General features: G+C 45.7%; 30 protein-coding genes, 1 tRNA gene and 1 CRISPR repeat array. Of the genes, 18 read left to right on the plus strand and 13 right to left on the minus strand.

All coding sequences use genetic code 11. The annotated features are described in order from the left end of the window. Window positions 1-55 precede the first annotated feature (55 nt). From QZZ36_RS08735 to QZZ36_RS08760, 6 genes are all read right to left on the minus strand, one after another. Complete coding sequence (locus QZZ36_RS08735) at window positions 56-376, minus strand: hypothetical protein (protein WP_295080108.1); 321 nt, start codon at window positions 374-376, stop codon at window positions 56-58. 5 nt (window positions 377-381) lie between these two features. Beyond that, window positions 382-852, minus strand: a complete 471-nt coding sequence (locus tag QZZ36_RS08740; RefSeq protein WP_295080111.1) for a polymorphic toxin-type HINT domain-containing protein — start codon at window positions 850-852, stop codon at window positions 382-384. A 90-nt stretch (window positions 853-942) separates the two neighbouring features. After that, window positions 943-1,272: a hypothetical protein gene (locus QZZ36_RS08745; RefSeq protein ID WP_295080114.1), complete on the minus strand. Its 330-nt coding sequence runs from the start codon at window positions 1,270-1,272 to the stop codon at window positions 943-945. Beyond that, a complete protein-coding gene (locus QZZ36_RS08750) occupies window positions 1,269-11,129 on the minus strand; it encodes a polymorphic toxin-type HINT domain-containing protein (RefSeq protein WP_295080117.1) in 9,861 nt (3,286 codons plus the stop codon). Before QZZ36_RS08750 ends, QZZ36_RS08745 begins: the two co-directional genes overlap by 4 nt. Next, the gene (locus QZZ36_RS08755) at window positions 11,119-12,099 is read right to left on the minus strand and encodes a hypothetical protein (protein ID WP_295080120.1); all 981 of its coding nucleotides are present in this window, start codon (window positions 12,097-12,099) and stop codon (window positions 11,119-11,121) included. Before QZZ36_RS08755 ends, QZZ36_RS08750 begins: the two co-directional genes overlap by 11 nt. Window positions 12,100-12,550: 451 nt before the next feature. Continuing rightward, window positions 12,551-12,626 (minus strand) — tRNA-Gln (locus tag QZZ36_RS08760). Window positions 12,627-13,222: 596 nt separating this feature from the next. Between QZZ36_RS08760 and QZZ36_RS08765 the strand changes: the two genes are divergently transcribed. The 8 genes from QZZ36_RS08765 to QZZ36_RS08800 all read left to right on the plus strand — a co-directional run bounded on the left by QZZ36_RS08765 (window position 13,223) and on the right by QZZ36_RS08800 (window position 22,154). Next, window positions 13,223-15,580, plus strand: a complete 2,358-nt coding sequence (locus QZZ36_RS08765; protein ID WP_295080123.1) for a UvrD-helicase domain-containing protein — start codon at window positions 13,223-13,225, stop codon at window positions 15,578-15,580. A 30-nt stretch (window positions 15,581-15,610) separates the two neighbouring features. Next, a complete protein-coding gene (gene pyk / locus QZZ36_RS08770) occupies window positions 15,611-17,038 on the plus strand; it encodes a pyruvate kinase (protein ID WP_295080126.1) in 1,428 nt (475 codons plus the stop codon). 167 nt (window positions 17,039-17,205) lie between these two features. After that, window positions 17,206-17,895, plus strand: a complete 690-nt coding sequence (locus QZZ36_RS08775; RefSeq protein WP_295080129.1) for a hypothetical protein — start codon at window positions 17,206-17,208, stop codon at window positions 17,893-17,895. After that, complete coding sequence (locus tag QZZ36_RS08780; RefSeq protein WP_295080133.1) at window positions 17,876-18,376, plus strand: GNAT family N-acetyltransferase; 501 nt, start codon at window positions 17,876-17,878, stop codon at window positions 18,374-18,376. The genes QZZ36_RS08775 and QZZ36_RS08780 overlap by 20 nt, the downstream gene beginning before the upstream one ends. Before the next feature lie 61 nt (window positions 18,377-18,437). Then, a complete protein-coding gene (locus QZZ36_RS08785; RefSeq protein WP_295080137.1) occupies window positions 18,438-18,740 on the plus strand; it encodes a Dabb family protein in 303 nt (100 codons plus the stop codon). A 66-nt stretch (window positions 18,741-18,806) separates the two neighbouring features. Beyond that, window positions 18,807-19,550: an SDR family oxidoreductase gene (locus tag QZZ36_RS08790; protein ID WP_295080141.1), complete on the plus strand. Its 744-nt coding sequence runs from the start codon at window positions 18,807-18,809 to the stop codon at window positions 19,548-19,550. A gap of 77 nt (window positions 19,551-19,627) precedes the next feature. Continuing rightward, window positions 19,628-20,887, plus strand: coding sequence for a DUF4268 domain-containing protein (locus tag QZZ36_RS08795; protein ID WP_295080144.1), 1,260 nt, complete (start codon window positions 19,628-19,630; stop codon window positions 20,885-20,887). Window positions 20,888-20,897: 10 nt separating this feature from the next. Continuing rightward, a complete protein-coding gene (locus QZZ36_RS08800) occupies window positions 20,898-22,154 on the plus strand; it encodes a Mur ligase family protein (RefSeq protein WP_295080148.1) in 1,257 nt (418 codons plus the stop codon). A 73-nt stretch (window positions 22,155-22,227) separates the two neighbouring features. Here the strand turns inward: QZZ36_RS08800 and QZZ36_RS08805 are convergent, their stop codons facing one another. From QZZ36_RS08805 to QZZ36_RS08820, 4 genes are read right to left on the minus strand one after another with little or no spacing between them, the layout of a single operon-like run. Further along, entirely contained in the window at window positions 22,228-23,334 is a 1,107-nt protein-coding gene (locus QZZ36_RS08805) for a cation diffusion facilitator family transporter (RefSeq protein WP_295080151.1), read from the minus strand. 15 nt (window positions 23,335-23,349) lie between these two features. Continuing rightward, the gene (locus QZZ36_RS08810) at window positions 23,350-23,997 is read right to left on the minus strand and encodes an SIMPL domain-containing protein (RefSeq protein ID WP_295080155.1); all 648 of its coding nucleotides are present in this window, start codon (window positions 23,995-23,997) and stop codon (window positions 23,350-23,352) included. A gap of 18 nt (window positions 23,998-24,015) precedes the next feature. After that, window positions 24,016-24,363, minus strand: coding sequence for a TerY-C metal binding domain-containing protein (locus tag QZZ36_RS08815; RefSeq protein ID WP_295080158.1), 348 nt, complete (start codon window positions 24,361-24,363; stop codon window positions 24,016-24,018). Continuing rightward, window positions 24,353-26,590, minus strand: coding sequence for a substrate-binding domain-containing protein (locus tag QZZ36_RS08820; RefSeq protein WP_295080161.1), 2,238 nt, complete (start codon window positions 26,588-26,590; stop codon window positions 24,353-24,355). The genes QZZ36_RS08815 and QZZ36_RS08820 overlap by 11 nt, the downstream gene beginning before the upstream one ends. A gap of 653 nt (window positions 26,591-27,243) precedes the next feature. On the opposite strand from QZZ36_RS08820, the gene QZZ36_RS08825 reads away from it, so the two are divergent. The 7 genes from QZZ36_RS08825 to QZZ36_RS08855 all read left to right on the plus strand — a co-directional run bounded on the left by QZZ36_RS08825 (window position 27,244) and on the right by QZZ36_RS08855 (window position 35,743). Next, the gene (locus tag QZZ36_RS08825; RefSeq protein WP_295080165.1) at window positions 27,244-29,169 is read left to right on the plus strand and encodes an ABC-F family ATP-binding cassette domain-containing protein; all 1,926 of its coding nucleotides are present in this window, start codon (window positions 27,244-27,246) and stop codon (window positions 29,167-29,169) included. Window positions 29,170-29,185: 16 nt separating this feature from the next. After that, on the plus strand, window positions 29,186-30,130 hold the full coding sequence (locus QZZ36_RS08830; protein WP_295080168.1) for a dockerin type I domain-containing protein: 945 nt from the start codon (window positions 29,186-29,188) through the stop codon (window positions 30,128-30,130). 118 nt (window positions 30,131-30,248) lie between these two features. After that, the gene (gene scfA / locus QZZ36_RS08835; protein ID WP_009985845.1) at window positions 30,249-30,386 is read left to right on the plus strand and encodes a six-cysteine ranthipeptide SCIFF; all 138 of its coding nucleotides are present in this window, start codon (window positions 30,249-30,251) and stop codon (window positions 30,384-30,386) included. A 70-nt stretch (window positions 30,387-30,456) separates the two neighbouring features. Further along, window positions 30,457-31,824 carry a thioether cross-link-forming SCIFF peptide maturase gene (scfB, locus tag QZZ36_RS08840; protein ID WP_295080172.1) on the plus strand — a complete coding sequence of 456 codons (1,368 nt, stop codon included), beginning with the start codon at window positions 30,457-30,459 and terminating at the stop codon, window positions 31,822-31,824. A gap of 32 nt (window positions 31,825-31,856) precedes the next feature. Then, entirely contained in the window at window positions 31,857-32,648 is a 792-nt protein-coding gene (locus QZZ36_RS08845; protein WP_295080175.1) for an AraC family transcriptional regulator, read from the plus strand. A gap of 290 nt (window positions 32,649-32,938) precedes the next feature. Continuing rightward, window positions 32,939-34,003, plus strand: coding sequence for a M15 family metallopeptidase (locus QZZ36_RS08850; protein ID WP_295080178.1), 1,065 nt, complete (start codon window positions 32,939-32,941; stop codon window positions 34,001-34,003). 90 nt (window positions 34,004-34,093) lie between these two features. Next, window positions 34,094-35,743, plus strand: a complete 1,650-nt coding sequence (locus QZZ36_RS08855; RefSeq protein WP_295080181.1) for a peptide ABC transporter substrate-binding protein — start codon at window positions 34,094-34,096, stop codon at window positions 35,741-35,743. Between the two features lie 253 nt (window positions 35,744-35,996). Here the strand turns inward: QZZ36_RS08855 and QZZ36_RS08860 are convergent, their stop codons facing one another. After that, window positions 35,997-38,348: a glycoside hydrolase family 9 protein gene (locus tag QZZ36_RS08860; protein ID WP_295080184.1), complete on the minus strand. Its 2,352-nt coding sequence runs from the start codon at window positions 38,346-38,348 to the stop codon at window positions 35,997-35,999. Window positions 38,349-38,591: 243 nt separating this feature from the next. On the opposite strand from QZZ36_RS08860, the gene QZZ36_RS08865 reads away from it, so the two are divergent. Next, the gene (locus QZZ36_RS08865; RefSeq protein ID WP_295080187.1) at window positions 38,592-39,983 is read left to right on the plus strand and encodes an O-antigen ligase family protein; all 1,392 of its coding nucleotides are present in this window, start codon (window positions 38,592-38,594) and stop codon (window positions 39,981-39,983) included. Between the two features lie 98 nt (window positions 39,984-40,081). Here QZZ36_RS08865 and QZZ36_RS08870 read toward each other — a convergent pair whose 3' ends face one another. Further along, window positions 40,082-41,980, minus strand: a complete 1,899-nt coding sequence (locus QZZ36_RS08870; RefSeq protein ID WP_295080191.1) for a hypothetical protein — start codon at window positions 41,978-41,980, stop codon at window positions 40,082-40,084. A gap of 644 nt (window positions 41,981-42,624) precedes the next feature. Continuing rightward, window positions 42,625-44,628 carry an endo alpha-1,4 polygalactosaminidase gene (locus tag QZZ36_RS08875; protein WP_295080194.1) on the minus strand — a complete coding sequence of 668 codons (2,004 nt, stop codon included), beginning with the start codon at window positions 44,626-44,628 and terminating at the stop codon, window positions 42,625-42,627. A gap of 517 nt (window positions 44,629-45,145) precedes the next feature. Here QZZ36_RS08875 and QZZ36_RS08880 point away from each other — a divergent pair. Together QZZ36_RS08880 and QZZ36_RS08885 are read left to right on the plus strand one after the other, a co-directional pair. Then, entirely contained in the window at window positions 45,146-48,373 is a 3,228-nt protein-coding gene (locus QZZ36_RS08880; protein ID WP_295080197.1) for a dockerin type I repeat-containing protein, read from the plus strand. Between the two features lie 207 nt (window positions 48,374-48,580). After that, window positions 48,581-50,716 carry a dockerin type I repeat-containing protein gene (locus QZZ36_RS08885; protein WP_295080200.1) on the plus strand — a complete coding sequence of 712 codons (2,136 nt, stop codon included), beginning with the start codon at window positions 48,581-48,583 and terminating at the stop codon, window positions 50,714-50,716. A gap of 144 nt (window positions 50,717-50,860) precedes the next feature. After that, window positions 50,861-51,682: direct repeats of the CRISPR family, unit length 29 nt; unit sequence AGGATCACCCCTGCGTGTGCAGGGAAAAG. Window positions 51,683-51,708: the final 26 nt, after the last annotated feature.

Genomic DNA, 51,708 nt, shown 5'->3' on the forward strand with positions numbered 1-51,708 from the left:
TTTTCCTTTTATGTCAAGAAAAATAGCCGAGGTCTGAGACCTCGGCTGAAAATAATTATTCATTTTTCTTTAAATCATCGATTAGTTTATCACACTTGTCGATCCATTGTCTTTCTTTCTCTGCATATTCTTTTACACTTGTTTTAAATCCACCAAAAAATTCATTTCCATTAATAACAATTCCTTTTTCATCAGTTAGTGCTATTGTAGATTTTGCTTTCGAAATTCCCAAAAAGCAGCAAGGGGAAAAATTTTTTTGATTGTCACGCAGACATTCTATTGATATAATTTGTTTCCCTTTACAATTGCATTTATTTGTTTCTTCCTTTTGATTTGATAAACATATTGCTTCTAAAATGAGATGCGATGTTTCCATTTTTATTACCTTCTTATCGATTTATAATCATGTCTGTTTATTTCAAACCACTCCAAAACATTATCCTTTAGCAATCTTGCATATGCACGTAAACCTCTGTTAATTCGTACAGAAAAAGTTCTTGGATTATTGCCAACAGTCACATCTTCAAAATTCAAACCTGGATGATTTGGATTCTGTTTAAACATAGCATAAGCTTCTTTGGCAGCTCTTTGCTCTTCTGGAGAGAGCTTATCATAATCTTTCCAAAAGCCTTTGGTAGTTTTATTTTCATAATTATGTACAAGAACAGCTTCATCACCAACGAAGTAGGTGTTTAAGCCTTCGACCTCAAGGTTATATACCGTTACCGGCTCTGCAAGCTTTTCGAGCTCTGCGCCTGTTACATATGCTGCTGAACCGTCAATAAGGTATACTTCATCGCCGACATTAAGGTCACCGGCTGCTACCCAGCCTCTGCCAGGTACATAGAACAACCATTAGTTTTATTATAATATCATTTTCCTTTTATGTCAAGAAAAATAGCCGAGGTCTGAGACCTCGGCTTTTCAATACAAACGGTTAATTTATTTTTGTACATAGATATTTACTTTGTCACATCTTATTTCTATTACTTTTCCTGGCATGGCAAATCCTTCGCTAAAAAAAGCTTTAAAATACTCGCCATTATCACTTGATACCTTTATATCGATTAGTTCATTCCCAATAAAATCCGCGTTTTGTGCTTCAATCTTAAATAATGTTATTTCCTCAAAATTAATGGTATATGTATAATTACAATTATTCATTTCAACCGAAAGCACACAACGTGCATATCTTTGATTTAGCGAATAAAAGAAATCAGTAATAACAGAATCATGAAGAGTATAATTCAAATACAATTGTACTAAGTTCATTCGTCATCTCCAAACAACATCCTAACAAGCGATATTAAAATATGTGATGCTGATGACCCTTTAGGTACAGGATTACCATCTATATCCAAATAATAATCACCTTTTCCTGTTGAATTTGGATTATAAATGTGATAATGATCTTGACCTTCAAAACCAGGTGCTCCTGGTGTAGCAGGATCAAAACGTATACGGGTATCTGTTTTTGCATTGTAATATTCCCTTGAATTAGTGTTTTGTGCCTGCATAGGATGAGTAACATCTTGCCAATCAGAATTTGGCAATTCATTAGGATCTGGTAGTTTGTCTCCTTTCTTATAATTATGCACCAAAACAGCTTCATCACCAACAAAGTAGGTGTTTAAGCCTTCGACCTCAAGGTTATATACCGTTACCGGCTCTGCAAGCTTTTCGAGCTCTGCGCCTGTTACATATGCTGCTGAACCGTCAATAAGGTATACTTCATCGCCATCGTTAAGATCGCCTGCTGCTACCCAACCTCTGCCGGATACATAGAACGGGTGGTTTGTTGTAGTATCTACATCGCCTGCTGTTGTATGGAGGTGAAGTATCTCCGTCACGTCGTCGTGGACATATACCGTCAGAACTTCCCTGAGCTCCGTCTCCCCTGTGAAGATATTATAAGCCCATACCTTGTCGCCCACTTCGATCTCATCGATACGCTTCTGTCCGTCCTCTGTTGCTACGAGAGTATCTCCTGTAAAGCAGGCTGCGGGCAGAGAAATGATATCAATTATAAGCTGAACGATTCGTACGACCACAAGGTCATAATGTCCGTCCTTTGCTGCATCTATGATACTCTCTACTTGACCGTACACCGCTCCCGCTTTAACTGCTGCTTTGATAATCGGTCCGATATAAGCCATCTTGCACAGACCGTTGATAATTATACCAGTCAGAATACCTCTTGCCGCTGCGCTAAGCACATCCACACCTGATGTGTTTGGATCGGTAAATACAAGGAAAAGCTCCCTGGCTGTATCATAGATCGTACATACCCAGTTGATTATAGTAAGAGTTTTCCTCATCTTATTATAGATCTCTATGTATTTCAGGTATGTTCTGCTTTCCATTATCTTGTCAATGGCGCTCGATATGGAGAATTCCGCAAGCGATAAGAAGTTACCTGTAGGATCGTTATACGTTACAGGATTTGAATTTGCATAGAGGTATTTGTGAAGTGTCGCAGGATCGAAAATGTCTCCCTGATATGTATCCATTGAGGTAAATGTTCCGGTTGAAGGATCCATATACCTTGCACGGAGATAATACAGACCTGTTGTGCTGTCAAGAGCTTCCGCACAGTACAGATAGCTGTTCGGTGTATCGCCCTCGGACGAAAGCAGGTTGCCCCATGCGTCGTAGTCATACTTATCGGTTATATTTCCGTCACTGTCCGCAAGAGCTCTTACAGAGCCGTGTCCGTCTGTGAGATAGTATGAAGTCTTTCCGTCTCTGAACTGAGATACAAGCTCCAGTCCGCGGGTATAGTAACATATCTCCGAACCGTTCTTGTCTGTTTCTGCGATGACATAAGAAAGTTCTCCGCTGATGTCGTTAAGGTAATGAACATAGTCGTTCTCGGTCTTTTTCGATACGCGGTTTCCTGCGAAATCATACTCATATTCCTCAACGCTTACGTCATTGCCCTGCTGAACGGTCGCACGTATCATCTTGTTATCTGCGTTATAAGCAAACAGCGATGATTTATCAGGTGCCGTCACGCTGACAAGGTTGCCGGCTTCATCATACTCATAAACAGTATCGTTTTCCTTTACGAGCTGATTGAGCTCATTGTATGTGTAAGAAGTTAACTCGCCGTCAACAGTTTTGCTGATACGGTTATTGACCTTGTCATAGGTGTATGAATAACGTGTGACTTTTCCGTCGCTGTCTGTTACAGCTTCAGCAACGAGTCTGTACAGTTCATCATAGACATAATCTACTGTACGGTCATTTTCAGCAACGGATGTCTTTTCTCCTGCCTTGCCGATGGTGTATTCATACTTTAATATTACATTATCCTTGTCATCAACTGTATACTCGGAAACGAGCCTGTTCAGCTTATCATAGTTGTATACAGTCTTCTGACCGTTGGGATATACTGCCTCGGAACGGTTTCCGTTGGCATCATAGCGATAGCTTACAGAAGCTCCGTTCTTGTCGGTAACACTTACAAGCCTGTCAAGGTCATCGTATTTGTATGAGTTAGTTCCGTAAGGAGTGCCCATGCTTGTCATTCTGCCGAAATCATCATAAGCATACTCAACATAGCTGCCGTCAGGATATGCTATCTTTGTAAGGTTATCCATCGCATCATAGGTAAAGGTGTAATTGCCTCTGCCCATGCTTGCGGAAGCGAGCTTTCCGTCTCTTGTGTATGAATATGAGGTTCTGCCGGAATCATTCTTCTTGCTGACAAGCCTGTCATAGCCGTCATAGCTGTATTCTGTCTTCTTTCCGCCGAAATCTGTAGAAGTCAGGACATTGCCTGTGCCGTCATATGTCATTTCAGCAGTCTGACCCGCAGCGTTTACGATCTTGTTTACTCTGCTGTGTTCGTCATATCCATACTGTGTGATATTGCCTTCAGCGTCGGTCACTGATAGAAGCTCGCCTGCCTCGTCGTATACATACGAAGTTGTATTTCCGAGTGCGTCGGTAACGCCTGTAAGTCTGTCAGCGCCGTCGTATTTGTAGGAAGTAGTATTTCCGTTCTGATCAGTCTGGCTCGTTACTCTTCCTCTTGCGTCATAATCTGTATGAGAAGAAGTACCGTCCGGATATGTTATGTCGGTCTTGTTGCCGTTCAGGTCATAGGTATAGCTGTAGACATAACCCTTGGGATCCTTCATCTCCCTGAGCTGTGAATTGCTGTTGTAAACGAATTCGGTGCGGTTGCCGTATGTATCGGTTATCGCAGTATTTCTGCCTATGCTGTCATACTCATACTTTGTTTCGGAACCGTTTACAGCCTTCTTGCTGATAAGATTATAGTCCTTGTCATAAGTATAGCTCTCTGAAGTACCGTTCGGATATGTCTTTGACAAAAGATTTCCGACCTTGTCATACTCCATTGTTACCGTGCGGTTGAGTCTGTCGGTAGCTGTAAGGTTGTTTCCTTCCTTATCATATGTGAACTGCTCTGTGGTACCGTCCGCATAGGTTATTCTTGTAAGGTTTCCTTCATTGTCATAGTCATACCTTGTCCTTCTGCCCTTCTCATCGACAGTTGCAGATACCTTGCCTATGACATTGTATTCGGAGGAAGTTACCCTTCCTGCATTATCGGAGATCTGTAAAACATTTCCTGCCTCGTCATAGGTATAGTTCTCGACGAAGGTCTTTTCTTCACCGTTGACCTTGTACTTGACAGTTTTTGAAATGCAGTTGCCTTTTTCATCATATGTGAAATCAGCGGTATCTCCCGCACCGTTTACAGTCGAGATCACGTTGCCGTCATTATCGTAGACGATATTCATATATTCGCCTATGCCATCAGAAACTGAGGTGAGACGACCGTTGTAATTGTAGCTGTAGTCTGTGGAATTTCCGAGCGCGTCCACCGTTTTGGTAACAAGTCCCGAATCGTCGTAGCTGATGGTCATGATATCTGTTCCCATAGCATTTACAGTAGATAACATACCCTTCTGATTGTACTTGCTTGAAACAGTATTTCCCTCGGAATCGGTCATCGACTCAACGTCGCCGTTCTCGTTATACTTATAGGTAGATGTATGTCCGGACGCTGATGTCTTTGATATCATCCTGCCATTGCTGTCATAGGACTTCTTTACGGTGTTGCCCATAGGATCCGTCGCAGCTGTGACATTTCCGCGCTCGTCGTAAAAATATTTCGTTACGCCGCCGTTTCTGTCGGTGATGACCTCTTCTCTTCCGTCGATATCATGCTCGTACTTTGTTACATTTCCGTATGAATCCGTTACGCTTACAAGTCTACCTTCGCTGTCGTATTCATTCTTTGCGATACATACATTTCTCGGATCGTGCATCTCGGTGATGTAATGATCGCGGTATACGAAACGGGTCGTGTTTCCGTTCAGATCAGCAACCGATACAAGATCGCCGTATGCGTCATATGTATACTTCACGCTCTGACCCGCGGCTGTTGATATCTCGGTTATACGTCCTTCCTTGTCCCTGGTAAAGCTTATAGCCTTTCCGTCGGAAGCTGTGATAGCGTCCCTGCTGAAGTTAAGAGTCTCACCGGTAGCTGAAGTCGCGCTTATGATTCCTTCCCTTGTGTCAAGAACATACTTTGTTCCGTCTGCTCTTGTATAAAGGAACCTGTGCGGATCAAATACCTCTCCGTCGTCTGTGGCAAGTACATTGTCGATATGGATAAGATCGCTGCTCCTCATATCATAGGACTGGAGCTTTGATCTTGAGCCGTTGAGGGCAGCATACTCCACGCCTACGCCGTATGTGAGCGGAACGAACATCTGACTTGCAGGATTTACGCATACAGCGAATTCGTCCTTGATACCATTGCCAAGGTCTACCTTTATCCTGTGAGTGCGTGTCTCCTTGATATCATATCTTGTGAAGAAGCCCTCCCTTTCAGTACGGGTCTCCCAGTTTTCGCCCTGAACTCCGCTTACGCTTATCTTTGCGCTGTTATATGCCATATCCCAGCCGTAGCCGAAATCGCCGAGTATATCCTTTGTGCGGCTGTCGTATGTTCTTATGACAGAAACAGGCAATCCGCTGAATGATGTCTCGATATCAGTGAAGCTTATCGTGAAGTTTCCTATCTTCATGCTTCCGTCTACGTCTGCTGTAACAGTATCCGAAACGGTGATCTCGTCATTGTATACCGTAACTCTTATATCATAGTATCCGTTTGTGATAAGAGTCGTATCGAATTCCGCAGTCAGTTCCTTTTCGTCAACGATCTTTCCGTCATCGAATATTACGAAACTTCCTGTTCCTGCCGCTGCATACTCAAACTTGTACCTTGTGAAGACATCAGGCGTTATTTCAGCCTTGATCTCGCTGACACCGGTAAGCTGTTCAAGATCTGCGGGTGAAACGATGGCACACTTGTATTCCTCGCTGTCAGTCTGTTTGAAGCCGTGCTTTATAACAGCGCCTGTTTTTGCGCTGGTGCCGATATCTCTTCCGCTGACCGCGATAGTAACAGTGTAATTTCCTTCATCAAGTATGGAAGTATCAACAGAAGCGGAAATATTGCAGTCAGAACCTATCACGCCGGAAGCTGCCTTTATCTGCTTGCTGTCGCGTGTGTTCTTCTGAATGTATACACTGTATGCACTGTTGATGAGCCTGCTGTCGGTCTGAGCTTCTATTTTCAGTACCTTGTCGGCAGTTACGTCAGGCTCCGGCTTGCTGAAGAAGATAAGCTGCTCATCTTCTCCGCCGTTGTCATCACTGCCGCTTTCGCCGCTGTTATCGCCTTCGCCGTTGTTTTCAGGTTCTTCGGGCTTTACAGCACCGTTCTGCACCTGATATTCACATTTGAATTCAGCGCTGTTGCCGCCGTTGTCGGTAACTGTAAGTCTCAGCTCATAAACGCCGTTGTCCAGAGCGTATGTATCCCATTCGCCGAGCTCTTCGTCCTGCTTGCTCTGCATTGAAGAAACAATGGGTGAATATGTGTTGCTACCGCTCTTTTTGTAATCGAGCTGATACTTTCTGAGAGCTGTCTCGTCAAATGCAGAGCCCTTTATAATTACCTTGCCTGAAATTGCCTTGTCATTGCCGGGCTCTGTGATCTCGGCAACAGGCGGTGTGTGGTCAGAAGTGTCCTGGAACACTATCTCAATGGACTTCTCTGTCTTTGCTCCGAGAGCGTCCTGAGCAACAGCCTTTACTGTTACTGTCTTGGGCTCTATCTCGCATATACGGAGCTCGCCGGGACCATCGCCGACCTTTTTATTGTTTACATAGGTGATAAGTGAAACAAGTCCGTCCTCATCAACTGCATCGACCTTGACGATCACGGTCTCTCCGATCTCGGCAATTTCCGCAGATGATTCAAGGGTTATCTCAGAGGGGATATTTTCCCTCTTGGGCTGAACTTTCTTTTCAGTTGTCTGGCTGCCGTCAGTTTTCACCTTTTCTTCGGTGACTGAAATGTTTATGTTGTCAAATCTCTTGTTGCCCTCCGCATCGACAGCCTCTATTATAATGGTGTACTCGCCGGGATCCTTGTCAGGAAGGTCAAAGGAAACTATCTCGCCGTTTTCGACCTCTGAATCAGAGCTGAATACTTCCTTGAAGTCCTCGCTGTCCTTTACGGCATAGCTTACCTTGTATTCACCGAACTTTGTCTCATCCTTTATTGTACCGCTGACAGTAACTTTTCCTTCATCGTACTTTACGTCTCTGTTATGGTTTATGCTGATGGTCGGAGGAGTCATATCACGGGGACCCTGAACGGTGATCGTCTCTTCGGCGCTTGCTTCGTTTCCGCCGATGTCCTTGCATTCCACGGTAAATGTAACTTCTCCGGAACTGCTGCAGGTATACAGTACACTGCCCTGATAATTCGAGATGACCCTGCCGTTTGCCTTTACCACTACAGAAGCAACTTCGTTGTCATCGGTCGCCGCAGCTGATACAAGTACAGTATCTCCCCTGTACGGATTCGGGTCTGATACAGTCAGTGTTACCTTAGGCGGCATATCATCCTTGAACTGATCGATGTTTTCCTGCTTTTCTGCGTATACGACCTCAACGCAGGGATCGCTCCACTGTCCCATCTCGTCGCATACGACATACTTCTGGAGGTATACCTTGTCAGCGTCGATGACTCTCGGTATCCTGCCATCTGTCCAGTTCTGATCCTTTATGCACTTCCACTGGAACTTTTCTTCCTTTATTCCCTTATTCGCCTTGCTCTCAGCATCGGGATCGTAAGCACTGAAGCTGAGTGAGCATATCATCTTGTCGGGAGAATCAGAAGCAGCGATCTCCGAGCTTATCTCAGCCACAGGCTTGCTGTGGACATAGAGACAGTCGGTCCAGTCTGTTGCATTTGACCATTTGCTGTAATCCTTCAGGTTTTCATTTCCCTTTGTAGGATCGTCCTTCAGTATTGAGGATATGCTGTATTTTCCTGTTGATGTGAAAACGGTTATGGGAGCCTTTTCTGTAAACTCTCCGCTTTCGCCCTTGCTGTTCTCGTAAACAGAGGCGTCAAGAGTATACTTCCATGACTGCTCGCCCACAGGGTCGTTTTCCTTGTCAACGAAATAGTCATTGTAGTCTATCTCGTCAGAAGTAGTTATGGTATCATCCTTGATGGAGTAATCGTTTTCAGAGAGCTTGTCCATGATACACTTCTTCAGTGTTTCAGGCTCCTTTAGCAGATCATACCAGTCGATAAACGTACCGTCTGCCGATCTGAAAAGCTCTTTATACTGCTCCTGTGAAGAGACAGTGCCAAGTCCGATAAGGTTGAGATCCTTTTCGGTGAGCGATTTTATTACCGCGCCTAAAAATGTCTCGTCCTGCAGATCGTGGTTGCTTTCCTTGCTGAGATTGATAACAAAGCGCTCTGCCGAATCTCTCCACTTGTAGTTGTCAAGAATGTCACTGAGCTCGCTTCCGCTTACAGTGGTCATCCTTATATTGCTGAATGTGAAATATGACTGCTGAGAACAGCCGTGCGAACCATGACATATGATAGGTCCGAAGCCGGTACCTGATTTCTTGTCAGGGAGCACGAAGTTCTCTATCTTGGGTTCATTGTTCGCGTAAACAGAAACCGTTCTGTCGCTTGTAATGATCTTAACGCTGTAGTTATCGTATGAATCGCTTACGGGAACGGATACAAGAAGCTTGCCCGCACCGGTCACGGAATTGCTTATGCCTCCGTCACGGAACTCGTCAGCATTGATATCGTTCAGCTGTACGAGTCTGAAAGCGCCGTTGCAGAGCAGGATACAGTAACCGCTCATTTTCTTTACAGTAACTTCCTCTTCGCTTCCCTCTGGTATTACCTTTTCTTCCCTGATAGAAGTATTGAACAGGAAGCCGCCGCCCTCCATACTGTGCCAGTCGGTCTTGTCCCTTATCATATCGAAGGAAAGTACACGCTTAGCCTGCACACCGTCATCGACAAAAAGCCAGTCACGCAGCGGAGCCCAGCCGTAGCCGACCATTTTTATCGAATCCTTTTCCCTGAAGATGTGATGATCCAGGTTGACAGCACCGCAGCCGTCCTGATAATCGTAATGGTCATAGGGTGTCCATGCGAACTGATCCTTTGCGGTAAGAGTAGACGTGGAGACAGTTGAAAGGTTGACTGAGAAGCCTCTGTCCTCCAGCTCCTTCTTTATTGAATCAACATTGTTGTTTATGGTGCGGATATCATCAGTATCGGCAGTACCGACAGTTACAACGATATCCACATTTTTAGCCTTGCTTATTCCGGAATTTGAAACAGGAGCGTTGTTTATTACTTCTGTTTTGCTGCTGACTTTATCGTTGTCAGCGCTGTCAGCGCTGAGGTAGGCGTCCTTTGAGATGAGCTTAGGTATGGTGTCCTCAAAATATTCCGCAGCCTGAAGGCGGAAACGGTACTTACCTACAGATGAAGCCTTGTATGTAACATTGGTTTCATTTCCGAGACTGAATACCTCTTCATTTTCGTCGGAAAAGTCGCCGTCATTATCGCTGTCAAAGAAAACAGACCATATTCTGCTTCCGATCTTGTCGCCGTCAAGAGAGTATGAAGTATCCTCAAGCCTGAAAACAGCTTCGCCGCTGCCGTCACGCTCGGTCGTTTCATTCTCTATCCAGAAGCCTGAGACCGGAGCGATATCCTTTTTGATCGTCAGTACATCATAGTACTTTACCGAGTCGCCCTTTTTAGTCTTTGCGTCTACTTCTATCCTGTAATTTCCCGCCTCGGTTATAACAAGGTTCTTGACAGCCGTTGTGGAAGTTTCATCATCTATTTTTACTGCTGTCTGCTGCGCGGGATTTTCAGCCTTGAAGCTCCACTCAACAGAATCGGGAATAAGCTCGTTCTTTTCGAGACTTTCCGAAATATCCAGAGTGATCTTGCGATTCTCACGGTATGTATCTCCCGAACCGCTTATACGGAGCTCAGGGCCCTTTTCAAGCAGAGGAGAATAAGGATCCGCCATTTTGCCGATCTCAACATCGGTACCGTTTATCTCGGTATTCTTTGCGATCACAGCACCGTTTATTTTAAGGTGCTTGGCATTTATCTCTACCTTTCCGTTAGGAGCGTATATTATTCCGTCAATGGTCAGGTCTGTACCCTGAATGACAACATTTCCGTTTTCAGAGCATATGAATATCTCGCATCCGTCCGCGTTCTGAACAGCGTCATATATAACGTCACCGTCAGCCTTTATGTATCCCTTTCCGGAGAATACGGTATTGCTTATCCTGAGAGCTCCCTTTGCAAGTATCGAAGAAGAAAGGTCATGAGAAGCATTGAGTATGGTCTCGTCTCCATCATATACCACATCGTACGAAACGCCCTTGCTGAGCTTGTACGAATAATCAGGCATATCAGATCTTGAATATTCGCTCTTGGCAGGGGTGACTGAACCGGACTTTTCGTTTGCGTTCAGCAGTTCGTTTACATAGCAGACAGAGCTTCCGCGGTAATCGAACTTGTCTCCGGTATATACGTTGCCGTTTATAACGGCGTTTTCCGTATTTATAACAGTATCACCGGAAGAGTACAGAACATAATCATCGCCTATATAGGCTGCATAAACGCTCTGCGGAAGAACAGATACCGTATACTGTACGCCCATTACCACAGAAAGAGCTGAAGCTATGATCTTATTGAAAAGTTTCTTATTCTTCATCTGCTTTCTCCTTTCTGTAGGTGATCACACTTGCCGCAGCCGCAGCAAGAGCAACAGCAAAGAGCGCAGCCGATGCCTTCGGGAAGCTGTCCGAAGTGTCTACAAGCTTGACGTTATTTCCGTCTGCTGCAGCGGCATAGTTCTTTATACCGTAATAAGTGGTGAATTCATAGCCTGCCTCGACCTTGACCGGCTCCCACTTTACAGATACAGCGCCGTCGTTTATGTCGCTGTTTATATCAGAGCTGTAATCCCAGAGCTCATCGTACATTTTGTTCCAGTTTCCGAAGTAAAGCGTGTCCGGAGCGTGTGGAACACCGTTGGTCTTGCCGTATGCGCTCACAGAGCTGCTCTGTCTCATTTCTGCCTTCCACTCAGCAGGTATATTTTGACTGAAAAAAGCTTCCTTGCCTACCTCGGCTCCGCTAACTGTAAACTTTGCCCTGTCGTCAGTATCTATCATAGGATCTATGACGATATCCGTTCCGACATAAGCGCTTTCTCCGGTTTCAAGAACTTTGTAGCTGATCTTCAGCATATCGTCAAAGCCCTTTGTAAAGCCCTCTGAAAATGTAAGCTTCTGTTCTATAACCACATCTCCGAAACGCTGCGCAGAGGTATGACTTTTTTCGTCCGCATTGAATGACGGTGTGCCGACATCCTCTCCGCGGCCGTAAACATAGTCTGTACCATTTATACGGAATGAAGTTATACCCGAATAAAAATACTTGTATGTCAGATCCTTGTTGTCGTCCTCGTTGTTGTTGAGCTGTCCTTCAACAGCTTTCAGTTTGTACCTCAGATACTCGCTCTGCCGCTTGTCCTGTTCGACAGACAGACGAATATAAGAATTTTCCATATCATAACCGTGAACCGATGCATTGTTAGTTGCCGCATAAACAGTAGCCGACGCAGCAGCACAGCCCACAGAAATTAATGAAAAGAGGTAAATCAACCTTTTCCCACCCATAAAATTCCTTCTTTCATTATATTTTGGGGTAAAAAACACTACTTTTATTATAACAAATCTATATCGTAAAATAAATTGTTTATATAAACAAAGCCTCAGAATACACGTTGTATATATTTGTGCAATATATACATTTCTGAAATATCCGCGTCCAGTATCAGAAAAATTAGGGACATTTTATACCGGATCACGGTGTAATGTCCCTTGTTTTCAGCTTTCCCGGCGATAGTATCACAAACGCCGGAAAGTGTAAATATATAAAAACAGCATATGTATTACGATACATACGTCGTCATCACTATCAACAAAAATAAAAGCTGCATTTTGTACATTACGCAACAAAAATGCAGCTTTTAACTTTGCGTTACGATTCAGATACTGTATAGAGCATGAAAAAAAATTAACGCCCCACTAAAAGTGAGACGCAAACTTGGCTGCGCGGGCTCCGCGCTGGTTGGGGTGGAAGGATTTGAACCCTCGAAATAACGGAGTCAGAGTCCGCTGCCTTACCACTTGGCGACACCCCAATGTATTACTGAATTATTCAGCTTTATTATTATATCACTTATACTACTGCTTGTCAATACAAAGATATATATTTTTATATTTTAACTATAAACTGCATGATGCAGGAGCGCTCCCATATTCAGGGAGCGCTCCTGCTATATAACACATTTTCTTTCTTTTGAACTACCATTGCCTGACCGCTGATGGGGGGATCAGCGGTAAAGTCTTTTGCCTGCTCTCGCAGACCGGGGGTAGGTTCAGATGGCTTTCCATTGGACTCAACACTATCTGCGCTGTTCCGCATTTTTATTATATCATCTTTGCATCACCGATTACAATAACAGGACTATTTCAATTTCAAGACGATTCAGCGTATTTTTTCTGAGGAAACGGTTTCAAATCCTTACAATTTATTGAAAATATTACAGTTTTCCTACATCTTCCTATTTTAGAGAGATAAAAATTTGAAAAAAATTCCTTTCAGGGGGTTTTCAAGCACTGACAAATGTGCTATAATGTATTTATAAGTTTATCAAATGCCGATAAACAAAGGGGAATTATTGTAAAAGTGCATAGTCTGCACTTTGGATATTATGGCGTATATGGAGAGCTTTTTATGAAAAACAATACTTATAATTCCGCAAAACAGGCAGCGCTGAAAAGATATTTCAGCCGTATGAACGATATGCAGCAGGAGGCTGTTTTTACCGTCAACGGACCTGTACTTGTACTCGCAGGCGCAGGAAGCGGTAAAACGACTGTTATCGTCAACCGCATAGCTAATATGATCAATTTCGGAAATGCATTTTTCGATACCACCCGTGAGGGAAGCAAGGAGGATACTGCCTTCCTGCAGGACTATGCCGACGGAAAGACCGATGACTTCGACACCCTCAGGGACACAGTCGCTGTGGATCCTGTGCGTCCGTGGAACATTCTTGCAATAACCTTTACAAACAAAGCAGCAGGCGAGCTGAAGGAAAGGCTCTCGGCAATGCTCGGCGAGGAAGCTATGAATATCAACGCTTCCACCTTTCATTCCGCCTGTGTAAGAATACTCAGAAGCGAGATAGAAGCCCTCGGCTACGGCAGGGACTTCACTATATATGATTCCGATGACAGCCAGCGCATGATTAAGAACGTAATGGCTGAGCTTGACGTGTCGGAAAAGCAGCTTGCTCCCAAGGCAGTTCTCAGTGAGATCAGCATAGCAAAGGACAAGATGACAGGTCCTGAGGAGCTGCGCTCGGAAGCAGGACAGGACTACCGCAAAAAAATGGTGGCAAAGCTCTACGCTCTGTATCAGGAGCGCATGAAAGCAGCAAACGCCCTCGATTTCGACGATATACTCGTACTTACAGTGGAGCTGTTCGAGCAGTTCCCAGAGGTGCTGGAAAAATACAGGAACCGCTTCAGATACATAATGGTGGACGAGTATCAGGATACCAACCACGTGCAGTTCAGACTCGTTTCACTTCTCTCGGACGGACACAGGAATATCTGTGTAGTCGGCGATGACGACCAGAGCATATACCGCTTCCGCGGCGCGAATATAGAGAATATACTCGGCTTCGAGAGCCAGTTTGACGGTGCGAAGGTGATACGCCTTGAGCAGAACTACCGCTCCACCCAGACTATACTCGACGCTGCAAACTCTGTCATCAGCCACAACAGCAGCCGCAAGCCCAAGACTCTCTGGACCTCCGGTGAGCAGGGCGACAAGGTGTACTGGTACAAGGCTGTTGACGACCTGGACGAAGCCCAGTTCATTGCTGATACCATACTTGAAAGATATAAGGAAACAGGACATTTTTCCGACAACGCCGTCCTTTACCGCATGAACGCCCAGTCGAACTCGATCGAACGTATGCTGGTTAAATGCGGAATACCCTACCGTGTTTACGGCGGTATGAGATTCTATGACCGCAAGGAGATAAAGGACGTTACCTCCTACCTCAGCTTTATCAACAACCATAACGATATGCTCCGCTTCAGACGTATAATCAATGAGCCCAAGCGAGGCATAGGCGACTCAACTCTTACAGTAATAGAGGATATCAGCCGCGACCTGAAGATATCGCCTTTTGAGGTGCTTAAAAACTGTGAGGAGTACGCTCCACTTTCCAAGAAGATATCCCCGCTTAAAAGCGCATATCAGATGTTCGAGATGCTCACAGAGAAATCGGAAGAGCTACCGCTTGACGAGTTCCTCGACCTGCTCCTTGACAAGACAGGCTATCTTGACAGCCTGAAGGCTCTCGAAAACGCGGATGTAAAGATAGAGAACGTGCAGGAGCTCCGCACGTCCATAGTTCAGTACATGGAACAGGCGGAGGAGCCTACTCTCGGAGGCTTCCTTGAGGAAGTTGCTCTTTATACCGAGGCTGACCGCGACGACGGCAGCGATGACAAGGTAACTCTGATGACGATACACTCCGCCAAGGGACTGGAGTACGAGAACATTTTCGTTACCGGCATGGACGACGGCATTTTTCCGAGCTCACGCTCCTTTGACAGCGAGGACGATATGGAGGAGGAAAGACGTCTTGCCTATGTTGCCATAACACGCGCAAAGAAACGCCTTTACCTCACAAACGCGAGACAGCGTATGCTCTTCGGTCAGACACAGCACAATGTTACCTCACGCTTTATGCGTGAGATCGGCAGCGAGCTCGTTGAAAAGCACGACAATGTCGCCGCTATGAAGCAGCAGCTCGAAGAGAACAACAAGTCCGTGACAGAGGTACATTCCGCAACTCTTCAGCAGCAGCTTGCACGAAGCAAGAAAGCCGCGGGCGCTCCCAAGGAAACGGTTGCGTATGCCGCGGGAGAAAAGGTTTCCCACAGCATTTTCGGCGAGGGAGTGATAGTCTCCGTGAAGCCTATGGCAAACGATTCCATGCTTGAAATAGCTTTTGACAAGGTCGGCACAAAGAAGATAATGGCAAATTACGCAAAGCTGAAAAAGCTCTGATAAGCTCATAAAGGAAAGAGGCATATTCAAATGAGGAAAACTAAGATAGTATGTACCATCGGTCCTGCAACAGATGATGAGAACATTATGCGCGAGCTCATGCTCGCCGGTATGAACGTCGCACGTTTCAACTTTTCTCACGGAAACTACGAGACCCACGAAAAGCGTTTCCGCGTTATTGAAAAGCTCAGGAAAGAGCTTGATATGCCTATCGCAACTCTCCTTGATACAAAGGGTCCGGAGATAAGACTCGGCAGATTCGTTGACGACAAGCCCGTTGAGATACACGACGGCGATACCTATACCCTTACCACAGAGGACGTCCCCTGCACCGACAAGGTAGGAAGCATCAGCTTCAAGAAGCTCCCCCGTGATGTGAGCATGGGCACGAGGATACTGATAAACGACGGAGTTATCGAGCTCCTTGCGGAAAAGGTAACTACCACTGAAATTGTCTGCCGCGTAATACACGGCGGAACTCTTTCAAACAACAAGGGAATAAACGTCCCCGGAGTAAAGCTCTCCATGCCTTATCTCAGCGAAAGGGATATGGACGATCTGGAATTCGGATCGAAAATGGGCTTTGACTTCATCGCCGCAAGCTTTGTCCGCACCGCTGCGGATATCAACTATCTCAGGAAGTTCACACAGAGCCTCGGCTGGTTCGACGTAAGGATAATCGCTAAAATAGAGAATACAGACGGCGTTGAGAATATCGACGAGATACTTGAAGCCGCCGACGGTATCATGGTCGCCCGCGGAGATATGGGCGTAGAGATACCTTTCGAGCAGATACCTGCTATACAGAAGTCCCTTATCAAAAAGGGCTACAACGCAGGCAAGCAGGTAATAACCGCTACACAGATGCTGGAGTCCATGATAACCAATCCCCGTCCTACCCGTGCGGAGATAACCGACGTTGCAAATGCTATATACGACGGCACCAGCGCTATAATGCTCTCAGGTGAGACCGCAGCCGGCTCCTTCCCTGTTGAAGCTGTAAAGACTATGGCTCTTATTGCAGAGACCACTGAAAACAATATCAACTACAAGACACGCTTTTCTTCACGCCGTGCAGAGCAGAACGGAAGCGTTGCGGAGGCTATCGCCCACGCTACTGTTACCACTGCTCACGACCTGAATGCAAGAGCTATCATAACCGTATCTCTCGGCGGACAGACTGCGAGACTTATTTCCAAGTACCGTCCCAGCTGTCCTATAATCAGCTGCACCATGAGCGAGGTGGTATGCCGTCAGATGAATATGAGCTGGGGCGTTATCCCCTTCATCATCGACGAAAAGACCAACACCGACGACCTCTTTGCCGCAGCAGTTGACGCCGCCGAGTCGCACAGACTTGTTGAGGACGGCGACCTTGTGGCGATAACCGCAGGAGTACCTCTCGGCGTATCGGGTACTACAAATCTTATGAAAGTTGAAAAAATCGGTAGTAAATAATAATGACAATTAAAAAACGTACAAGAATACTTGAAATAATCGCAGCTTTATTGATGATAAGACCTACTTTTTCGACATTATCAATTCTTTTCTCTTATCATGATATAGAAGCAATAAGTAATAATCTGAAGTATTATTTCCCTTCGTTATTTGCTACAATTGCTCTTGTGATCGTCATAATAACACGGAAATACGACCGAATATGGTCAAAGCTTCTCGTACTTACATCACTTGCAGCATATTTCTATTCAGACAAAAATATTAATTATCTGAAAGGTTTCGGCGATAGTGTCAGAGCATTCAGCCATGATACAGTACTTCTTTTAGAATACTTATTCCATGTATTACTGTTTATTGTCGGTATTACAGCAGGTATCATCCTTGTTCTTACGATGTTCGGAAAAATAAAATGGAAAAAACGAACTTCTCTTATCATCTATACTTATATAATGATAGGTATCATGACTTTGGGCGCATTGAATTACGGTTTCAGTAACGTTTATTACATTGAACTTGTGCTTATGCCATGTCTTATCTACGAATTGCAGGAAAAGCGTGACATCAAAGCTATTGCAGGCTGGGCAGGAGTTCTTGTCACCGCACTATCCGATACAGTCTTTGATTATCTTACAGAAAAAGCTAAAAATGATTTAGACGAAGGGTTTCTCGATTATCTGAACTATTCTACAAAATATGAGAGATTAAGAAGCCTTGTATTTATAGTTGGAATTATTCTTATTCCACTTATCATGTTTGAACGCAAGGAAAAGCTCGAAAGAATTGTCATTCCTGTAGATGATGACGACGAGGAAGAAAACGAAGTTAAGGATATAGAAAATGACAACGATAACGACTGAACGCCTTATCCTCCGTCCCCTGACTCTTGACGATGCGGAAGCTGCCTTTGAGTGGACTGGCGACGAAAGAGTCGCAAAATACATGATATACTCCACCCACGAAAACGTGGAGACTACCAAAGAATGGCTGCGAACTGTAAAATCTACGGATACGCAGTTCGAGTTCGGCTTTGTGCGAAAGAGCGACGGTAAGCTTATAGGCTCAGGCGGTATAAGACTTCTGGAGGACGGCTTCTGGGAGTTCGGCTACAATCTCCGCTATGACTGCTGGGGCATGGGCTACGCAACAGAAGCTTCAAAGGCAATGATAGAGCTTGTACGGAGCAGGTACGGTGATGTGAAGCTCAGAGCTGAATGTGCCGCTGAGAATACAGCCTCCGCACACGTAATAGAAAAGTGCGGACTTGTGTTCAAAGGCTATGGCGAATATTCGAGCTACGATGGAAAGAAAACCTTTAAAGCAAAGATATTTGAGCTTTAAAGCTAAGCACTATGCACTAATCACTAATAACTAATCACTTACAGGAAAGCAGGTTTTTTTAATGATAAAGCATATAGTTATGTTCAAGCTTAAAGAAGCTGACGGCAGGAGCGAGTACGAAAACGCTCTTGAAGCTCAGAAGCGCTTCGACAATGTTATCGCAAACGTGAAGGAGCTCAGAAAGGGCGAGGTAGTCATCAACTCAAAGGACGCTCCAGAGAGTAACTACACTATCTCTCTTCTCTGCGACTTCGACACTATCGACGACCTCAACGCATATCAGGTACACCCTGCGCATATCGAGTTCGGCAAATTTATCGGTACGGTAAAGACAGACAGAGCTTGTATCGACTACGAATACTGATGTTCATTCTCCCGTCACACGGCGGGAGAATCGCATATATAAATATCCCACAGGGAGGAAGAAAACATGGTAAATGTAAAAGGGAAATGGGCGCTCATTACGGGCGCGAGCCGTGGTATCGGTTATCTTTCGGCGATATTCATGGCCAAGCAGGGCTGCAACCTTATTCTCCACAGCAGAACTGAGGAGCACTGCAAAAAGGTACTCAGCGAGGTAAAGGCGCTGGGCGTTGACGCTTACATCGTGACAGCAGAGCTTTCGGACATGGAACAGGTAGACAGAATGTGCCGCACTATTGACGAAAAGGGCACAAAGCCTGACATAATACTCAACAACGCAGGTCTGCAGATAGCTTACCGCACTGACTATCTCGCAACTCCTGCATCGGACTATGACATAAGCTTTAAGATAAACACTACAGCTCCGATGATGATATGCTATCATTTTCTTCCTCAGATGAAGGAGAGGGGCTTCGGAAGGATAGTAAACACCACAAGCGGCATCGACCTCGAACCCGAACAGGCAGGCTATTCCGCAGCAAAGGCTGCTCTCAACAAGGTTACCCGTGACCTCGGCAAGAACTATGAAGGAACAGACGTTACTCTCAGTCTTACCGACCCCGGTTGGTGCAGGACAGACCTAGGCGGACCCAATGCTCCCAACTCTCCCGAAAGCGCACTTCCGGGCGTGCTTGTGGGAGCCTTTATCGACGACAAGAAATGCGGACGTATCTTCTCCGCACAGGAGTTTACGGGCATGACACTTGAAGAAGCTGTTGCCAAGGCTGAAAAGCAGGCAGGAGTGTATTAATATGGCTTATGGGGCTGCGTTCCGCCGCCCGCTTACTTTATTTATTTCAATATGTATTGTTTTAGGGGGATATTGAAATGACAAATGCTGAAAAGATAAAAAAGATACAAGCTCTTATTGATTATAAGACACCAAGATTAGAGCATTATTATAAACTTTTTGAAGCAATGGGCGACATTGAATATTATTACACAGAATATGTAGAATCAAATGTTGATAAAGAGATAAAAAGACTTCCAAATGCTGATTATCATATGTGTTGTTGCCTTTTAACACTTATTTTTAGAGAAGATTACTTTATGAATGGTAGTTTTAAAGAAAGATATGATTCTGGTATTGTCACATCTGTATTAAAACGAATGTTGCTTTTACTTAAAAATGAAGATACTTGTTCAAAGGGGGATAAAACAATGAAAATCGGTAAATTGCAGGAAGTTAATATTCGAGAGCTATGGAAGCATGAGCAGTATGATTTTTCCGCTTGGCTTGCTAAAGATGAAAACATCGAATTGCTGAATGAGAAGATTGGCTTGACTTTAGTTGATATAAACACAGAAGCCTATGTGGGCGCATACAGGTGCGATATCGTGGCTGTTGATGAAACCACAGGCACTAAGGTTATTATCGAAAATCAGCTTGAAAATTCCAATCACGACCACCTCGGCAAGATAATAACTTATGCGTCAGGTTTAGATGCAAAAGTAATTGTATGGATAGTCAAGGAAGCAAGAGACGAGCACAGAAGCGCTATCGAGTGGCTTAATAATAACACGTCCAAAGACATAAACTTCTTCCTTATCGAACTCCATGCGTATAAGATCGGTAATTCAGATCCTGCGCCAATGTTTGATGTTGTTGAGCAACCAAATGACTTCATTAAAGAATCAAAGATAAATAAATCATCTGAAACAATGAATAAAAGTCAGTCTGAAAGACTTGAATTCTGGACACAGTTCAACGATCATGTGATTGCACGAGGAAAGCCATTTGCAATCCATAAAGCAAGTTCTATAAGTTGGTACAATATAGCTGTCGGAACAAGCCAGGCGTGTATTAGTGTTTCTCTTGTGAATAAGGATTCTTACATTGGTGTTGAATTATATATTGCTTCTAACAAAGAATTATTTGACAAACTATACGCAGAACATGAAAAAATTGAAATGGAACTTGACTTTGAAGTCGATTGGCAGAGATTAGACAATGCAAAAGCAAGCAGGATACTGTATAAAATCGACGGTTTGAATTTTGATGACCATAGTAACTACGATAGGCTTATTGAAGAAGCTATTGATAAGGCTATTGCTATGCGCGAAGTATTTAAAAACAGGCTGAAATAAAGGAGAAACCATGAACATAGAAGAATGTATGAGCTTCATAAATTCCTATACCAAATCGGGAGGCAGGATAACCGACCTCTCCCGTGCAAGGGAGCTTATGAAGCGTGTGGGCGATCCGCAGGAGCGGCTGAGATTTGTCCATATCGCAGGCACCAACGGCAAGGGCTCAACTCTTGAATATATTGCGAACGCCTTGCAGTTCTCCGGCTATAAGACGGGCAAGTTCACCTCCCCCTTCGTTCTGCGCTACACCGACAGGATACGCATAAACGATGACGAGATAGACGAAAAGTCCCTCTGCGAGCTTGCGGAGTTCGTAAAGGAAAGAGTTGACGACAGGGCTTATTCCCAGTTCGAGATAACAATGGCTATTGCCATGCTGTGGTACGAGCGCGAAAAATGCGATATCGTCGTGCTTGAAACGGGTATCGGAGGACTTCTTGACTCCACAAACGTGATACCTCCGCCCCTTGTATCGGTGATAACGTCCATATCCCTCGATCATACAGCACTTCTCGGCGAGACCGTTGAGGAGATAGCCTCCCACAAGGCAGGTATAATCAAAGGCGGCTCGGCTGTGATACTCTCCGAGGACAATCCGGAAAGCGTCAGGGAACTCGTCAGAAAGACCGCAGAGGAAGCAGACGCGGAGTTCATACCATGTGAACCATGCAGACCCTCTCCCGACGGCGGACTTTACTCCCCTTTCATATACAGGGGCATAACCCTCACTCCGGCAATGCCCGGCATACATCAGAAATACAATGCGCAAACAGCCATAACCGCCTGTATCTATCTCCGCGGCAAGGGCTTTTCAGTCAGCGACAGCGCCGTGATACGTTCCATTGAGACTACTCAGGTACGGGCAAGAGTGCAGTACATCGACGGGGAGCCGCCTGTTATAGTGGACGGCGGTCACAATCCTGCCGGCGTGGGAATGCTGTCCCTCATGCTGATGTATCTCAGTACACGCAGGAAGAAGATATATACCGTCATGGGCATGGTGGACTCCAAGGACTACATCGGCTGCATAAAGACCATATCCGAGCTTTCGGACAGGCTCTTTGCAGTGGACGGCTTTGCGGCAAACGCCGTTCCTGCCGGGACTATCGCGGATATCGCAAGCTTCCGTACAGAAGCCGAGACCGGTACTCTTGCGGAATGTGTGGAGAAAGCGAAGGCTCTCGCCCTTGAAAACAATGGCGTGGCTGTGATATGCGGTTCACTTTATCTTGCCAGCGAGTACCTCAATATGTACGGCACATGATTTATTATCAGATAAGAAAATCCCGCAGGCTTTCATTATGAAAGCCTGCGGGATCATTTTATTTCAGTATGCGTCAGTCGCTGATATCGGTATCAAGAGTTATGCTGACATTATAATCAGGATAGGCTTCCTGAGTCTCCGTGAGGATATGGTCATACAGCTCCCCGCTGTCGGGAGCCGCAAAGTCTATGATGATATCGAAATGTATTGTCATTTTCTGCTCGTCGAGGTAGAAGCCGTGTATCTGCAGCACATATTCGTGCGACATAACATTCCTGCGTATATCCTCATACATCTGTGAAGCCCTGTCGTTCTGCGTATTCACAGCATAAACACTTATACCTGCAAGTATCGCCCTGTGCTCCGCAAGCACCTTCTCCGTTATCCTGTGCTCCAGCTTGTCGAGCTCTGCGACGCTCATGGTATCCGGTATCTCTATATGCACCGAGCCGATAAGCAGATCGGGACCATAGCTGTGGAGTATCAGGTCGTATGCTCCCTGCACCTCCGGGAATGAAGTCACGGTATCCTTTATCTCCTTTGAAAGATCACTGCTTATGCGCTTTCCGATTATGCTCGAAAGGCTCTCACCCAGTATCTCAAGTCCGGATTTGATAATGACAAGCGATATCACCGCGCCGAGCCACGCCTCGGTTCGTATGTGGAACACAAGGTATATAACCGCCGCAAGAAGAGTAGCCGCCGAGATGACAGAATCCAGAAGTGCGTCCTTTCCCGAAGCGATAAGTGAATCGGAATTGACCGCCTCTCCCTTTTTCATTACATATAGTCCGAGAAATATCTTTACAATTACTGCTGCTGCAACTATTACTATAGCGACCGCAGAATAATCAGGCACAGGCGGAGATATTATCTTCTTTATGGACTCAACAAACGAAGTAACGCCGGCATAGAGAACTATCACCGCGATAAGCGAGGTGCTCAGGTTCTCCACACGTCCGTAGCCGTAGGGATGCTTCTTGTCGGGACGCTTTTTAGCCAGCTTTGTACCTGTTATCGTTATCACTGACGACATTACATCGCTGAGGTTGTTCACAGCGTCAAGAACTATAGCGATCGAGGAACTGAGTACACCCACCACAGCCTTGAATGACGCAAGGAAAATATTGGCAAGTATACCTATTATACTTGTTCTGACAATGACTTTATCTCTGTTCATATCCCATATACCTTCTCAGAAAGTCTCCCACTCGAATTCCGCGCAGTCAGTGAGCTTTATATCGTCCGGAGTTATGCTCACAGCTTTTGCCTCTGCCCGCAGGCAGTTCATATCCATGCTGAAACGCGCCTGCGATACGAAATTCATATCTGAACGGTCATAGCTTATTTTCAGAAGCTTTCCCAGCCTTACTCCGGAAGCCTTGCAGAGCAGCTCCGCTTTTCTTTTTGCGTTTGAAGCCGAAAGGCGTATAAGCTCCTCACAGGCAGGCTCCTCGTCCTTTACCGTGAAGCATACATTCAGCTGCGGAGCGGCGCCCGAAGCTGAGACAGCCCTCAGTATACCGGCAAGGCGCTCGGTGTCAAGGTCAAACTCCACTTTCACGGAATGAAAACAGCAGTAGCCCTTGAATACATTATGGTAGATATTGTTCTCATCAGGCTGAGACTCATATTCCGTCCTGACATTGAAGTCCGAGGTCTTCAGCGCGTCCCTCTCAAATCCGAAACCGCCCAGTATATCCCTGAGCTCTTCAATATCTTTGCCCGCTTTTTCCATTGCCTCTCCACAGTCCCTGCTGCGGGACTCCATTTCAAGCACAAGACGTATAAGATCAGGCTTTACGGAAACGCTTCCCGTTCCCCTTACAATAACAGAAGCCATAGTACGATCACTCCTTTATCAATAATCTCCGCTTTTTACTTCAATCTCGTCCTCTGTGGTCTCAATATCTCCTGTGAGACCGCACCAGCCGCAGGTTATACGCTCTTCATTATTCCAGCAGCTCAGCTTGCCGCAGCGGCTGCACTGCACGAACCTTACCGACTTGCAGTAGGGACAGCCGTTGTATTCGTCTGCCGGATAAAGGTTGCCTTTTATCTCGTTCCTGTCGAAGCCCTCGCGGGAAGCCCGTTTCGGATCAACAGGAAAAGCCCACGTCCTGAACCAGTCCCCTTTCCACTCTTCAACTCTTACACCGTAGATACGGTTTGCTTCGGGACATTTCATAAGTATAACTTCAGCTTTCATTTTCTTCAGCCTTTCTTTTCTGTTCATCGCGGTAGTCAGACGGCGAGACGCCCTCGCAGGATCTGAACTGGCGGACGAAGTAGTTGTATGATGAATAGCCGCACTCACGGGATATCTCCGTTACTGTCATATCCGTCTGTGAGAGCAGGGTCTTTGCGTTGTCTATGCGGAACTGTATCATTTCCTCTATAATACTCTTTCCGAAGTATGACTTGTATATCTTCTGCAGGTAGCTCTTGCTGAGATAGAGGCTCTCCGCTATCTCGTTTATCTTCCACGGGAGCTCTGGGTTCTTCATTATCCTGTTCCTCAGCTGACACAGCTTTTCAAACTGCGGATTTGAGGTAGGCTCCGAGATAGCGTAGGAAAATACCCTGTTCACCGTTGCCCTGTACATAGCGTCCGATAGGTCGGCAGAGGGGGTTATCTCCAGCCCGCACACCCCAACGGAAAAGTCGATATTGCAGTTTTCATCGCCGCTGAACTGGCTGTCCTTTATTTTTCCGCAGAGCTCGGTGTATACCTCTTCCGCACGTCCTTCGTCGGGACTTATGACGCAGAGAGTCTGAGCAGCCCATGCTCCGCATATCTCCCTGCCGCGTATGCAGGAGCGGAGCTTCTTCGCAAAGGCAGCCATGATACTGTTTGACTTTTCCTCGCCGCTCTGGTAGTAGGCTTTTTTCAGTCCGTGGAGCTCAAAAGCTGCACACTCGATAAATCCGTTGCCCGAATGAGCCGAGAGCTTCGTGCTGAATTCCTGCTCGATACCGCTCCTGTTGAGCAGACCGGTTATATGGTCGTAGAGCAGCGCCTTGCTGGTATTGAGGATAGTCCTGTTCATTATCGCCTTTATTCGCACCTGTTCAAGAGCTACGTTCACGTAGTTTATCCACTTCATGTAAAGAGAGCTGAACGAACGTGGCTCCTTTCCGAAGGATACGGCGCAGTAGCCGAAGAAGTTGCTGTTGTAATGGAGAGGAGAAATAAAGAAAGCGGAGGGGTAGCTTCGCTCCTCACTGTAGTCCGGGAGCAGCCTTGATGAGCTGAAAAAGCTCCGGCTCTCGGACTCGCGCCATATCGCTGACTTTGCAAGTATGACCTTCATTTCGTCACCCGTGCGGAAGCTCAGCTCCTCGGCGTTCTTGTCCACCGTGGAGTCGATATAGCTCTTTGTGAGGCAGATACGCACCCTTCTCATCTTATGCAGGAAGTATGTGTAATTATCCAGCCTGTCGGCAAAAGTGGCTATATTGTCAGCATTGGTTATGTCAAACAGCATATCGCCGTAGAGAAGCTGGGTCTCGAAACGGCTGTTTATGCTTATATTACGCTGTATATTGCGGCGCAGTCCCTGATTCTCAGTACAGCCGCAGCTCTCTCCGAGTCTGAGCTCGCCGTTCTCATTGGGCACCTTGCTGCATATTTTTCCTGTTATTATGCGGTAGAGCCGCCTTACCGACTCAGCACCGAGCTGAAAATTCGGGCGGCAGTAACTGGTTATGGAAGGAGTTGACTGATAGCCCTCTATGGATGCGTCGTAGCCTGTTATCGCAATATCCCCCGGAACGCTTAGTCCCGCATCTGTAAATATCTTGGTAAGGGTTATCGCCATAACATCGTTTCCGCAGACGATAGCCTCCGGGCGTTCAAGCTCGCCACTCAGTATGCGTCTGGCGAACTTTTTCGGGGCTTCGATCCAGAAATCACCGTATTCGCACCAGTCCGTGCCTATATCTATCCCGTGCCTCTTCATCGAACTCCTGTATCCGGCAAGTCTTTCCTCGCCGCTGAAGGTGTTCTTGGGACCGGTTATACAGTATATCTTCCTGTAACCATGCACATTTATAAGGTGGTCGGTAATGGTCTCAAAGGCTTCACAGTCATCGACCGAGGTGGTCTCAAAGCTCTTGTGATCGTTGTGGTCAAGGAGCATTACCGGCTTTTCCGAGCGCTTGCACAGACTGTCAACATAATGACAGATATCCTCATTGTGAAATGTATTCCTGTCGTAGATAAGACCATCTATACTGTCGGAGAGTATGAGGTCAAAAATCGCCTTTTCCGCGTCCTTGTGGACGGAGCTTACAGAAAAATCATGAAGCGGCGCTATGACCGCTATATCGCAGTTGCTCTTGAAAGCCTGCGTTATTATACCCCGCAGTATCTCACACTGGAAGTCGATATGACAGTCTGCGATAATTACGCCTATCAGTATCCTTCGGCTCATGCTCTCCCTCCTTTTGTAAATCATAATTTTGCGGAGCAAAAATATGATTTAGTTTATATGTACTATTGTATCATAAATAAACGTCGAATGCAAGACAATTATATATATTTGCTGTACAGATTTCAAAAAATCTTCTTAAAAAAATAGTATTTTTCATTGCTTTTGCAAGAATTTGTGTTATAATACTATTTGAAGGCATTGACAGCAAATCCACGCCCGGTAAGGAGTTGCCGGCAACCGCTCTGCCTTTCAGGGGACAGGCATATCTTGCAGGAGTATAGGCTGCTCTGCACGCGATACTGCCTATCTTCAGGCTCTCGGAGCCTGTACGGGACACGCTTTTTACCCTCTCACTTTTTATAAGTTGATTCCTGTGAAAAAGTTCTCCGTTTCCGGAGGACTTTTTCGCTTTTATTCAAAAAACAGTGAATAATCGGCATTTTTGATGTATATTGTATAAATTAGCCATATATCTATATGGTAATTATATTGACCGTGACCATTGACATTTCATTCTGAAAGTGTTATTATGTTTGTATATATATACTGTCCATTTTGTGGAACCACTGTGGACATACTGATATTTAATTGCAGCCTGCACAAAGCAGTCAACTGTTGTTTGTACATTACGGCTGAAAAAAAGGAAGTCTGCAATGCTTGCAAGCTTAACGAACATAAACAAATTCTATAACGGGAATCAGGTCCTGAAAAATGTCTCCCTCACCATCGACGAGAGCGACAGGATAGGTCTTGTGGGCAACAACGGCTGCGGCAAGTCCACACTGCTGAAGATACTCACCGGCTCTGTTGAGCCCGACCGGTTCACAGAAAAGGACGGTATAGTATCCATGGCGGCAAAAACCACCGTTGGCTACCTCGAACAGATGGGCGGTCTCAATACCGAAAACACCGTCATCGAAGAGATGAGAAGCGTATTCGAGCCTGTACACACGGCTATAGACCGTCTCCGCGAAATAGAACTTGAAATAGAAATGGGCGATGATTCCGCTGCCGACGAGTACCAGCAGCTCTCTTCATGGGTAGAGGCCAACGACGGCTACAATACCGATGTGAAGATACGTATGGTGCTGAACGGCATGGGCTTCTCCGGCGAAGAGCTGGAGCGTACCGTATCCGGCTTCAGCGGCGGAGAAAAAACCAGACTTTGTATCGCCAGGCTGCTCCTTGAAGAGCCTAACCTGCTCATACTCGATGAGCCTACCAATCACCTTGACTTCAAGACAATAATGTGGCTTGAGGACTATCTCCGCTCCTACAAGGGCGCTATACTGATAGTTTCCCATGACCGCTACTTCCTTGACAGGCTCTGTACCTCGGTCTGCGAGATCGAAAGAGGTATACTCACACGCTACAGAGGCAACTATACAGCCTTCGTAAGACAGCGTGAGGAGAACGACGCCCGCCGCGAGAAGGAATACGAGCTCCAGCAGAAGCAGATAGCTCAGCTGGAGGACTACGTAGCTAAGAATCTCGTCCGTGCGTCTACTACCAAAATGGCTCAGAGCCGAAGAAAACAGCTCGAAAAGATAGAGCGCGTAGAACGCCCCGTCCACGACACAAAACACGCGAAGATACGCTTCACTTATGCAGTTGAGCCGCCCATAGACGTGCTCAAGGTAAAGGGAGTGGACATATCCGTAGGAGAAGGCGCTTCACGCAAAACACTTGTGGATACCCTCGACTTTGAAGTCCGCAGAGGCGAAAAAGTCGGTATCATAGGCGACAACGGCATTGGTAAATCAACGCTGCTGCGCATACTCCAGGAACAGCTGCCGCACAGGGGGCTCGTCCGCTGGAACAGCAATATCAAAATTTCCTATTTTGAACAGGAAAGCACAAATCTTCACAAGGAGCTCACTGTCATGGAAGAGCTCCACAGCCGCTATCCCCTTATGTCGGATCTTGAGGTCCGCAGTCTCCTTGCACAAGTGCGCTTGGTGGGCGAGAACGTGTTCAAGGAAACGGGCGTCATCAGCGGCGGCGAGCGGGCTAAGCTCTGCTTCGCCATTATGATGCAGGAGCATGGAAACGTGCTCATACTCGACGAGCCGACCAACCACCTCGACCTCAGTTCAAAGGAGGCTATCGAGGAGGCGCTGGCTGAATATACAGGAACGGTCATATTTGTGAGCCATGACCGGTATCTCCTGAGCAAGATCTCTGACCGTCTCATCGAATTATCGGGCGGAAGCTACCGTTTACACAACTATGGCTTCAATAAATATCTCGATGTGCTGCGGGAAGAGCAGGCTGCGGAGCGTAAAGCTCTCGAAGCCGAAAAGCAACAACGGGCTGCGGAAGCAGCAAAAGAAAAGTCCGCAAAGGGCTATCGCAGCAAACAGCAGAGAAGTGCCGACGCTGCGAGAAAAAATGAAATGAAACGCCTTGAAAAGGAAATCGACGACCTTCAGGCGCAGATAGACTCCCTTACCGATGAGATCGGCAGGGAGGAGGTCTACAGCGATTACGAGCTGATGAACCGCAAATGCGCCGAGATCGAAGAGCTTAAACAGAGGATCGATGCTGATTTTGAGCTTCTGATTGAGCTTGACCAGTAAAAAGGAGTAACATCTTATGAAAATCAAAACGCTTATGAGCCTTGCCGCAGCTGCGGCGCTCGTCGTTCCGTCAGCGGGGTTCACCGCTCACGGTGCAGCCGGTCTTTATACGATCGGTGACGTAAACGGCGACGGCACGGTTGACGCAACGGACGCTTCGGCTGTCCTTGCTGCATATGCGTCAATTTCCTCGGGACATGAAAGTCCCCTCTATTCGTATCAGGAATCAGCTGCCGACCTCAACGGCGACAGCCTTGTGGACGCGATAGACGCTTCCCTGATACTTTCCTACTACGCCTGCGTTTCGGCAGGAGATGAGGAAGCGATACTTACAGACTTCCTCGAACAGCACGGCTTTAAACAGAAGATGACAGACGAGGACGATAACGGAGTTCAGGGCACATCTGCTCCGTCAGCCACTGAGTCAGAAACACAGCAGCCACTGGATTTCAGCGGGCTTGAGTACACTCATCCGCGTATAGACAGTGACTACAGCGAATGGTTCTGGATAGGCGACTCACGTACAGTGGGACTGTCTTACAGCGTGGCTATCGATTACCTTGGCGAGATTGGCGTGGGCATCGCTCTTCTCAACAGGAATCATGACAGTATATGTCAGATACGCAATAAAACCGTTATCTTCAATCTTGGTGTAAACGATCTTCACAACAGTCGTGCATATCTCAATTGGTACAACAGTCTGCCTGACGAGTTCCTTGACAACAACACGGTAATCGTCATGTCAGTTAATCCGTGCAGCGGCTCTTCTCAGGGGTTGAATTCGGGCATTGAAAGCCTCAACGCTACATTGAGAGACGGTCTGGACAGCAGGATCACTTTCCTCGATTCCTACACCTATCTCAATATGCATGGCTTCGCAACCACTGACGGTCTGCACTATACATCGGGCACCTATGTCGATATTTACAACTTCGTTTACGACAGTATCTACGGAGCATGAGATATAGGTAAATAAGTAAATTATTTAGAATAACTATTGCATTGAACATCAATGTATGGTATAATATTATTCAGTAATTTACGGCACGTGCCGTATCATTCCTATGGAGGGTAAAAAAATGAAACACATCAAGACTATCAATAAGGCTAATCTCAAGGAATCCGCTAAAAAAGGCGGCTGCGGCAAGTGCCAGGCTTCATGCCAGTCAGCTTGCAAGACTTCATGCACAGTTGCAAATCAGAAGTGCGAGAGATAAGCTGAACACTAAGTTTAGTCGAGGCAGTATGAAAATGCTGCCTCATATTTTTTGAATAGAGGTTGTTAACATGATCCATAAATATAAGCTTAACGGGCTTAATATCGTACTCGACGTCAACAGCGGCGGCGTTCATCTTGTGGACGAGCTCACCTACGATCTCCTCGATAATGTGGAGCCCCCCTTTGACGCGGAATGTCCCCGGAACGTGGTGGACAAGCTCTCAAAGTCCTACTCCCCTGAGGATATCAGGGAGTGCTATGACGAGATAGTTGAACTGTATAACGACAAGATACTCTTCTCCGAGGACGATTATGAGAAGTACGCTCAGTACTCCGTAGCTTCTCCCGTAAAGGCAATGTGCCTCAATATCGCTCATGACTGCCAGCTGCGCTGCAAATACTGCTTCGCCTCAACAGGCGACTTCGGCAAGGGCAGAAAGCTCATGTCATTCGAGACAGGCAAGCACGCTATCGACTTCCTGCTTGAAAACTCCGGCGACCGCCCCAACCTTGAGCTTGACTTCTTCGGCGGCGAGCCCCTTATGAACTTCGGCGTTGTGAAGCAGGTAGTGGAATACGCAAGGAGCCGCGAAAAGGAATACAACAAGAAGTTCCGCTTCACCATAACTACCAACGGACTCCTCCTCGACGATGAAAAGATAGACTTCATCAACAGAGAGATGTCAAATGTTGTCCTCTCTATCGACGGACGCAAGGAAGTAAACGATTATTTCCGTGTTCTTCCCAACGGTCAGGGCTGCTACGACATCATAATGCCCAAGTACAAAAAGCTTGTGGCAGGCAGAGGCGATAAGGAATACTATGTAAGAGGCACATTCACAAACAGGAACCTTGACTTCTCAAACGACGTATTCGCTCTCAACGAGGCAGGCTTCGACCAGATATCCGTTGAACCTGTGGTCGGCGACGATGATGTATATGCCCTCACGGAAAAGGATCTCCCGGCAGTTTTCGCAGAGTACGAAAAGCTGGCGCTGAAGCTCCTTGAAAACGAGAAGAAGGGCAGGAAGTTCAACTTCTTCCACTTCATGCTTGATCTCGATCAGGGTCCCTGCGCTATCAAGAGACTCAGGGGCTGCGGCTGCGGAAACGATTATGTGGCTATCACTCCGGACGGAGATATATTCCCCTGTCACCAGTTCGTGGGTATCGACGAGTACAAAATGGGAAATATAGACGAGGGCACCTTCAATCAGGAAATGAAAGCCGACTTCGCAAAGGCTCATGTATACTCAAAGCCCGACTGCCGCGAGTGCTGGGCAAAGTTTTACTGCAGCGGCGGATGCAACGCAAATAATTACCAGTATACCGGAGATATCAGAACAGCTCACAAGATATCATGCCAGCTTGAAAAGAAGCGGCTTGAATGCGCTATAATGATGAAGGCTGTACGAATGGCTGATTCTGCGGAATAATTTCACTGTCAGGCGACAGGTAAGGGGATATTATGAAAATAAACAGCATAACGCTCAATTGCCGGCGTACAAACGCCCTCGGCGGCGAAATGGGAGCAGATCCTGTTTTTCTGCTTTTCAGGTCTCCCGTTGAATATATAGAAAACGGTACCGTAAAGCATACCTCCGGCACGTCCGCCGCGCTTCTGACAAGCGGCTACAAGCAGAGTTTCCGCCCTTCAGGCGCCGAACCCATGCGATATGACATTGTCAGCTTCAGAACATCCGCCGCTGACAGGCAGTATATCTCTTCGATGAATATACCGCAGGACACTCCTGTAGAAATAGACGATGATTTCGTTATTTCCGGGATACTCCGCTCCATGCAGTCACATTCCATGCACAGAGGAAAACATTTCAGCGAGTTCATGGAGCTCGCCATGAGAATGATATTCATTGCGCTCAGCGACGCTATAGACGGTCCGGAGAAATCTCCCGAAGAAAAGATCCCCCATTATGCAAAGCTGAAAAAGCTCAGGGATTCAATATACGAGGACCCGGTAAAGCAGTGGTCCATCGACGATATATGCAAAAATCTCCATATAAGCCGCACCTACTTCCACCGCCTTTATTTCTCGGCATTCGGCGTTACCTGCCGTCAGGACGTCATAGAGAGCCGTCTGCTCTGTGCTGCGGATATGCTAAGGAATACCGAGAACTCAGTGGCACAGATAGCTGAGCTGTGCGGCTACGACAGCGAGTCATACTTCATGAGGCAGTTCAAGCTGCACAAGGGCTGCACCCCCACCGAATACAGAAGAAGGATAAGGGCAGAAGAGGAATAGTTTGTCAACAGAAAAACTGCCCGTAATTTGTGGACAATCGTTCTTTGTTGGTACACAATGTGCAAATTTCAATAAAAAATTAGTGCAAAAAATAAAAAAACCTCTTTACAATTACAAAAAGTTGTGATATAATACTAAGTGTGAACAAATTTTGACTTTAAAGTCAGAAGGACAACTAAACTTAGAGATAGACCGCCGTATGTGCGGAACACATATACGAGCAGGCGCTGAATATGATATTAATCAGCCGCCGTATTGATCGAATAATCTTTAAGGAGCGATTTCTTTCTATGAATAACGGAGATAAGCGCAGAAACCGCAAGAGAGAAAGATCATCAAGGCGCTATAAAGTCAGATATGATCGTCTTGTTGCGGTAGTCCTTGTTCTTGTAGTACTTGCAGTGGTACTTGCTTCATGCGCCCATGCGTGCTCTGACAAGGATAAAAATAAAAACTCCGCTACAAACAAACAGACAACCAACAGCAGTACGACCGGTCAGCAGGATTCTTCCATAATCGACGACCTTACAACAAGCAGCGAAACCGGTTCTCTTATAACAGGTACAGCCGACGGTCTTAAGCCGTCAGAATCACAGTACCAGAACGAGAGCTTCAAGCAGGAAGATATCTACAGCGGTGACCTTGTTCTCGTAAATGCTGAACATGAATATAAATTCCCGGAAGATGACATCGAGCTCATAGATCTGTATGATAATATAGCAGACGAGCCTTTCCACGTTGCGGACCTTTCACAGAAGCTGGACAAGCCAGTCCTCGAACAGCTCACAGCTCTCATGAGAAGCTTCTATGAGGCTGAGAACAGCAAGGAGCTGTACGTTATCGGTACATACCGTAAATTTGGCGATCAGGAAGATGTGTACTACAGCGGCAATTCACAGTTCCAGCCGGGTTACTCCGATTACCATACCGGACGTTCTCTCGATCTCGCTATAGTTCCATCAGACGGATCAAGCTCCGGCTACTATTCGCCGAGAGGCATCTATGGCTATGTGGACGAGCACGCTGCGGAATACGGCTTTATACTCCGTTTCCCGGAGGGCAAGGAGTCCTTTACCGGTGAACGCTCAAGAACATACACCTACAGATATGTAGGAGTTCCGCACGCTGTTTATATAAAACAGAACAATCTTTGTCTTGAGGAGTATATTGACGTTCTCAGGGAGCATACTAATGAGAACCCGATAGAGGTTTCGACAGGCAAAAAGCTGTATCAGATATACTATGTTCCCGCAAACAAGACAGGCGACACCGAAGTGCCTGTTCCTTCAAACAAGACTTATGATGTTTCGGGCAACAACGTTGACGGTTTCATCGTAACAGTCAGCATGAATTAAAGCATTGTCTATGTCCCCCGTCTGATCCGGGGGACATATTTTGATTATAGCCGCATATAAAACGGACAAAGAAAAAGAATGGAGATAAATGTGAAAAGAAAACGTATCATTTCCGCAGTATTGTGTGCTGTGCTTTGTATTACAGCCGCAGGCTGCGGCGGAGACAAGGACAAAAGAGGCGACGGTGCCGGACATATGTATGGCGCCGCTCTTGAAGGCAACCCCAAAAGTCTTGATCCTCAGTTTGCCGGCGATCCATCGTCTGCGACCGTAATAAAGAATATGTACAGCGGACTTGTTATGAAGGACAGCAGCGGCAGCCTGGTATGCTGCAACGCATCGGACTACAGCATATCCGACGACGGCTGTGTGTATACCTTCCACCTGCGTGACGACAATTACTGGTTCTTCGACAAAAACGAGAACGACAAGATAGATGAGGACGAATACTTCCCTGTGGTGGCGGACGATTACGTTTTCGCCCTGAGAAGAGTGCTCGATCCTAAAATGTGCTCCCCTTACCTCATGGACTTTGCCTGCATCAAGAACAGCCAGTATGTATCACAGGGAAGTTTTTCCTCAAGAGGTGTCGGTATCGAGGCAAAGGACGCCCAAACCCTCGTTATAACCCTTGAACACCCCTGCGCCGAATTCCTCGGACTTATGGCAACTCCTGCTGCATTCCCATGCAACGAGGATTTCTTCATCTCCACCAAGGGCAGATACGGTCTCGACGACAGATCGGTCATGTCAAACGGCCCTTTCTTCGTTCGCCAGTGGTTCTACGATCCTTATGGAAGCAACAATATACTGTATATGCGCAAAAACGAGGTCAATGAGAATAAGGAATATGAAGTGCTGCCAACATTCGTAAGCTTCTCGATACAGGACAGCGAAGCCGATGTAAAGCAGTGCTTCAAGGCTGAAGAGACCGAATGCTTCTCAACTATGAAGGCCGGCGGGTATAACCCGAAAAAGTACAGTATCACCGGTCAGCAGGCAACTACTCTCGGACTTATATTCAATCCTCAGGACAATATCTACTCAAATCCCGATATCCGTAAAGCTATAGCGCTTTCTGCCGACAGAAACGCGATCAGTGACGAAGAGACGACGGATATATCCCCTGCTTACGGAATAATACCGCCTGCTGTAGACCTCTTCGGCAGGAGCTACCGCGACCTTGCTTCGGACAGGCAGTTCGACATATTCGATGCAGGAGAAGCCGCAAAGCTGCTCGCCAAGGCAAAGAACGACCTGAAGATAAACTCCGTGGAAAGCGTAAAGATAATCGTCGACTCAAACAGCATAGATTCGAGATACCTCCACATTCTTTCCCAGAGCTGGCAGGACAGCCTCGGCATATACCTCGGTATAGAGGACCTGACCTCCGCCGAATTCAGGAAAAGGATAGCTGAAGGTGATTACAGCATCGCTCTCTATCCGCTGAAAGCTGATTTCAACAGCGGTCTTGCGGTATTCAATGAGTTCAGGACTGTTGACTGCCTTAAAAACGCGGCTAACGGTCTTGACTGCGCGGACGCCGTGATAAAGTGTCCCTCTGCTTCGGAGCTTGCCGACTGCTACAGCAGTCAGGAAAAAGCCCTGCTCGGAGAGTACGGCTTTATTCCGCTGTTCTATAAGAGTTCCTACCTTATCGCAAACAAGGACAACGAGGATATAATCTATGACGCTTTCACCGGCTCTATAGACTATCGTACAGCCAAGAACTACAGCTAATGCGTCCCCGCTGAAACAAGAAGCAAAAGCCCAAACATAGGGCCGACATAAGACAGTCACCAATATAAAAGTTTTGCCCCGAAGCGTGTCAAAAACGCTTCGGGGCATTGTATTATCATTTTGAAGCCGTTAGCTTTTAGAAGCGGCTTCGCCGCTTTAATAACGGGCGCACGCTGTGCGCCCGTACAATGGGCTAACAGCTAATGGTTAACGGCTCATAGAAGTTCTTATGGCAGCCTTGTTTTTTAATATATCAGCCCTGTGCGACAAGGAGCTTTCTCAGCTCCACTTCGTCAAAAACGTCAACACTTCCGTCTCCGTTAAGATCGAACTGCTCAGCGGCTTCCTTGCTGCTGAAAGGCGAATCGCCAAGCAGCATCTTCCTAAGCCTTACAAGCTGTGCGACCTTGTAGACCTTCGCGGGCTTTGTTCCGTCAGGCTCAGTGCCGCCTATAAGCTTTCCGTCAGCGTATACGCAGACATTCTCGCAGCGCTTCGCAAACTCTACGCCGCTTACTATGTTGTCGTAGTCCTCGCCTTCTTCCGTAAGGTCTATCATACCTTTCTTGCTCCAGTCATTGGAGGAATCCCACTTCTCACCGTAATAGTTGCCGATTATCAGCTGATACTTCTTGTTTGAGTTGGCAATGGCGTAATCAGGCCATGATATCTCGATATAGTATATATCGTCCTTATACTGCTTTGGCTGCGAAAGGACCGCCGACTTGTCAGCGACCTCCGTTTCCACCTGATCATAAGTCTTCTGAAGCACAAAGCTGCCGGGAATTGTCTTGTTCTCGAATTCCTCTATACTGAAATAGTAGCGTATGGATATATCGTCATGGGGTTCAAGAGAATCGGTATTCACAAAGAATGTGAGCTTTGTAACGCCCGAACCTGTCTTTTCGGGAGCGTCAGAGCAGTAGCCTGCCGCCCAGAAGTCATCGCCAGAGAAAAGCTCCGTATCATCGACCTTTTCAGCAGGCGGGAAATTCTCCTCAGGCTTCATGGTCTTGTCTCCCTTGTAAAGATAAAGACCTGCTGCCGCACCTACTATGGCGGCATTGTAGTCGATAGTTACCTCGTTGTATACCCAGTCCCTTGTGACGTCGTTATGCTCGTCGTTCTCATCGGGACCGCCGGCAAGAGCTCCGTAGAGAACGTGCTTGTGCTCGGCAGGGTCCTCAGCCATAGTCAGTCCGGAAGCAGCGCGGTGATGCGGATACTTTACGGAGTTCTCACCATAGCCCACAACATAGCTCCTGCCAAGAGGATTATCGCCGATGATATACTCCATCTGTCCGAGTGACCACTTCGTAAAGGTGTAGTCCTCATTTTCTTCGTTGTATCTGTCCTTGCCCTTCTGGTACTTGTCGTATACGAGGGCAGTGAACTGAACGGCGGTATTGTATCTTGCGCTTCCCCATGTATCAAGGTGGAAGTATCCTGCGGGAGTTAGCTTCTTGTTCATCACGGTATTCAGCGCCTTTGCTTCCATTTCCCAGAAATCGAGCACCTCATACTTTCCCCTGCCTATTGCCACACGGGTCTCCTCGCAGACCTCCGGGTATATGTCCTGTATACGTCCGAATACAAGACCTACGCCGTTCCACATATCGTTCCAGCAGAGAACATATCCGGGAGGAGCATAGTAATCGATATACTTCTCACAGGCTTCAAGATAATCATGGTCACGTGTTATAAGATAGAGCCAGCCTGCCGCAAAGCAGAAGTCGTCCTCCCACTTGCTTGAGGTGTAGAAGCTCATAGGACCGTCGCCGCCTGCTCCTACCTTCTTTTCATTTTTATTTGCAAAGTCAAAGAGAGCCTTTGCGTAGTCAAGGCACTTCTCCGCATATTCAGGGTCGGTGTCCTTGAAGTTATAGTAGTTGATAGCAAGAGCCGCAGCGCTCTCGGAAACATCGTCTGTCGTAGGGAGCTCGGAGGTAGCAAAGAACGCAGGACGTCCCATAGCGTCTATCTCAGGTGACTGCCAGTAGGAGTGGTCAACGCTTCCGTCGCCTACCTGATAGCAGAAAGCGATAACGTCGCCGTTCTCGTCACGGAAGGTGCTGCGCATGAAGTAGTCGCAGAAATAACGGCATATAGTTTCCACATGAGCGTCCTGTCCGGTCTCGGTGTAGGCGTCACGGAACTCATAGTAGCCCCACGATACCACCGAAGCGGCGTAAGCCTCAGGAAGTCCGAACTTGACATGGTCGCCCGCATCGTGGAAGCCGCCTGATACGTCGATATATCCGTCGCCGTCAGGGTCGAGTATATCCTTGTACTTTGCCATGAAGGATTCCGACATATTGGTTCCCGAATGTTCGTCGTCAATGGGGTGCATAGGTACCTTTGAATCATATACATGGCAGTCTCCGCGCCACGAAAGGCGGTTGTTCTCCGATACTCCTGTACCGCACATATTCGCGTCATAGAAATACAGAGTATACTGAAGGAGCTTCGCCCAGTTGTTCTCGGTCTCGTAATAGTCCGCAACGTCGGGAGTAGCCGCCGCATTCACAGGCAGAGCTGCCGGCGAAGCGGTAAAAGCAGTTACCGCAGCCGAAACAAGAGCCGATAATCGTTTTATAAATCTCATAAGCTCATTCCTTTCCTGAAAAATAATCCATCAACTACATTTTAACGCAGATCGCACAAAATGTCAACGCAAACTTTTATGCGCCGCCATATGCTGTCACTGATATGGGCTGCCGCAATACTTGACACACACATCTGTTTGGTTTATAATATAAAGGTATACTCATAGCTGCCGCAGTGCGGTTATTGCCAAACGACAGACTTTGATACAGCTTTATATCATTTATACAAGGGGGTATTCCGATTGCAGGAACTCAGAAAAAAACTTTCCGATATCGCAGAACTGATAACTACGGAAAAATCATTCTGCAAGATCATAATATTCATTATGCTCGCTTTGCCTATAGCAGAATTATTCGACGAAAGACATTACCAGACATTCAACAGTCAGCCGACTCTCGTGGAGATCGCGGGCTTGACCGCATTTTTCTGCATAGCAGTCCATTTCCTTAAACATAAGAATATAAAATACTATGCCTCGGATCTGATATTTCTTCTGCTGATCGTATTCATGGCTTTGTCCGCGGCATTCACACTTGACAAGGAAGCGACATTCCTCGGCTTCTACTACGATGAATGGATGACCGACTTTGTCGGATACTTCAGCCTTATGATGGCAGGTACCATGATAACCGACAAGAAGCTGAAAAAAGAGATAATCCGGGCTTTCTTCATTGTCATATTCCTGCAGACCTTTGTAGCGTTCCTGCAGACCTTCGGCCTCAATATAGACCAGTGCTTCTTTGACACGGAAGATATACGCTACAGAAAAATGTGCTACGGACTTCTCCAACACTCAAACTGGTACGGAGGTCTCAGTGTGCTTATGTTTGCCTGCGCAGCCGGTGTTTTCCTCTTTGTGGAGAACAAGCTCGCAAGGAACAGCTCATTTGTGCTTTCACTGGTATGCTTCTATACCCTGCTGTGTACAGAGGCAAGACTCGCTCTTGTAGGCGTATTCGCTTTCTTTTTCTTCCTTGCGGTATCTATAGCGGTAATGAAGCTCAGAGGCTACAAGAAGGAAAAAATGAACAGTATAATAAAACGGGCCTGCATACTGGTCGCAAGCACTGCTGCCGTTGCCGCGTTCACCATACTTGTACTCGGCCGTCTCAAATGGAAGTTTGAAAAAACAGCCACCGAGGTACAGGAATTCAAAAACGGCAATATCGGTGCTCTCGGAACTGACCGCGCAACTATTTGGAAAGCAGGTCTCAAAACAGTTCCCGGTCACTGGCTCTTCGGTATAGGCCTCGACAATTACAGACACGCATTCTACATGGATCCCGACTTCAAAAAGGGAATGCTGACGCAGGGCAAGGCACATAATGAATACATACATTACCTTGTAACGCAGGGAGCGCTCCAGCTCATAAACTATCTCTCGCTCCTTGTGCTTGCCGCCGTTACAGCAGTAAGAACAGTTATCCATACAGATGATGACGATGAACGCTTCATAAACTGGATCCTTCTCGGAATGTTCTTCGGCTACGCGGCACAGGCTTTCTTTAACAGCAGTGTAGTCAATGTCGCTCCTTACTTCTGGATAACGATAGGTCTGTGCCTTTCAAAAGCAAATCAGCGCCCCTTCGGTTACAGAAAGGCACATAAAAAAGCTGCCGAAGAAAAGAAATAACAGTTTGGAAAAAGCGTTGAAAACAAACACAAAAGCCATGAAGCAGATCTGCTCTGCTTCATGGCTTTATTCATAGTTTCACCAAGTCATCTGCCTGTTCAACCGCGAGCCTGCAGGTGCGGTCTCACAAAATTGTTATCACGATGCTTTTTCTCCGTTTCAACAGTATTCTGTTCAGGCGGAGCCGCAGCCTCATGTTCTGCATTTTCAGGCTTTTTCTCTATCTCAGGTGCATCCTGCCCCCGCGGAGCTTCGGCGTCATGTTCTTCACCTGTGAGCAGTTTCTCCATTTCGTCAGCGTCCTGACCGGTAACATATCCGTCTTTATCGAAATCAGCCTGGAATACCCCCTCAGGTGAAAGTGTTATTTTACCCGCAGCAAAATCTCTTACTGCCTGCGGATCGTTCCTGTCAAATACATTGTTGCCGTCAACATCATACAGCACGGTCGGCAGATCGTATCTGTCCGCAACTGAAAGAAACTGATTGCAGTAATGGGACAGCACGTCAATCCCCACATATGAACCCAGAAATTTCCTGAAAGCTTTCTGGTCGGAGCCATATCTCGGATGATTGCTGCATAGATAGTAGAGAACATTTATAAACCTCAGTGCTGTTCGTGTCGAAAAGGATAAGGTATTGTCTCCGCCGCCGCCATAGGAGCAGCTGCCTGACTCTTTAACAAACTGTATCGCGGTATCCAGAGTCTCACTGCTCATTTCAATGCTGTCGCCGAGCATGATCTTTTCTATAACAGCCCAGCCTTCCGAAAAACTGTTTGCGTATTTATCGTACAGATAAAGCTGGTCGAACAGGCAGTTTTGCAAGGCGTTGTTATCTGCGTTCGCCGAGCTGCTTAACGCATGAACGTAATTGTCGAGTACGGTACCGTTCAGTATCAGGTTTTTGGATCTGAGTTCGCTGCAGTTCTGTATCGCGGCGATACCGCGGACGTTTACAAGGCCTTCGTCACCCAAAGAGTCATAAGCCGCATAGCTTTGCGTTATGTCATTCAGGTAGCTGTATGCGTGGGATATCTCATGCATGATTCCCCAGTCAAAATAATCGTCCATGATCTGTCTGCAGTGGTACTGACTTGTATCATCAGGATACTTTATAAGTATGCCGACGTTCTTTCCCGTATCGTCCGTGATATAATCGCACTGTGACGAAGGCATGAAAACTGACGGATCATCAAAGCATATGTAAATATCCCTGAATTCTATTCCTGTTATATCAGACAAACTTGAAATATAGCGTCCGAGAGTCATGAGCCATTCGTCATATTGCTGATCGCTCAGATACGTGCTCTTCCTTATGGATAAATGTATCTTCTGCCCCTTGCTGTCAGTTACCTCAGAGTATATGTAACCCTCATCGGCCGCGCTTAAAACGCATGATACCGACACGTCGCAATCCGTGAAGCTTCCGTTAAGGAACTGCAGCTTTATATCTGTGTCCTTATTTCCGTAATAGGATATAAAATCCCACTTCACACTGTAAACAGCTGTTTTACTGTCAGACTGTCCTGTATCTTTTCTGATCTCCAGCCCCTGGGGCTCTGTCCAGTTCTTGTTTGAACCGCCGCTGGGATTGAAAACCTGAAGGGAAATACTGTTATTGATAATCTCGTCTGTGTCCGTTCCGTCATGATTCGTGATCTGAATCAAAAAACTCAGCGTCTTTCTGTCAAGCGCACAAGTGGAGATCTTACCGTTAAGCGACTGTTTTGACTTACCTGAGGGGCATTTGTATGTGCCTTTTTTTGAATCGAATTCCCAGTTAGCTCTTGAAGAAAGTTCTACCTTCTGAGCTTCAGTGCGGTATCTGTTTTCGCTTTGAACAGTCATCTCTGAATCAGTGATAGACATTGCCTGTATTGTTCCCGCTGTATCTGAGGCTGCGGAAGCGGTCAGGCTACTGCTTATGGATCCGACAGATGATGACGCGATCAAGGCTGCTGACAAAGTACCTGCTATGAATTTTCTTTTACTCATAATGAACCTCCGTTAGTATGATTTGCGATCAGCTCACCGCTCTGGCAGTGCTGATCTCATTGCAGAATGGATTTACTGTGTTTATGCCGGGTAATTTGCCTGAAAATAAGTGTCTGTTTTCTGAGCGCTCCTCCTTCCGTAATAATTTTATATATACAAAAACCGTGTTCTGAAAAAATATAACGCTGCGCTTTCAAAGGCAGCTCCTGCGTTGGCAAACATCCAAAACGCCTGTTTCACGCGCTCCCAACAGGGAGCCTGACTTTATATCACCTTCTGTGGACTGCAATTTTATATATAATTCTGTATAAAACGACATTTTTTATATTATATCACTAAAAATTTTATTATTCAATAGATTTTATCAGTTATTTTTCTGTAATGACTTCTTATCACGCTTCAGTATATACAAAACTTATACTTAACAAATGTACAAGCTCCACTTTTGGGAATTCAACGTACAAAACAATCACAGCTGACCGGTCGCTGTCAGACTGATAATAAAAAATTTATATATTAACCAACTGCAACAACTGCAAGAAATCAGGCAGCAGCATTTAAGGAAGCCTGTCTCTTTTTGTCCCTCTATGAAAAAATGCCCACTGATAATAAATCAGTGGGCATTTTTCAGTCCAATAGTTTGTTTATATGTTGTGTGCTGAAAAATTTCTTCCTATGATCTTTCTCATTTCGATAAGATCAAAAATATTCCAGATCCCGTCTCTGTTGCAATCGTAGTTTTTATTGCCAAGGTCGCAGCGATTTCCGAGAAGGAAGCTCTTGAAGCGCTCAGCGTCTTCTGCCGTATATATTTCCGGTTCAGCTGCTGAAATAACAACATCACCGTTGTTCCATACGACCTCATTTTTTTCCGCAGAACCTATAAAAGTAAGCTTTTCTGTGCACAAAGCGCCTTCCGTGCAATACCATGTAAGCATTAAACCGTCATCTGTTTCATCGCAGGCAAAGAACCATACATTGTCACTCATATATGCGATACCGCGTCCGTTGGAAAGATGATAGGAAAAATCAGTCTGCTCCTTGTCTGTTATATCGTAGGATACCGAATCCTCTTCATTTCCGCTGAACCAGTAGTAACCTTCTTCACAGTCGCCTGAAACACCCTCACATTTCCATAATCCTTTAGTAAAGTAAGTTCCCGGAGCCTGAGTATTGTCAAGCTCTATTCTTCTGCCGTTCTCATCAGTCCATTCGCCCGTGAAGCGGTCAACAGTACAGCATTTGAAAACCGAATCCTCATTACAGTAAAGATCTTCGGTAAAATAGACGTTTGTTGTTCCGTATCCGTCTTCGATCTCAAAGCAGCAGGGATTTAATAATATGCCGGTCGTTTTCTCATAATAATTTGTCAGAAGCTCAATTATCTCCGCGTTGCAAAGGAAACTGAAGTCTTCCGGAGAAACATCGGAAATATAGCTCATGACATCGATCCTGCCGTCTGCATATTCCAGTGAAGCTCTGTCTTCATATATTGACGCTGTAGTTTCTTCTGTATAACCTGTCTCATAAGTTTTTATGCATTTATCATTTTCAAGAATATATTCGCCGCCCATATTTGTGCCGCTGTTAGCAGAGAACGATATGAAATCCTTTCCGTTCGGGTCAAAATAGATATATTCTGAAACTGATGTGCCATTGTAATACACTTCCCAGAAGCCGGGCTTGAATGTGCTGACTTTTTCGCCTGCGCCGGGAGGTCCGAGTTCAGCTATGGCATCAGGATCAATATAGTAATCATCTCCCGGATTCAATTCTGTTAACAGCTGAGAGCCCTTTTCCTGACCCGGAGTCAGAAGATCAAGAGTGTTCGATGCATAGTATGTATAACCGTTCTCGCGGCAATAGTTTTTAACATTATCGATAATATCACTGTTCTCGGTATATTCAAGCAGATAAACGTCTTTTCCGAAATCACTTACAAGTTTACAGTAATCCTGAAAATACTCTCTTGTATCATCATCATTTTCGGTAAACAGATCGTTGTCCCAGTCTATGGCGCTGAAAACTGTCTCCTGATTTACAGCATCCATAATCGCATCAAGGTTTTTATTCTTCTCAGCATATTTTGAAATGTACGTATCACCGCCGTTAATGATAACGTATGTGTCATACGCCTTTAATCCCGTCAGGATATCTGTTACGCCGTTAAATATGCCCTCGTTTTTAAAATTGTAATATACATCGCAGTTATCGACCCAAAGGCCGTCAACGCCCTTGTCAAGTATATCCTTGGCGAGCTTGCCCACAACAAAGTCCTGCCATTCCTTCTGCGATACATCTATCCATTTCTCATCTGTCCAGTTCTCATATGTACCAAGGGAATACTTCTTGTATTTCTTGTAATAAGGACGGAATTTTTCAACAGAGCCAAGGTTCAGATAGCTGTAGACAGTGTGTCCTGCTTCCTTCAGCTCGCTGATCTCTTCTTCCTCAAAATACTGTGCGTCGATCACGATCTTCCTGTAATTTTCCATATAGGAGATATCCTCCGGATCAGCGCCAAGAAATACTCCGTACTCATACTTTACATCTGCCGTTTCAGCCTTGATACAGCAGGGAGCAGCAGATAATGCTGCAAAGCAAGTTGTTATAGCCATGATAAGGCTTGTTATCCTTTTATTTTTCATTATGATCCTCTTTTCGTTCGGTATTGTTTTAGTTTGTGAGTTTTCAGACATTTGGTGCGTCAGGTTGCTTCATATGATGTCAATAACAGTAGTGTTTTTCATAGTAATACTCCTTTTTGTGAATGTGAATCGTTTTTGATATGCATTTTATTATAAGCGCAGTTCATGCTGCACTGTTAATATATACGAATGAAAAAAACATTTTCAGACAAAAAATTCAAATCATTTATGATGAAGACAGTATCTCTTCCCCATTGCAATTCAGCTTATTGTACTTATCATCAGTCTGTTCAGATTGCAGCCTGATAAGCAGAGATAAATAAAGCTCTGAGGAACAGGCATATCATCACGATATACATAAAATAAAAGTGCTCTCCGTGGAATGGAAAGTCCCTGCTTTTTTTCCTGAACGTATCCGGTTAAATACGACAATAAAGTACTTGATTTATTTCTGTAAACAGTATATAATTTATGCATAACAAATCGCCTTATCCATTCAGCCAAAGGAGGTATAACAATGATACGCAAAAAGATCTTTACCGCTATAGCAGCTGTCGTTCTTTCAGCAGCAAACGCTCTCACTGCACTGCCCTCATGGACAGCCGCAGCAAACGGCTCTGAGACTTCACAGACTCAGAACGCTCCCACTGAAAAAAGCGACAGAACAGTAAGTATATATACCGGATCGCTTGCAGATCACACAGTACAAAAATCCGGTACGTGTACGCTGAAAATCTCATGCATTGATATTACAACAGGTGAAAAGACTGCTGATTTCACTTACGATTATCAGATCGCCAACGAATACATCGACGGTAACTATCCGTCAGGCAGGAAAATAGAAAAGCGTTCTGACGAGGTTTACGAATTGTACCCCGGTATAACATACTCCTTCTCGTTCTGGGTACAGGGTATGCAGACCTTCACTGACAGCTATTTCGTTCATTTTGACAGTGAAAACCAGACAAAAGAGTTGGTCGTAAAAGCATATCCGAAAAGCACTGCAAAAAATGTACACATAAAAGCCCATGACCTGACCGGTATTTCAGCAGATGCGGAAAAGAAACCTTATGACGGCGATAAGCTCATGGAGCAATTCCAGTACGTCTATGTCTATGACGAGAACGGAGAGCTCTTTGCGAGAACTGCCATGGAAGGACAGAATGACATATACCTCCCCGACGGCAAGTACAGTATCAAGGTGATACCCGCGTTATCCTACAGCTGTACCGAGCCCGGCGGAAATGTACTGCCCCTTGAAGTAAAGGACGGCAAGCCGGACAGCGATCTTGATTTCTGCTTTGAAAAAGACGACAGCAGCAAAGTTCAGACTCTCGGCATAAATGTGATCGACGCTCAGACAGGTGAGAATATCGACGATATCAGCTTTTATGTAAACTATTATTGTGAATATTCAGCCGGTACTCCGAATTTTCCCGAAAATTACCCCGCTTTCGGCGGATCATACTCTCAGGAGACAGAGTCCGGAAGTGATGAATTCGGTTACAGTACAGCCTTTAGTTCAGAACTGTGGGAACATATTGAGCTGTTTCCAAAAAAGAGTATTTTATTTAAGACCGGCACCGACGAAGCGATAACCGTCCCTGCTTTACGTACATACTATCAGATCAGTTTCATTTCTGTTCCTTTAAAATACCGGGACTGCTACATCGCGGAATGCGATCATAAGGACGGCGTCATTTTTGATTTTACTGACGGCGGCTCAGTATTCTTCAATGTTCTCGATGAAGACGAGAAAAATATCACAGTAAAGCTTATTCCTGTGCCCGAAGAAGAGTATCCCACAATAGGCAGCTGCTCGGCTGACATATCCGTTGTGGATATGGATACAGGCGAAAATATAGAAAACGTAAATGCAAGGCTCACGCTTGAAGGCAGCACTACAAGAATAAACGTCGGAAAATGGAACACCTCCGATTCACCGTCACAGTCCTTCAGTCAGCTCCGCGATTCGGTAAACTACCGGCTGGAGCTCAGCAATGTCCCGGAGGAATACGTATGTGAAACTTCCTGCAGCTTCCGTTTTGACAATGACGGCGAGAAAAAGGATATCACAATAAGAGCAAGGAAAGCCGGCATTGAACCGAATGTTCCGATAACAGCCAACGACTGGACCGGCTTCCTTTTCAATGACAATGCAAAGAATTACGGTATAAGGAAGATGAAAAAGCCCGTCACCGTAACGGTTTACGGCGAAAACGGCAGCTTGTTCGTTCAGGATACGATAACCGCAAAAGGCAGTATCTATCTCCCCGACGGAAAATACATACTTGAAGCCACTACGGAAAAAAGCACTGAGTTCCCGGATTACAAACCCGTTTCCACGGACGAAGAAAGAGTTCAGAGAGCGGCGGAACTCCTGCCTGACGAGGTAATACCAGACGGAAACAGGGTAGAGCTCACAGTCAGTGACGGGCTCCCCGACAAGGATATCTGCTTCTGCTTTGAAGAGGGTATAGAAACTCCTGCCGTGGAATCAAAGCTTAGGATACATATTATTGATTCTGAAACAGGCGAAACTCCGAAGGACGTTGTTTGCAAGGTCAATGAAGGGCTTTCCTACCGGACACCGCGGGAAATGGAATACAACACGAGCGAGGACGATGATATAACCCTTGAAAACCTCAGCGGAACATACAATATAAAAGTCTATTCTCCCGATCAGTATAACAACAGCTTCTTCTTTGAATACTCTCCGGACAAAGGTCTGTACGCTGACGGTGTATCGTTATTTGAAGTTTCATTCACGCTTTATCCAAAGGGTGACAATGATATTTATATAAAGCTCGTTCCGATCGATTCAAAGCCCGATAGTCAGGGCGACAACTGCGTTGCCAATGTTTCGGTTATTGACAGTGAGACAGGAGAATACATTCCTAATATACATTGCAATGTATACCTGAGCGGAAACGACTATAACATACCCGTTGCCGGCTGGAACTCGGCTGATCACACTATCGGATGTGTAAGAGGTCTTTACGCAGGTCAAAACTATTTATTGTCGCTTTTTGACATTCCCAGCGGTTATATATGCAAAAGCGATGTATATTTCAGCTTCGACGCACCGAATGAAACAAAGGACATAACACTTTATGCGTTCAAGCCTGAAAACACCAATGTTTACATAAAAGCTCTTGACATTTCGGATGAACGTCCTAATGGAAAATATATTCCGTATAAGAACTACAGGTTCATGGGATATGACGAATTCCAGCTCGAAGTCTATGATGCCGAGGGCAATGCTGTATACAGGAACGCTGCGGGAGAAATGTTCCTCCCCGACGGCGAATATACTGTAAAAGCCGTGTCACCTTACTACGGCTATGTTCTGCCGGACGAAAACGCCCCGAAAACAAAAGCTGCCATGAAGCAGATCACAGACTACATTATCGCTGCCAACGGTGAGCTGAGCATAACTGTAAAGGACGGTCAGATGGCGGAAAAATGCTGCTTCCTGTTCATAAACGAAAAGGAATACAGCGAAGCTATCAACTATGGTGACTCAAACTGTGACGGTACTGTAGACCTTGCAGACGCGGTGCTTATAATGCAGGCACTGGCAAACCCTGACAAATACGGTCTGAACGGAAGCTCGGAACTGTGTATTACGGCTAAGGGGCTCAATAACGCAGATGTTGACAGTACAGTAAAGGGACTGACTTCAAACGACGCTCTCTGCATACAGAAATACCTGCTCGGAATAATAACAGCTCTGCCTGTATAAAACCAAAACATAAAAGATCAGGAGTATGTCCGGGATAAGCGAACATACTCCTGATAAATTTTTATATTGAAGCTTTTTTGAAAAAGTGTGAGAGTTTATGAAACCCCGACCGTCTAATAAGTGTACACAATAAAAACAGGCGGATTGCTGGCCGAAAAGATTCTGCACAGCAAACTGCCATGTCCTTGATCTAAAGGAGGGGTTACTATGAAAAAAAGTAAAAAACTGACAATACTCACAGCACTTATAATGGGACTGACATCATTTTCAGCTATCCCAATGACAACAACAGCCGAGGACGGAGCACCCGCAGCAGTTTCGGACAGTGATGAATATACTGCTAAGGAAAAGGGCGAGATCATTTTTGATGCTGATGATCTTTCTGTGAAAGTATACACAGGTGATGAGCTTAACATCGATAATGTACAGCTCAGATATGGAGTATATTACGACGAAGAAAAATCATACGTTTCACCGTTGTATGATTTTGAAAAATTCACTGTAGGCTCAGGTACCAGTTCCGAGCTTTACACCATAGATACAAGCGAGGTTGATACTACTAAAGCAGGTAAGTATAATATAGTGCTCAAGCCCAGAGCAGGTGCTGTATTTAAAGCATTATCGGATTATAACACAAATTATGAGATCACACTGGAGGGAACAGAAAGCTATCTGCCTGTTATAGTCTATGACAAGGAAAGCATAAAGGATACTCCCCTTTATCTGCGTTTCTTCACAGAAGCCATTGAGGCACCTGCGGGAAGTATTCCTGATTTCAGACTTTGCGGCGCAATGGCTTCCGATGTAAGTTATGAGGTGGAGGACGAGACGATCGCAAGGGTCACTGAAAGATCAAATCCCGAATTCCTTGAACTGGATTGCTTAAAGGAAGGCGAAACTACTATTAATGTCTATACCTCCGACGGCAGAAAAACAAGTGAGAAGATAATAGTGACACCGTCGCTTTATCAGCCGATTGATCCTGACGAGTTCCCTTTTACCACAACTACAACATATAATCCTGATCATGTATATACCACTACAACTACAGTGACAGTTGACAAGTGGTGGTATGAATATGAAAAAAGTCTTCTTCCGACAACAACTACTGATGTTCTTACAAGTTATGCCGGAAAGCCACTGACCACTACCACCACAACACTGCCTTTTGCAAAAGTTGATCTCGATACTTCCGATATGAAGGTAGGTGAAACAAGAAAAGGTCACTGTATTGATCCGCGTACAGGAGAGAATATAGTAGCTACAATTATGCCATCTTCAAATATGTGCGTTTCATACAGCTCGGATCAGAAAACTTTCACCTTAACAGCTCTTAAAGAAGGGCTTACTCACCTTGCCATTGTTACAGGAGATATGCCTACATATTCTATTGACATCAGGGTCGTAGCGGCAGATTCAGCTGTAACGGGCACAAATGAGCCTGAAACATGGATAAGGGGAACTGGTGTGGATCACTTCGACAGTATAAAAACTCTTCCGACAAAAACTATTTACGATGAAGGTGAAGAGCTTGACCTCAGCGGACTTGCAGTCAATGCTTATCATTCAGCTGCAAGAAGTTCCAATAAAGGCAACTCAGAAACTTTAAGAACGGATTACGCCTGGGAGATCGAAGAAATAAAACCGGAATATATTACTATCAGTGATCTGCAGGGCAAAACCTATAAACCAGATCAGTTTGCAGCGCTCAAAGGCGGAAATGCCTGCATTGTAAGTATGGGTAAAAACCAGTATATTCCCGATATCAAGGTAGCCGGTGAAGAATACGAAAAAGATCTTTATGATACAGACGGCTTCTCTTTCAGAGTATATATAAACCCTTACAATAAGGATTCAAAGTTCATAAAGATTGATAACGCCGAGGTCGAGAGTTTTGCATATGGTTCAACAAGCAAGGGATTCAAACTGAAAGGTAAGGACGCTTTCAGTATAGATATGGACGCTAATATGCACTTTGGATATTCTGTTGAAAGTGATATACGGCAGGGCGACAAAGTATCAGGAGTGCTTTATATCAAGCCTGAAACGAACTATATAATCATGGGGGATCTTAATGTCATTGAATACGGCGGTGAAGACGGTGATGCAAATGCCGACGGCACACTTGATATGGCTGACGCTGTATTGATAATGCAGGCTCTTGCAAATCCTAATAAATACGGTCTTAACGGTACAAGCGAAAAACACATCACAAAGAGAGGAAAAGCTCTCGGTGATATGGATTACAACGGTCTGACCGTCGGTGACGCACAGGTAATTCAGCGCAAACTGCTTGGTTTGGATGTTGACGCTGTATTTACCATTTATAGTGAAAAAGAATAAGTATTACGTTTATGGGATATAATATATCATCATTGCATTTTTGCCGGCACTCTTATTGCTATAGTACCAATATACAACTAAAGGCAATAATCAAGAAAGCTCTCCGAAGTGGAGAGCTTTCTTCTTGCCTACTCTTATTTTCTTAGGATCACCCCTGCGTATGCAGGGAAAAGTCAAATGCCGTATCAATTATGTTCTCTGTCACAGGATCACCCCTACGTGTGCAGGGAAAAGTACGAGCCACGACCATTAGAACGACCACCTCTAGGATCACCCCTGCGTGTGCAGGGAAAAGCATTACATTCAGGGCGTACAAAGTGCTCTATGAGGATCACCCCTGCGTGTGCAGGGAAAAGATTTATCCAGTATCTCTCATTCTCAGTCATTTAGGATCACCCCTGCGTGTGCAGGGAAAAGGCGTTAATATCAATGTTTCCGTTTTCTTTATAGGGATCACCCCTGCGTGTGCAGGGAAAAGGCTATCATAACAACCGAAATAGGTACAAAAGTAGGATCACCCCTGCGTGTGCAGGGAAAAGAGTTGTTAAGCTGTTCAACCGTGACACAAATTAGGATCACCCCTGCGTGTGCAGGGAAAAGTGTTATTGCCGCGGACGGCATGACATACGGCGAGGATCACCCCTGCGTGTGCAGGGAAAAGTGGCATTTTGCAGACCTGTTATCGGGACTTCTAGGATCACCCCTGCGTGTGCAGGGAAAAGCTGATATCAGACGTGAAAACGCATATAATAACAGGATCACCCCTGCGTGTGCAGGGAAAAGTCACAGTTTGTTTATACCGGTTTACCGGACACAGGATCACCCCTGCGTGTGCAGGGAAAAGTGCAACAGCAAATTTATCACCCTTGATTATTGAGGATCACCCCTGCGTGTGCAGGGAAAAGACGTGATACCGGTGATTGCGAGTGATGGGTGGAGGATCACCCCTGCGAGTGCAGGGAAAAGCTAAACCCGAATAACGAGTAGACAGA

The organism is Ruminococcus sp. (assembly GCF_016287535.1).
GTDB lineage: Bacteria > Bacillota > Clostridia > Oscillospirales > Ruminococcaceae > Ruminococcus.

What these genes read in the sequence shown, in the direction of transcription:
- QZZ36_RS08735 (WP_295080108.1), bottom strand. Translation starts at nt 376, where the DNA reads ATGGAAACATCGCATCTCATTTTAGAAGCAATATGTTTATCAAATCAA.
- QZZ36_RS08745 (WP_295080114.1), bottom strand. Translation starts at nt 1,272, where the DNA reads ATGAACTTAGTACAATTGTATTTGAATTATACTCTTCATGATTCTGTT.
- QZZ36_RS08750 (WP_295080117.1), bottom strand. Translation starts at nt 11,129, where the DNA reads ATGAAGAATAAGAAACTTTTCAATAAGATCATAGCTTCAGCTCTTTCT.
- QZZ36_RS08755 (WP_295080120.1), bottom strand. Translation starts at nt 12,099, where the DNA reads ATGGGTGGGAAAAGGTTGATTTACCTCTTTTCATTAATTTCTGTGGGC.
- QZZ36_RS08765 (WP_295080123.1), top strand. Translation starts at nt 13,223, where the DNA reads ATGAAAAACAATACTTATAATTCCGCAAAACAGGCAGCGCTGAAAAGA.
- pyk (WP_295080126.1), top strand. Translation starts at nt 15,611, where the DNA reads ATGAGGAAAACTAAGATAGTATGTACCATCGGTCCTGCAACAGATGAT.
- QZZ36_RS08780 (WP_295080133.1), top strand. Translation starts at nt 17,876, where the DNA reads ATGACAACGATAACGACTGAACGCCTTATCCTCCGTCCCCTGACTCTT.
- QZZ36_RS08785 (WP_295080137.1), top strand. Translation starts at nt 18,438, where the DNA reads ATGATAAAGCATATAGTTATGTTCAAGCTTAAAGAAGCTGACGGCAGG.
- QZZ36_RS08790 (WP_295080141.1), top strand. Translation starts at nt 18,807, where the DNA reads ATGGTAAATGTAAAAGGGAAATGGGCGCTCATTACGGGCGCGAGCCGT.
- QZZ36_RS08795 (WP_295080144.1), top strand. Translation starts at nt 19,628, where the DNA reads ATGACAAATGCTGAAAAGATAAAAAAGATACAAGCTCTTATTGATTAT.
- QZZ36_RS08800 (WP_295080148.1), top strand. Translation starts at nt 20,898, where the DNA reads ATGAACATAGAAGAATGTATGAGCTTCATAAATTCCTATACCAAATCG.
- QZZ36_RS08805 (WP_295080151.1), bottom strand. Translation starts at nt 23,334, where the DNA reads ATGAACAGAGATAAAGTCATTGTCAGAACAAGTATAATAGGTATACTT.
- QZZ36_RS08810 (WP_295080155.1), bottom strand. Translation starts at nt 23,997, where the DNA reads ATGGCTTCTGTTATTGTAAGGGGAACGGGAAGCGTTTCCGTAAAGCCT.
- QZZ36_RS08815 (WP_295080158.1), bottom strand. Translation starts at nt 24,363, where the DNA reads ATGAAAGCTGAAGTTATACTTATGAAATGTCCCGAAGCAAACCGTATC.
- QZZ36_RS08820 (WP_295080161.1), bottom strand. Translation starts at nt 26,590, where the DNA reads ATGAGCCGAAGGATACTGATAGGCGTAATTATCGCAGACTGTCATATC.
- QZZ36_RS08825 (WP_295080165.1), top strand. Translation starts at nt 27,244, where the DNA reads ATGCTTGCAAGCTTAACGAACATAAACAAATTCTATAACGGGAATCAG.
- QZZ36_RS08830 (WP_295080168.1), top strand. Translation starts at nt 29,186, where the DNA reads ATGAAAATCAAAACGCTTATGAGCCTTGCCGCAGCTGCGGCGCTCGTC.
- scfA (WP_009985845.1), top strand. Translation starts at nt 30,249, where the DNA reads ATGAAACACATCAAGACTATCAATAAGGCTAATCTCAAGGAATCCGCT.
- scfB (WP_295080172.1), top strand. Translation starts at nt 30,457, where the DNA reads ATGATCCATAAATATAAGCTTAACGGGCTTAATATCGTACTCGACGTC.
- QZZ36_RS08845 (WP_295080175.1), top strand. Translation starts at nt 31,857, where the DNA reads ATGAAAATAAACAGCATAACGCTCAATTGCCGGCGTACAAACGCCCTC.
- QZZ36_RS08850 (WP_295080178.1), top strand. Translation starts at nt 32,939, where the DNA reads ATGAATAACGGAGATAAGCGCAGAAACCGCAAGAGAGAAAGATCATCA.
- QZZ36_RS08860 (WP_295080184.1), bottom strand. Translation starts at nt 38,348, where the DNA reads ATGAGATTTATAAAACGATTATCGGCTCTTGTTTCGGCTGCGGTAACT.
- QZZ36_RS08870 (WP_295080191.1), bottom strand. Translation starts at nt 41,980, where the DNA reads ATGAGTAAAAGAAAATTCATAGCAGGTACTTTGTCAGCAGCCTTGATC.
- QZZ36_RS08875 (WP_295080194.1), bottom strand. Translation starts at nt 44,628, where the DNA reads ATGAAAAATAAAAGGATAACAAGCCTTATCATGGCTATAACAACTTGC.
- QZZ36_RS08880 (WP_295080197.1), top strand. Translation starts at nt 45,146, where the DNA reads ATGATACGCAAAAAGATCTTTACCGCTATAGCAGCTGTCGTTCTTTCA.
- QZZ36_RS08885 (WP_295080200.1), top strand. Translation starts at nt 48,581, where the DNA reads ATGAAAAAAAGTAAAAAACTGACAATACTCACAGCACTTATAATGGGA.